Source organism: Halalkalibacter lacteus (assembly GCF_036663595.1).
In the GTDB taxonomy this organism is placed as follows: Bacteria; Bacillota; Bacilli; order Bacillales; family Bacillaceae_D; genus Halalkalibacter; species Halalkalibacter lacteus.
Genome location: NZ_JAWRVL010000011.1, coordinates 57,672 through 115,342, shown reverse-complemented (window position 1 = coordinate 115,342; position 57,671 = coordinate 57,672). Strand labels below are relative to the sequence as shown.

At 37.4% G+C, this 57,671-nt stretch carries 64 protein-coding genes and 2 riboswitches (2 of these 66 cut by a window edge); of the genes, 18 read left to right on the top strand and 46 right to left on the bottom strand.

Going from position 1 to position 57,671, the window contains the following annotated elements; genetic code table 11:
* From SAZ04_RS10345 to SAZ04_RS10315, 7 genes are all read right to left on the bottom strand, one after another.
* Window positions 1-195, bottom strand: the 5' portion of a protein-coding gene (locus SAZ04_RS10345) for a hypothetical protein (protein ID WP_332694756.1). It extends 39 nt beyond the left edge of the window; the window shows 195 of its 234 coding nt (coding positions 1-195); its start codon is at window positions 193-195; its stop codon lies off the left edge, out of view.
* Between the two features lie 86 nt (window positions 196-281).
* The gene (locus SAZ04_RS10340; protein WP_332694754.1) at window positions 282-1,403 is read right to left on the bottom strand and encodes a Ger(x)C family spore germination protein; all 1,122 of its coding nucleotides are present in this window, start codon (window positions 1,401-1,403) and stop codon (window positions 282-284) included.
* Window positions 1,400-2,506: a GerAB/ArcD/ProY family transporter gene (locus SAZ04_RS10335; protein ID WP_332694752.1), complete on the bottom strand. Its 1,107-nt coding sequence runs from the start codon at window positions 2,504-2,506 to the stop codon at window positions 1,400-1,402. Before SAZ04_RS10335 ends, SAZ04_RS10340 begins: the two co-directional genes overlap by 4 nt.
* A gap of 7 nt (window positions 2,507-2,513) precedes the next feature.
* A complete protein-coding gene (locus SAZ04_RS10330) occupies window positions 2,514-4,013 on the bottom strand; it encodes a spore germination protein (RefSeq protein WP_332694750.1) in 1,500 nt (499 codons plus the stop codon).
* A 344-nt stretch (window positions 4,014-4,357) separates the two neighbouring features.
* On the bottom strand, window positions 4,358-4,810 hold the full coding sequence (locus SAZ04_RS10325; protein WP_332694748.1) for a MarR family winged helix-turn-helix transcriptional regulator: 453 nt from the start codon (window positions 4,808-4,810) through the stop codon (window positions 4,358-4,360).
* 105 nt (window positions 4,811-4,915) lie between these two features.
* Entirely contained in the window at window positions 4,916-5,314 is a 399-nt protein-coding gene (locus SAZ04_RS10320; protein WP_332694746.1) for a gamma-glutamylcyclotransferase family protein, read from the bottom strand.
* 18 nt (window positions 5,315-5,332) lie between these two features.
* Window positions 5,333-6,670, bottom strand: a complete 1,338-nt coding sequence (locus tag SAZ04_RS10315) for a 5'-deoxyadenosine deaminase (protein ID WP_332694744.1) — start codon at window positions 6,668-6,670, stop codon at window positions 5,333-5,335.
* 53 nt (window positions 6,671-6,723) lie between these two features.
* Window positions 6,724-6,824: riboswitch (purine riboswitch) on the bottom strand.
* A 325-nt stretch (window positions 6,825-7,149) separates the two neighbouring features.
* Between SAZ04_RS10315 and SAZ04_RS23270 the strand changes: the two genes are divergently transcribed.
* On the top strand, window positions 7,150-7,236 hold the full coding sequence (locus SAZ04_RS23270) for a YjcZ family sporulation protein (RefSeq protein WP_348533364.1): 87 nt from the start codon (window positions 7,150-7,152) through the stop codon (window positions 7,234-7,236).
* Between the two features lie 311 nt (window positions 7,237-7,547).
* Here the strand turns inward: SAZ04_RS23270 and SAZ04_RS10310 are convergent, their stop codons facing one another.
* The 7 genes from SAZ04_RS10310 to SAZ04_RS10280 form a co-directional block, all read right to left on the bottom strand.
* Entirely contained in the window at window positions 7,548-7,754 is a 207-nt protein-coding gene (locus SAZ04_RS10310; RefSeq protein ID WP_332694742.1) for a YwbE family protein, read from the bottom strand.
* A gap of 26 nt (window positions 7,755-7,780) precedes the next feature.
* Window positions 7,781-8,572: a DUF8832 domain-containing protein gene (locus SAZ04_RS10305; RefSeq protein ID WP_332694740.1), complete on the bottom strand. Its 792-nt coding sequence runs from the start codon at window positions 8,570-8,572 to the stop codon at window positions 7,781-7,783.
* Window positions 8,569-11,007: a heavy metal translocating P-type ATPase gene (locus SAZ04_RS10300; RefSeq protein ID WP_332694738.1), complete on the bottom strand. Its 2,439-nt coding sequence runs from the start codon at window positions 11,005-11,007 to the stop codon at window positions 8,569-8,571. The genes SAZ04_RS10305 and SAZ04_RS10300 overlap by 4 nt, the downstream gene beginning before the upstream one ends.
* A 103-nt stretch (window positions 11,008-11,110) precedes the next feature.
* A complete protein-coding gene (gene copZ / locus SAZ04_RS10295) occupies window positions 11,111-11,329 on the bottom strand; it encodes a copper chaperone CopZ (RefSeq protein WP_332694736.1) in 219 nt (72 codons plus the stop codon).
* Between the two features lie 79 nt (window positions 11,330-11,408).
* Window positions 11,409-11,714 (bottom strand): metal-sensing transcriptional repressor, encoded by a 306-nt coding sequence (locus SAZ04_RS10290; protein WP_332694734.1) that lies wholly within the window; start codon window positions 11,712-11,714, stop codon window positions 11,409-11,411.
* Between the two features lie 77 nt (window positions 11,715-11,791).
* Window positions 11,792-12,355, bottom strand: a complete 564-nt coding sequence (locus tag SAZ04_RS10285) for a hypothetical protein (protein WP_332694732.1) — start codon at window positions 12,353-12,355, stop codon at window positions 11,792-11,794.
* Between the two features lie 173 nt (window positions 12,356-12,528).
* Window positions 12,529-13,329, bottom strand: a complete 801-nt coding sequence (locus tag SAZ04_RS10280; RefSeq protein WP_332694730.1) for a S1C family serine protease — start codon at window positions 13,327-13,329, stop codon at window positions 12,529-12,531.
* Between the two features lie 316 nt (window positions 13,330-13,645).
* Between SAZ04_RS10280 and SAZ04_RS10275 the strand changes: the two genes are divergently transcribed.
* The 3 genes from SAZ04_RS10275 to SAZ04_RS10265 all read left to right on the top strand — a co-directional run bounded on the left by SAZ04_RS10275 (window position 13,646) and on the right by SAZ04_RS10265 (window position 15,411).
* Entirely contained in the window at window positions 13,646-13,993 is a 348-nt protein-coding gene (locus SAZ04_RS10275) for a YojF family protein (RefSeq protein WP_332694728.1), read from the top strand.
* 15 nt (window positions 13,994-14,008) lie between these two features.
* Window positions 14,009-14,674, top strand: a complete 666-nt coding sequence (gene bshB2, locus SAZ04_RS10270; protein ID WP_332694726.1) for a bacillithiol biosynthesis deacetylase BshB2 — start codon at window positions 14,009-14,011, stop codon at window positions 14,672-14,674.
* A gap of 215 nt (window positions 14,675-14,889) precedes the next feature.
* Window positions 14,890-15,411, top strand: a complete 522-nt coding sequence (locus SAZ04_RS10265) for a GNAT family protein (RefSeq protein WP_332694724.1) — start codon at window positions 14,890-14,892, stop codon at window positions 15,409-15,411.
* Window positions 15,412-15,551: 140 nt separating this feature from the next.
* Here SAZ04_RS10265 and SAZ04_RS10260 read toward each other — a convergent pair whose 3' ends face one another.
* On the bottom strand, window positions 15,552-15,899 hold the full coding sequence (locus SAZ04_RS10260) for a tyrosine-type recombinase/integrase (protein ID WP_332694722.1): 348 nt from the start codon (window positions 15,897-15,899) through the stop codon (window positions 15,552-15,554).
* Window positions 15,900-16,040: 141 nt separating this feature from the next.
* The gene (locus tag SAZ04_RS10255; protein ID WP_332694720.1) at window positions 16,041-16,214 is read right to left on the bottom strand and encodes a hypothetical protein; all 174 of its coding nucleotides are present in this window, start codon (window positions 16,212-16,214) and stop codon (window positions 16,041-16,043) included.
* Window positions 16,215-16,581: 367 nt separating this feature from the next.
* Here SAZ04_RS10255 and sda point away from each other — a divergent pair, with 367 nt between their 5' ends.
* Window positions 16,582-16,746: a sporulation histidine kinase inhibitor Sda gene (gene sda, locus SAZ04_RS10250; protein WP_332694718.1), complete on the top strand. Its 165-nt coding sequence runs from the start codon at window positions 16,582-16,584 to the stop codon at window positions 16,744-16,746.
* A gap of 219 nt (window positions 16,747-16,965) precedes the next feature.
* Here the strand turns inward: sda and SAZ04_RS10245 are convergent, their stop codons facing one another.
* The 5 genes from SAZ04_RS10245 to SAZ04_RS10220 all read right to left on the bottom strand — a co-directional run bounded on the left by SAZ04_RS10245 (window position 16,966) and on the right by SAZ04_RS10220 (window position 21,344).
* Window positions 16,966-17,328, bottom strand: a complete 363-nt coding sequence (locus SAZ04_RS10245; RefSeq protein ID WP_332694716.1) for a restriction endonuclease — start codon at window positions 17,326-17,328, stop codon at window positions 16,966-16,968.
* Window positions 17,329-17,365: 37 nt separating this feature from the next.
* Complete coding sequence (locus SAZ04_RS10240) at window positions 17,366-19,051, bottom strand: GMC oxidoreductase (RefSeq protein ID WP_332694713.1); 1,686 nt, start codon at window positions 19,049-19,051, stop codon at window positions 17,366-17,368.
* 530 nt (window positions 19,052-19,581) lie between these two features.
* Window positions 19,582-19,845: a hypothetical protein gene (locus SAZ04_RS10230; RefSeq protein WP_332694711.1), complete on the bottom strand. Its 264-nt coding sequence runs from the start codon at window positions 19,843-19,845 to the stop codon at window positions 19,582-19,584.
* A 20-nt stretch (window positions 19,846-19,865) separates the two neighbouring features.
* Window positions 19,866-20,378, bottom strand: a complete 513-nt coding sequence (locus tag SAZ04_RS10225) for a divergent PAP2 family protein (protein WP_332694709.1) — start codon at window positions 20,376-20,378, stop codon at window positions 19,866-19,868.
* Window positions 20,379-20,462: 84 nt separating this feature from the next.
* Entirely contained in the window at window positions 20,463-21,344 is an 882-nt protein-coding gene (locus SAZ04_RS10220) for a DUF4349 domain-containing protein (protein ID WP_332694707.1), read from the bottom strand.
* Window positions 21,345-21,508: 164 nt separating this feature from the next.
* Here SAZ04_RS10220 and SAZ04_RS10215 point away from each other — a divergent pair, with 164 nt between their 5' ends.
* Window positions 21,509-23,047, top strand: coding sequence for a hypothetical protein (locus SAZ04_RS10215; RefSeq protein WP_332694705.1), 1,539 nt, complete (start codon window positions 21,509-21,511; stop codon window positions 23,045-23,047).
* 84 nt (window positions 23,048-23,131) lie between these two features.
* On the opposite strand, the gene SAZ04_RS10210 is transcribed toward SAZ04_RS10215, so the two are convergent.
* Window positions 23,132-23,470 (bottom strand): SCP2 sterol-binding domain-containing protein, encoded by a 339-nt coding sequence (locus SAZ04_RS10210; RefSeq protein ID WP_332694703.1) that lies wholly within the window; start codon window positions 23,468-23,470, stop codon window positions 23,132-23,134.
* A 422-nt stretch (window positions 23,471-23,892) separates the two neighbouring features.
* Window positions 23,893-26,004: a DNA helicase RecQ gene (gene recQ, locus SAZ04_RS10205; RefSeq protein ID WP_332694700.1), complete on the bottom strand. Its 2,112-nt coding sequence runs from the start codon at window positions 26,002-26,004 to the stop codon at window positions 23,893-23,895.
* 473 nt (window positions 26,005-26,477) lie between these two features.
* On the opposite strand from recQ, the gene SAZ04_RS10200 reads away from it, so the two are divergent.
* Together SAZ04_RS10200 and SAZ04_RS10195 are read left to right on the top strand one after the other, a co-directional pair.
* On the top strand, window positions 26,478-28,070 hold the full coding sequence (locus SAZ04_RS10200) for an ABC-F family ATP-binding cassette domain-containing protein (protein WP_332694698.1): 1,593 nt from the start codon (window positions 26,478-26,480) through the stop codon (window positions 28,068-28,070).
* Window positions 28,071-28,190: 120 nt separating this feature from the next.
* Entirely contained in the window at window positions 28,191-29,105 is a 915-nt protein-coding gene (locus tag SAZ04_RS10195) for a DMT family transporter (RefSeq protein ID WP_332694696.1), read from the top strand.
* Here SAZ04_RS10195 and SAZ04_RS10190 read toward each other — a convergent pair.
* The 6 genes from SAZ04_RS10190 to SAZ04_RS10165 all read right to left on the bottom strand — a co-directional run bounded on the left by SAZ04_RS10190 (window position 29,100) and on the right by SAZ04_RS10165 (window position 36,166).
* Window positions 29,100-29,702, bottom strand: coding sequence for a DedA family protein (locus SAZ04_RS10190; protein WP_332694694.1), 603 nt, complete (start codon window positions 29,700-29,702; stop codon window positions 29,100-29,102). The genes SAZ04_RS10195 and SAZ04_RS10190 overlap by 6 nt on opposite strands.
* A gap of 58 nt (window positions 29,703-29,760) precedes the next feature.
* Entirely contained in the window at window positions 29,761-29,961 is a 201-nt protein-coding gene (locus SAZ04_RS10185) for a DUF6501 family protein (protein WP_332694692.1), read from the bottom strand.
* 161 nt (window positions 29,962-30,122) lie between these two features.
* Window positions 30,123-31,370: a 2-oxoglutarate dehydrogenase complex dihydrolipoyllysine-residue succinyltransferase gene (gene odhB, locus SAZ04_RS10180; RefSeq protein ID WP_332694691.1), complete on the bottom strand. Its 1,248-nt coding sequence runs from the start codon at window positions 31,368-31,370 to the stop codon at window positions 30,123-30,125.
* Between the two features lie 15 nt (window positions 31,371-31,385).
* Complete coding sequence (locus SAZ04_RS10175; RefSeq protein WP_332694689.1) at window positions 31,386-34,220, bottom strand: 2-oxoglutarate dehydrogenase E1 component; 2,835 nt, start codon at window positions 34,218-34,220, stop codon at window positions 31,386-31,388.
* A 353-nt stretch (window positions 34,221-34,573) separates the two neighbouring features.
* Window positions 34,574-34,849 (bottom strand): hypothetical protein, encoded by a 276-nt coding sequence (locus tag SAZ04_RS10170; RefSeq protein WP_332694687.1) that lies wholly within the window; start codon window positions 34,847-34,849, stop codon window positions 34,574-34,576.
* A gap of 195 nt (window positions 34,850-35,044) precedes the next feature.
* A complete protein-coding gene (locus SAZ04_RS10165) occupies window positions 35,045-36,166 on the bottom strand; it encodes a cysteine desulfurase family protein (RefSeq protein ID WP_332694685.1) in 1,122 nt (373 codons plus the stop codon).
* 198 nt (window positions 36,167-36,364) lie between these two features.
* Here SAZ04_RS10165 and SAZ04_RS10160 point away from each other — a divergent pair, with 198 nt between their 5' ends.
* Complete coding sequence (locus tag SAZ04_RS10160; RefSeq protein WP_332694683.1) at window positions 36,365-36,880, top strand: MntP/YtaF family protein; 516 nt, start codon at window positions 36,365-36,367, stop codon at window positions 36,878-36,880.
* Between the two features lie 489 nt (window positions 36,881-37,369).
* Here the strand turns inward: SAZ04_RS10160 and SAZ04_RS10155 are convergent, their stop codons facing one another.
* From SAZ04_RS10155 to SAZ04_RS10145, 3 genes are all read right to left on the bottom strand, one after another.
* Window positions 37,370-37,621, bottom strand: coding sequence for a hypothetical protein (locus tag SAZ04_RS10155; RefSeq protein WP_332694682.1), 252 nt, complete (start codon window positions 37,619-37,621; stop codon window positions 37,370-37,372).
* Window positions 37,622-37,828: 207 nt separating this feature from the next.
* On the bottom strand, window positions 37,829-37,978 hold the full coding sequence (locus SAZ04_RS10150; RefSeq protein WP_332694681.1) for a hypothetical protein: 150 nt from the start codon (window positions 37,976-37,978) through the stop codon (window positions 37,829-37,831).
* 30 nt (window positions 37,979-38,008) lie between these two features.
* Window positions 38,009-38,998, bottom strand: a complete 990-nt coding sequence (locus SAZ04_RS10145) for an AimR family lysis-lysogeny pheromone receptor (protein WP_332694680.1) — start codon at window positions 38,996-38,998, stop codon at window positions 38,009-38,011.
* Window positions 38,999-39,295: 297 nt separating this feature from the next.
* On the opposite strand from SAZ04_RS10145, the gene SAZ04_RS10140 reads away from it, so the two are divergent.
* Window positions 39,296-40,396 carry a CotS family spore coat protein gene (locus tag SAZ04_RS10140; protein WP_332694678.1) on the top strand — a complete coding sequence of 367 codons (1,101 nt, stop codon included), beginning with the start codon at window positions 39,296-39,298 and terminating at the stop codon, window positions 40,394-40,396.
* Window positions 40,393-42,177 (top strand): glycosyltransferase family 4 protein, encoded by a 1,785-nt coding sequence (locus SAZ04_RS23440; RefSeq protein WP_431308990.1) that lies wholly within the window; start codon window positions 40,393-40,395, stop codon window positions 42,175-42,177. The genes SAZ04_RS10140 and SAZ04_RS23440 overlap by 4 nt, the downstream gene beginning before the upstream one ends.
* A 79-nt stretch (window positions 42,178-42,256) precedes the next feature.
* On the opposite strand, the gene SAZ04_RS10130 is transcribed toward SAZ04_RS23440, so the two are convergent.
* Together SAZ04_RS10130 and SAZ04_RS10125 are read right to left on the bottom strand one after the other, a co-directional pair.
* Window positions 42,257-43,207, bottom strand: coding sequence for an NAD-dependent epimerase/dehydratase family protein (locus tag SAZ04_RS10130; protein WP_332694676.1), 951 nt, complete (start codon window positions 43,205-43,207; stop codon window positions 42,257-42,259).
* A complete protein-coding gene (locus SAZ04_RS10125) occupies window positions 43,204-44,484 on the bottom strand; it encodes a UDP-glucose dehydrogenase family protein (protein WP_332694674.1) in 1,281 nt (426 codons plus the stop codon). Before SAZ04_RS10125 ends, SAZ04_RS10130 begins: the two co-directional genes overlap by 4 nt.
* Window positions 44,485-44,832: 348 nt before the next feature.
* On the opposite strand from SAZ04_RS10125, the gene SAZ04_RS10120 reads away from it, so the two are divergent.
* Window positions 44,833-45,642, top strand: coding sequence for a UTP--glucose-1-phosphate uridylyltransferase (locus SAZ04_RS10120; RefSeq protein ID WP_332694672.1), 810 nt, complete (start codon window positions 44,833-44,835; stop codon window positions 45,640-45,642).
* A gap of 312 nt (window positions 45,643-45,954) precedes the next feature.
* Here the strand turns inward: SAZ04_RS10120 and SAZ04_RS10115 are convergent, their stop codons facing one another.
* The 5 genes from SAZ04_RS10115 to queC all read right to left on the bottom strand — a co-directional run bounded on the left by SAZ04_RS10115 (window position 45,955) and on the right by queC (window position 48,680).
* Window positions 45,955-46,173, bottom strand: a complete 219-nt coding sequence (locus SAZ04_RS10115; RefSeq protein WP_332694670.1) for a hypothetical protein — start codon at window positions 46,171-46,173, stop codon at window positions 45,955-45,957.
* A 198-nt stretch (window positions 46,174-46,371) separates the two neighbouring features.
* Window positions 46,372-46,869, bottom strand: a complete 498-nt coding sequence (gene queF, locus SAZ04_RS10110; protein ID WP_332694669.1) for a preQ(1) synthase — start codon at window positions 46,867-46,869, stop codon at window positions 46,372-46,374.
* A 16-nt stretch (window positions 46,870-46,885) separates the two neighbouring features.
* Complete coding sequence (gene queE / locus SAZ04_RS10105) at window positions 46,886-47,593, bottom strand: 7-carboxy-7-deazaguanine synthase QueE (RefSeq protein ID WP_332694668.1); 708 nt, start codon at window positions 47,591-47,593, stop codon at window positions 46,886-46,888.
* Window positions 47,590-48,015, bottom strand: a complete 426-nt coding sequence (queD, locus tag SAZ04_RS10100; protein WP_332694667.1) for a 6-carboxytetrahydropterin synthase QueD — start codon at window positions 48,013-48,015, stop codon at window positions 47,590-47,592. Before queD ends, queE begins: the two co-directional genes overlap by 4 nt.
* Window positions 48,015-48,680 carry a 7-cyano-7-deazaguanine synthase QueC gene (queC, locus tag SAZ04_RS10095; RefSeq protein WP_332694666.1) on the bottom strand — a complete coding sequence of 222 codons (666 nt, stop codon included), beginning with the start codon at window positions 48,678-48,680 and terminating at the stop codon, window positions 48,015-48,017. Before queC ends, queD begins: the two co-directional genes overlap by 1 nt.
* A 238-nt stretch (window positions 48,681-48,918) precedes the next feature.
* Window positions 48,919-48,962, bottom strand: a riboswitch (PreQ1 riboswitch).
* Between the two features lie 184 nt (window positions 48,963-49,146).
* Between queC and SAZ04_RS10090 the strand changes: the two genes are divergently transcribed.
* Both SAZ04_RS10090 and SAZ04_RS10085 read left to right on the top strand, forming a co-directional pair.
* Window positions 49,147-50,379 (top strand): aminopeptidase, encoded by a 1,233-nt coding sequence (locus tag SAZ04_RS10090; RefSeq protein ID WP_332694665.1) that lies wholly within the window; start codon window positions 49,147-49,149, stop codon window positions 50,377-50,379.
* 223 nt (window positions 50,380-50,602) lie between these two features.
* A complete protein-coding gene (locus tag SAZ04_RS10085) occupies window positions 50,603-51,061 on the top strand; it encodes a GNAT family N-acetyltransferase (protein WP_332694664.1) in 459 nt (152 codons plus the stop codon).
* A 247-nt stretch (window positions 51,062-51,308) separates the two neighbouring features.
* Here the strand turns inward: SAZ04_RS10085 and SAZ04_RS10080 are convergent, their stop codons facing one another.
* Window positions 51,309-51,500 carry a hypothetical protein gene (locus tag SAZ04_RS10080; protein WP_332694662.1) on the bottom strand — a complete coding sequence of 64 codons (192 nt, stop codon included), beginning with the start codon at window positions 51,498-51,500 and terminating at the stop codon, window positions 51,309-51,311.
* 148 nt (window positions 51,501-51,648) lie between these two features.
* Here SAZ04_RS10080 and SAZ04_RS10075 point away from each other — a divergent pair, with 148 nt between their 5' ends.
* Window positions 51,649-51,897 (top strand): DNA alkylation repair protein, encoded by a 249-nt coding sequence (locus SAZ04_RS10075; protein WP_332694660.1) that lies wholly within the window; start codon window positions 51,649-51,651, stop codon window positions 51,895-51,897.
* Between the two features lie 18 nt (window positions 51,898-51,915).
* On the opposite strand, the gene SAZ04_RS10070 is transcribed toward SAZ04_RS10075, so the two are convergent.
* Entirely contained in the window at window positions 51,916-53,088 is a 1,173-nt protein-coding gene (locus SAZ04_RS10070) for an alpha/beta hydrolase (protein WP_332694658.1), read from the bottom strand.
* Window positions 53,089-53,661: 573 nt separating this feature from the next.
* On the bottom strand, window positions 53,662-53,961 hold the full coding sequence (locus SAZ04_RS10065) for a HesB/YadR/YfhF family protein (RefSeq protein ID WP_332694656.1): 300 nt from the start codon (window positions 53,959-53,961) through the stop codon (window positions 53,662-53,664).
* A 176-nt stretch (window positions 53,962-54,137) separates the two neighbouring features.
* On the opposite strand from SAZ04_RS10065, the gene SAZ04_RS10060 reads away from it, so the two are divergent.
* Window positions 54,138-54,260: a hypothetical protein gene (locus SAZ04_RS10060; protein ID WP_332694654.1), complete on the top strand. Its 123-nt coding sequence runs from the start codon at window positions 54,138-54,140 to the stop codon at window positions 54,258-54,260.
* A 137-nt stretch (window positions 54,261-54,397) separates the two neighbouring features.
* On the opposite strand, the gene SAZ04_RS10055 is transcribed toward SAZ04_RS10060, so the two are convergent.
* The 4 genes from SAZ04_RS10055 to SAZ04_RS10045 form a co-directional block, all read right to left on the bottom strand.
* Window positions 54,398-54,529: a hypothetical protein gene (locus SAZ04_RS10055; RefSeq protein WP_332694652.1), complete on the bottom strand. Its 132-nt coding sequence runs from the start codon at window positions 54,527-54,529 to the stop codon at window positions 54,398-54,400.
* A gap of 110 nt (window positions 54,530-54,639) precedes the next feature.
* Window positions 54,640-55,404, bottom strand: a complete 765-nt coding sequence (locus tag SAZ04_RS10050; RefSeq protein ID WP_332694650.1) for a SurA N-terminal domain-containing protein — start codon at window positions 55,402-55,404, stop codon at window positions 54,640-54,642.
* A 348-nt stretch (window positions 55,405-55,752) separates the two neighbouring features.
* On the bottom strand, window positions 55,753-56,037 hold the full coding sequence (locus SAZ04_RS23435) for a HesB-like (seleno)protein (protein WP_431308989.1): 285 nt from the start codon (window positions 56,035-56,037) through the stop codon (window positions 55,753-55,755).
* Between the two features lie 52 nt (window positions 56,038-56,089).
* On the bottom strand, window positions 56,090-57,025 hold the full coding sequence (locus SAZ04_RS10045) for a dipeptidase (RefSeq protein WP_332694648.1): 936 nt from the start codon (window positions 57,023-57,025) through the stop codon (window positions 56,090-56,092).
* A 99-nt stretch (window positions 57,026-57,124) separates the two neighbouring features.
* On the opposite strand from SAZ04_RS10045, the gene SAZ04_RS10040 reads away from it, so the two are divergent.
* Both SAZ04_RS10040 and SAZ04_RS10035 read left to right on the top strand, forming a co-directional pair.
* On the top strand, window positions 57,125-57,559 hold the full coding sequence (locus SAZ04_RS10040; protein WP_332694646.1) for an Hsp20/alpha crystallin family protein: 435 nt from the start codon (window positions 57,125-57,127) through the stop codon (window positions 57,557-57,559).
* A 15-nt stretch (window positions 57,560-57,574) separates the two neighbouring features.
* Window positions 57,575-57,671, top strand: the 5' end (the start) of a protein-coding gene (locus tag SAZ04_RS10035; RefSeq protein WP_332694644.1) for a YppG family protein. The gene runs 272 nt beyond the window's last position; 97 of the gene's 369 nt are visible here — the first part of the coding sequence; its start codon is at window positions 57,575-57,577; its stop codon lies beyond the right edge, outside the window.

Here is a 57,671-nt window from a genome sequence, read left to right as displayed (position 1 = left end):
GTGATAATCTATAAACAAACTTGAGAGGAATCCTAAAAAGCTTGTAACGAGAACGATTGTTTTTCTTGTTCCTACTTCAAATGAATAAATCATTAAAAAACTTTGAACAAATGGAATCTTGTAAACCAATGAATCCAAAATGGATATTAACAAAATAAGACCTGTAATGACGAGAATATATATGAGAGTAACCATTTTCCCTCCTCAGAGATTTTGTTATTACCATCCTGTCATAAATATTCACAACCTATACGTATTTGTTCAAAAGGTGATGCGCTGGTTTACCTAATCATACCTGTTGAAATAATTCTTGTTTCGACATGTGTTGTTATGTCTGCACGTTGAAATGCTTCCATCCATTTTTCCTTTGACCATTCGCGTGCATTTTTAATCCGAAAATAATCTCCAAATCCTACTGGATCAATCCCTAATTCCTGGAATTTCCTCACTGTCATAATTACTTTATCTTCTAATTGTTTTTCTAACTTTTCTTCTATATTCATTCGATTTTCTCGATTTGCTAAATCTGTCTCACCCTCATAGTCGACAATACTGCCGCGAACGTATACATAGATAAACAACTTAGGTTTTTCTAAATCTCCATTGACCTTGGCATGAAATCTTGTGTTAACAAATCTCAAAATCAGCATTTCTTCATCATGCTTGGACTCTTCAGGTGCTGGAAGCATGATTGAAAAATCAGGTAGTTTCTTTTGTTTTTTCATTGCTTCAATCAGTTTTGCTTCCTCTGGCTCAATCGTGTCGACCATTTTATCATTTTTAAATAAAGCAACTTTCGTAATTTTGAGTGAGTTCTCTTCGATTCGTTCAATATAGGGAGTAGAAGGATCAGAAACCTCATCTGTATTTCGATAAATAAAATCATGAATGGTCGTAAATGGACTAAAAGCCGTTATCGTTCTTGGTGTTAACAATTCAATTAAATAATTATTAATTTCTGGTTTATCTTTGTATTCACCTTTCATAATATCTTCAACCGTTCCTTTTACCACCGCTACATAAATATTTGTGCCCACATGAGGGTCACGATATAAATTTTCAAGTATTTTCCATAACCCTTCTGTTCTTGCATATTCTTCACTAAATAATACTACTCGTAGTTGGGCAGGAGTTAATGTCTTTTCAGTTAAAGTAGACACATCCATAATTGCTTGATGTGGCATTTTAACGACCGTTGAAAACTGTTGTACTTGCTCTTCTGCATCTCGGGACGGTTGTGGTAAGGAGACCGATATTTTGACATTCTCTTCATCGACATAGTCAAAGCCCATAATCCCTATCATCCCTAAATCTTCAATAACAGGTTTTTCAAGATTCGGATTCGCACAACCACTACTTGTAAAAAGTAGGAGGAAGCAACATGCGATGCAGGTCAATTTCATGAAGTGAATGCCTCCTTCTCGTTTTTCTTTTTTCCTCTTATCTTAAGTACAATAAGAAGAAAGATTGGAAACAATACTAATCCGTAACCGTAAAAGCTTCTCCACTCATCAAACAAAACGACTTGAACACGAAATGGAATCGGCCCTGCAAAGAGAAACCAGGAAAGAAAAGAAACGAAATATAGATGCCATGTACGATTTTTATGTTTAGAAAGTAGGGCATCTACTCCTTTTTTTGCGACCCACAAATAGACAGATGACGTAGAAAGAATAAGAAAAATCCATAAGGCTATCCCTAAGGTTTCGATTCGTTCTACAAAAGTAAGTTGCACGGCTTGAAACAAATTTAAAACTGGATACAATAAATTATCTAACTGCCATGGTGAAAAGTAAACAACACTGGCAATTGAGACGAGAACATAAAAGAAAACTGCCGTCCATATTCCAATAGACGTATACAGAAATGCCTTTTTTTGGTTGATAATGTACGGGTAGTAAAACAAAAGGAGTCCATAACCAAACATCGCTACAGATCCATTCAACAAAGCATCAAACCACTGTTGTCCACTAACCTCAAACGTTGGTATAAGATGCAGCCAGTTCCCGGCTTGAAAAGCCCAATGTAAATAAATGATCAGCCAGCTAGTAATAAAGATTGCAAACATACAAAAGCGAGCAAGTGATTTAATGCCACCATGAACAATACAAGTCAATACAAAAAAGAAACTAATGGATGTAGCTGTTATCGTATAATCTGGTAACACTACCGTTTGCACAAGTCTAATATAACTTTGACTAACTGAAGTTGCAGATATGATTCCGTATAAAAACAAGAAAACATTAGCTACTTTCCCAATCATTTTCCCAAGAATTTTTTCATTTATTTTAAACAAGTTTTCACTAGGAAATTTCTTACAAAGAGAAATGATCGGTAAAAGGGAAAGATTTGCTACAATGCCTAGAACAATTGGAATGAGCCATTGATTGTATCCAACATTGCTAATATCATTTGGTAACGAAAACAAACCAATTCCAAGCATCGTACTTTGCGTTAGAAATACAATATGGTACCCATTTAGTTTTTTGAAATTGCCCTTATCCATAAACGCATTACTCCTCATCTAATGGTCGAATGAGATCTTTTTTCGCTCTTGAAATACCAGCTCTTTGAACCATAAATTTAGTAGGAGTACGAATGACGCTATTTAGTAGATCTGTCCACTTTCTCGGAATAATAGGGGTTAAATATGGGGTCCCAAGTGATGTCATATTGGATAAATGATTAAACATCCAAGCAAATACGATCATCTGCCCGTAGATCCCGAGTATACCGGCTGCTAAAATATAAAAATATCTGATAAAACGAATCGCATTACTCATTAAATAACTAGGAGGAATAAACGACAATAGCGCCGTAACAGCTACTAAAACAATAAGAATGTTACTTGCAAGTCCAGCTTCAACGGCTGCCGTTCCGATAACAATCCCTCCGACAATACCAATTGTTTGACCGATTTTAGACGGCATTCGTGCCCCCGCCTCTCTAAGTACCTCAATAACGAGCTCAATGATCAGTGCCTCCATAATAGGAGGAAACGGTACTTTTGCTCTTGATTCAGCTAAAAGTCGTAATAATTGAGGCGGTAACATCTCTGGATGAAATGTTAATACAGCCACATAGGTTGACGTTAGCAAAATAGAAATAAAAAAACCTGCCAACCGTAACATTCTAAGCAACGTTGCTGTTGTCCAACGATTGTAATAGTCTTCTGGCGACAGAAACATTTCCAAAAATGATGCTGGCAATATGGCTGCTTCAGGGCTTCCATTCATCATAACAATGATCTTTCCATTTAGTAATGCATCCACTGTATTGTCACTTCTTACCGTTATACCAAACTGTGGAAACGGAGAAAATGGTTTATCCTCCAACATTTGCTTTAATACTGCCATTCCTAAAAATCCATGAAACTCAACATTTTCCAAACGGGTTAGAACTCGTTTCACATTTTCCTCATTAGCGATATTGTCCATATATAAAACAACTACATTATTTTTGGTTTCGGTTCCGAGCAAAATTGATTTCGATTTTAACTGTGGGGATCGTATTCTCTTTTTGATTAGAGAAAGATTTGTTTCGACATTCTCAACAAAACCGTCTTGTGGTCCCATTACCGTTGTTTCATTTTCTGGAGAGGTAATCGCACGATCGGGCGCACTATACGTATTTATCTTAATAACCGTCTGCTCAAATAAAATAACAGTATACCCACTGCAGATGTCATGAATTAATTTAGGGAGTTGATCACGATCTACAACTTCAAAGTTTTTAAAAACATCCTCTGGTTTAACAGACTTTGACTTATTTAACGGATTATAAACCATTTCATCAATGAGAGTCTTTTTGACAATTGTATGTAAATAAATAATCGTTACTTGATGTTCACCAATTTTTATATCTTTCATGACGAGATCATCGATATCCGCTAAACTTTTCGCAATTGCTTTTCTTGTAATCGGTTCGTTAATGTCCGGATTTGCTTTGTTCTCATCGTGAGGTTGGGGATCAAAGAACTTTTTAAAATTAAATCCCTTTTTTGTCCGACTCATTAATCAAACCTCCTTTACAATCTACCCATAAGTAAAACGTTCCCTACATTTGTTGAAATATGTACCATTTCATAAATGATCGGTTTATGTATAAGCAAGACAGCTCAGCATTCTTTTGAAGCAATCAGTGGAGCCATTACCCTTCTTCGAACAAACCTTCAAACTGCTTGAATCAACATTCAACTTTTATAAATTCTGTTAACAAAGAACAGGCTAGCCACTCAAGTGGTTTACCTGTTCCTGATGTATCTACAAATTTTGTTTAGTTCCCTTCCGCGCTACAGACGAGATAACTGTAGCAATTATTTTATTGCCAAAATCATTGCCGTTGGAACCTTTTCAAGTTAGCAACCCTCAACTTTCAAATTCTGAATATGATGATTTATTTTTTGTTGAACGTTAACGAGTACCTTAATCTCACGTGGTTCTAGTATTTCTAAAACAGATTTTATAAATATTCTCATCGCACTTTCAGATTGTTGGTAAACAATCTCTCCTTCTGCTGTAAGAGACAGATAAACATAGCGCCTGTCACCTGGATCTGAACTTCTAGTAATATAGCCTTTTGCAATCAATCGATCTGATTTATGAGTGATTGAACTTTTATGAACTCCTGTTGCTTTAGCCAGTTCATTGGGACGACTAGGACCATGTAGGGCTAACTGTCGTAAAATCCCAAACTGTTCAATCGTCATCGGACTAAGTTCTTCTGAAATCATATGCTCAATTCTTTTCGTTGCAAAAAGATATGTATCTTCATATTGCTTGATGAAAGAATCTAAAAGTTTTTCATCCACCCTTTTCACCTCACTCAATTAGTTTATACCTTAAACAGTTAATAGTTAAACTATATTTCAACAAACGGCTAGCAAAAAAATTTGCTAGCCGTTTATTGTTCTATTTTAAGTTTTTCTTTTACAGTAAGATATCCAATCGCCCTCTTTAATCAGGTTGTGACAATGCTCTAACTGATCTCCTACAACATAAAAATAAGCTTCATAACACTCATTCTCTGTAAACGCTTGACCGGTCATACGAATATACTCATTTGATTGATTATGAGGTGAATATTCTTCTAGATCGTCGACCTGTTGTAACTCTGTTTTCGTTACTTCGTACAATTCACCTATTACTTTCGTTTTTTCAGAACCTTCTTTTAAGACAGGATAACCGAAACCGGTATCGTGTAATTCTCCAAAAACATAGCAATAATTCTCAATCAACTTTGCAGTTTTTATAAAGTGATGGTTTGAACCCTCCTTCCTCAAAGTACCATAAACAAACAACAGTTTTCTGTTCATAGTGTTTTCACCTACCTTTTATACAATAGAGGCCATTCTCTTTGTCATTCTTTTTATTGATACATTGGCCTCTTGTAAGACCGTTTCTTTATCGACTGTTTTCATGATTCTATTTTCCATAACGATGTTTCCATTGATAATCGACGTTTCAACGTCTCCTCTCGTAGCTGAATAGACAATTCTTGAAATTGGATCGACATCATAAGATGGAAACGTGTGAAAGTGATTCAAATCAAGGATAACAAGGTCTGCTTTTTTGCCTACCTCGATACTGCCAATCTCATGAGCAAGCCCAATTGCTTTTGCTCCTCCGATCGTTGCCATTCTAAAAATCGTTCGAGCATCCATGGCTGTCGGACCATGTATCGGTTTTTGAATAAGAGCTGCCAAACGCATTTCATTAAACATATCAAGATTATTATTACACGGAGCTCCATCTGCACCAAGACTTACTGAAATATTCTCTGCAAGTAAACTAGGAATCTCTGCAATACCAGAAGCAAGTTTCAAATTGGAACCAGGACAGTGACTGACATGTATCCCTTTATTTCTAATAATCTGTTTCTCGCTATCATTTAACCAAACACAGTGAGCTAGGATCAAACGATCATTAGCTAACCCTAAATGTTCTAAATACTCTATATTCCTCATCCCTGTCTCTTCTTCAACAATGGCAATTTCTCCACGATTCTCAGATGCATGTGTATGGACGTTCACACCAAAATCTCTCGACAATGACGCCACTTCTTTTAATAACGGCTCTGTACACGAAACAACAAACCGAGGTGAAAATGCATATTTAATTCTCCCATTATCATAATTATGCCATTTTTCAAGTAAATCAACGCTTTCTTGAATCGACTGTTTTGTATTTTCTTGTAATGCTTTAGGAACTTCCTCTCCTTTATCCATCATTACTTTACCTGATAACGCACGAATCCCACTTGATGCAATGGCTTGAAAGGCATAATCAGTATGATGGACCGTTTCCATATCAACGATCGATGTTGTTCCACTTTGAATCAATTCACCGATACCTAATAATGCCGAATAATAGAGAGATTCCTCATCATGAGCTGCCTCAAGTGGCCAAATTCTTTTTTTCAACCAATCTAATAATTCTAAGTCATCTGCTCTTCCTCTGAATACGGTTTGGCATAAATGAATATGGGTTTGCACGAACCCAGGTATGACTGTTTTTCCTCTAGCATCAATTACTTTATCGACGTCAGGAGGATTTAAATCAACCCCAATTGCTTCGATTCGATCATTCTCAATGAGAATATCTCCTTTCATAATCTCTTCTTGTGAATTCATTGTAACGATTTCAGCATTTTTTAGTAAAATCTTGCTCATTTCACTCACCTCATCGATTTCTTACGCAACACAAAAAAAGCCACGTAAAATACGCTATGCTGCATATTTTTCGTAGCTAGGAATTTACGGTTCCAAAGTAGAGACCCTCAACCCATATTATTGAGGTTATACGTTATATATTACTCTACTTTCAAACTCATTATGAGTCCATTCTTTAGTCAGGTAATCTTCCAAAAAAATCAATGTCTTAACTGAACATCCTAGCTCCTAACTAATCTACTAGAGATCACACACTCTTAATGAGTGACAATCACCTAATATACGCCCACTCCTTAATTGTTTATTTTAAAAACACGTTGAGAAGTGGGAATATGCCTCTCCTTCGAAGGAAACACTTGAAAAAATGAACGCCTTCTTACAAAATAGCCCTTTTTTTGTAATATCAGCAGATTGCTTAGGACGTTTTATTGCTATATGCATACCTTGTACTATCCTCCTGTGAAAGGTGGTGAATACAAATGGGATACAGCAGTAACAATTGCTTCGCTTTAATCGTTGTGTTGTTCATTTTATTAATCATTGTCGGTGCTTCTTTTTGTTGCTAATCAATAAAAATGTACAATCCGCAGTTCAATACCTATTTCCTCCTTTAGTAAGAGCGTCATTTTGGCGCTATTCGCTTGTTATTCTGATTTACATATATACCTATTTAACTGTTACATCATCTACACCCATGCCTAGTCTCCAACATGCAGTATTCTAAACCGGTTAATAATCGACCGCGGAATCCTAGCCACGAAAAGGGTATTCCTCTCTCTCTCCAGTTGAAGCGATTGTTTCATCCCCACAGTGTCTGATAAAGACATGGACGTTTTGCTAACTCTCTGATAAAAAAGAAAACAGTTGAGAAAATCTCTCAACTGTTTTCAATAATTGCTTTTACTCTACCTACTTGACCATCTTGCAACCGAACTTTAATCCCGTGCGGATGGTTTGGGGATTTCGTTAAAAGATCTTTGACAATTCCTCTAGTTGTTTTCCCAGTCCGCTGATCTTGTTTCAAAACAATGTCAACTTCTATACCAGGTTGTATATTTTTTCGTTCTTGCCCTGATTTTGTCATTTCCCTATCCTCACCTCATCTAATAGTTATTTCACTTCTATCATATATGGAAATGCATATACTTCGCCATCTATTTTGAATTCTGCCCAAAGTTTATACATTCCGGCTTCCTTAAAGTAAGCCTCAAAAACAGTTTCTTCGGTTGACTCTGGATGAACATGAATAAATGTAGAAAGATGGTCATCAACAATGACAACATGACCCAATGCTCCTAAATACGGCTCTGGTGTCACATTGGTTAATTCAAATTGGAATCTCACATGTTCTCCTGCTAGAAGAGGCTCATGTAACAGTTCGACTTCAACACCATTTACAACTTTCACCGTTGCCTCATCAGCTTGAAGATTAGAATGATGGTGGGCTTCCTCACCTAAAGGGATTGGCTCTGTCAAATATACGTCATTCTCCGGTTTTATATCAACAAATGCTTGATAAGCAAGGTGATCAAGTGTTTGATTCACAACAAACGTTCCTTCATCTATTTGTTCTGGATGAAGATGGAGAAACGTTTCTAGATCGTTGCTAATTAAAATCAAATGCATGAGTTTCTCATGTGTAATCGTCAGTTCGGGTGCGTCCCCTTCTTCATTAACTAACGAAATCGTTAGTTCCTCATCACGATACTCGATAGCCGCATCGATGGTTGAATCAACTTCATCAGAATGATGAGCATGTTCCTCTTTCTCACCGTGTATTTGATTCGAGTTGTGATCATGAACAACCTCATTGCTTGTTCCCGCTAAAGTCATATAGCTGCCAATAACCGCAAGAAATATCGCTACGGCGGAGAATACCCATATCCGGACTGTCTTCGTCATCTTGATCGCTCCATTTCTTTCTGAACTAGCTTTGTTTTTTGTAAACGCAGCGCATTTAAGACGACTGATACAGAACTAAAGGCCATAGCAGCACCAGCCACCCACGGCGCCAATAAGCCTGTCGCTGCAATTGGAATTCCAAGTGAATTGAAAATAAAGGCAAAAAACAAGTTTTGTTTAATATTAACCATTGTTTTTCGACTCATGATTATTGCATCGGCAACGCTATTTAAATCGCCACGCATTAGCGTAATATCCGCCGCTTCAATTGCTACGTCCGTTCCCGTTCCAATCGCCATTCCGATATCGGCAACTGCAAGGGCTGGGGCATCGTTTAGTCCATCCCCAACCATTGCAACTTTCTTTCCCTCTCGCTGCAACTTTTCAATAACTGCACTTTTTTCTTCAGGCAAGACTTCAGCAACAACATGTTCAATTCCCACTTGTCTGCCAATCGCCTCAGCAGTGCGTTTGTTATCTCCAGTCAACATAATCACTTCGAGTCCCAATTTCCGCATTCTAGAAATGGCCTGCTTGGATGTTTCTTTTACTGTATCCGCAACAGCGACAATTCCTTCATAATGACCGTTAACAGCAATTAACATAGTCGTTTTTCCTTCACTTTCAAGACCAATCATTGTCTCAATAGCATTTTCATAAACAATTCCCTCTTCTTCTAATAACTTTCTCGTACCAATAAGAAGGTTGTTTCCATCAATAGCGGCACGGATGCCATGTCCCGGAATCGCTTCGAATTGTTCTGTATTAGAAAGAATGAGTCCTTTTTCGATTGCATGCTGAACAATCGCTTGTGCAAGCGGATGTTCTGATTTGTTTTCAGCCGAGGCAATTAATTGAAGCAGAGCCTCTTTTTTAAGCCCGCCTTCAGGAACTAAGTTTGTAAGCGTTGGTTCACCTTTTGTTACTGTTCCTGTCTTATCTAGAACTACCGTCTCAATGGACTGCGTATTCTCAAGATGCTCCCCACCTTTAAATAACAACCCTAATTCTGCAGCTCTACCTGATCCTGCCATGATCGAAGTTGGTGTAGCAAGACCTAAAGCACATGGACATGCGATTACTAAAATTGAAATCGTAGGGATAAGTGCGGCACCTAAGTCTCCTGGTGTTACAAATACATACCAAATGAAAAAGGAAACAATCGCAATTATGATGACAACAGGGACAAAAATCCCCGATACTTTATCGGTCATTCGTTGAATGTTCGCTTTTGACCCTTGGGCATTTTCAACGATTTTGATAATTTGTGATAGAGCGGTATCTTTCCCAACCTTTGTTGCCCTCATGGTTAATGAGCCATTTTTATTCATCGTTGATCCGATCACAGCGTCTCCAGTACCTTTATCTATAGGAATACTCTCACCCGTTAGCATTGACTCATCAATAGCTGAATGCCCCTCGATTATCGTTCCATCTACAGGTATTTTCTCACCAGGTTTCACGATTACATGATCTCCTACTTGAACATTCTCAAGTGGAATCGTAACCGTTTCACCATCGCGAAGTACGGTCGCTGATTTCACCTGAAGTCCTAGTAACTTCTGAATCGCTTGACTAGTCTTCCCTTTAGCACGGGCTTCAAATAACTTACCTAATACAATTAACGTAATAATGACAGCAGATGTTTCAAAATATAAATCAGGCATAGCAATTCCTTGATTCATCGCTTCAATACCTAAAAAAATACTATAAAAAAAGGCTGCTGATGTTCCAAGAGCAACAAGAACATCCATATTTGCACTTTTGTTTCGTAATGCTTTATACGCTCCTACATAAAATTGAGCACCCACGATGAATTGCACAGGCGTTGCTAGTGCTAATTGTACCCATGAATTCATAAACATCTCTGGAATCCAAATGAATGAAGTAAACTCAAAATGAGTCACCATCGACCAAAATAATGGAATCGTTAAAATAGCTGCAAACAAAAATTTCCCGAGTTGTGTTTCCATCTCTTGCTCTTTAGTATTTGCTAGGTCTGTTGGATTCGTTTTCTCTTTTAGTGTAAAACCAAGTTTATCCACAGCCTCCTTCATATGAGAAGAAGAAGTCGCTCCTTCTACATACTCAACTGTGGCAGTTTCAAGAGCTAAGTTGACCGTTGCCAGCTGAACTCCTGTTAATCGACTTAGTTTTTTCTCAATGCGATTTGCACAGGCTGCACATGTCATTCCTGACACAGAAAATTCAGCTTTTACAATTCTCACTTGATAACCAAGTGCTTCAACCTTTTCTATTAATTGGAAAACACTTATCTCACCTGGATGAAAACGGACAGTAGCCCGTTCCATCGCTAAATTCACATTCGCTTCCTCTACTCCGGCCATTCGTGAAATTCCTTTTTCAATCCTTGTAGAGCATGCGGCACACGTCATTCCGCTTACCTGAAAGGTGATATCCATTACTTTTGACATAAATCTTCCCTCCCCACTAAACCAAACACTACACTATGTTTATATCTATACCCCGGTATAGTATTAATTGAATTCAAGAAAACGTGCCTTTTGGGCACGTTTCTCAGGAGTTAGACGAAACAACGTCATATCCCTGATCTTCAATTTCTTCTTTAATCGTATTAATAGATACGCTGCTCGGATCATAATCAACTAAAACTGTACCATTATTTAAAATCACTTCAACAGAGTGCACTCCATTAAGTTTTCCGACACTACCTTCAACTGCTGCTACACAATGATTGCAAGACATGCCTGTAACTTGAAGCGTTGTTTTTTCCATGTTGTTCAACACCTTTATTTAATAGTATAGCTTTTATATTACCATACACCCCTAGGGTAATCAAGAAAGTGTTTTATACTTACGTTTTGGTCAGTCGTTCAAAGACATCCATCAATTCAGCTATTGATTCTTCCCCGTTTCCACTTTTAATTGCATCCGTTACACAATGTTTCGTATGATTCTCCATTAGTTGCAAGCTGACTTTTTTCATTGCCGCATTAATTGCAGAAATTTGCGTGATAATATCCACACAATAACGATCATTTTCGACCATATTTTGTATTCCTCTTACTTGTCCTTCTATTCGTTTTAGTCGATTAATCAACTGTTCTTTTTCACGAGAATGTCGATGACTAACAACTTTATGTTCGATTTCCTCTGACATCGGCAACTCTCCTTCACCTTAACATTTTCTTAGTATATAGTTAACTATTATATAATTTTTCATGCTTGTCAATCACCTCAACCTAGAACGGAGTGATGTTCGATTGGATCACCTTTTTCTTCCGGGAAAAATGTAGTTACTTGTTCAAAAGCCATAAATACAAATAAGACAATTAGCAACGCAATTAGAGGATGTCTAAGAAACGTAATGAAAAGAGACTTTGATGGGGCATGGAATAAACGAATCGTGAATAAGAGAATGATTAAGCTAATCATAAATAAAAATTTCAACAGTGAATCTTCCTGCCCAACTGGAGACATCTCGCCAATCATGGCTCCCATCATCCCCCCCATCAGACCAGCTAACATCCCTTCTAATGTTGTAATAAGTTGAGCTGGAAGGCCGAGAAAAGCTCCAATTGTCATGCCAATAACAATTGCGATTATCGTAGATTGTACAAAGTCTCCTCGGAGCAATAGACCCATGATCGTTCCAAATAAAAGACCGGCTGTCATCCCGCCAGCCATCGCAGTCATCATTACACTCATTTGTGACTCTTCGCGATTTTGAACAATTACTACATAATAACAAATAAATAACAACGTAGATGATACGAAAAAAAGAAGCAGTCCTGTTGACATAATTACCCCTCCAATAAACCTCTTTTTATTATCTATATTTCAGTAAGTGTTGTAATAGTACAAGTGCTAACTAGCTCTGTGTACGTTCTGAAGTTTCCATGTATGTTTCCGCTATTTTTTAAATACAAAAAAGCAAGCCTCACACCTAAAGTAGGCGTTGACTTACTTCTTTCTTATTGATCATCAATCAGTTCTTTTAAATGTGGAATTTCTGTTACGATTCGTTCAATGGGAATTGCAAGACCGTGCCCCTCTTCTTGACTTCGAATCGGTGGAATGGACCTCGCATACACGACACCCACAACTTCCCCTTTTTCAGATAAAACAGGACTTCCACTATGTCCTGGGAAAATATCGTTCGAGATTTTCAAAACTTGATAAGGAGTTTCGTCATTAAGAATCTCTCCTTCATTGACAATTTGCGTTTGAGAAAGTGGGTTCCCAATGACGTAGATTTTCTCCTGTTCTTTGGCATCATTTACTCGTATAGGTAAAAATGGTAGGTCAGCACCTTCTATCTTTAGTAATGCAACATCTAAATCTTCATTTGATTCCAAAGTTTCTGCATGAAAAATCTCTCCATTAGGAAATACGACCCCTAGCGGCTGACGGTTATGGATCACATGATGATTCGTTAAAATATACCCGTCAGGATGAACGTTAAATCCAGTTCCTCTCCCGCCATTTCCTTGTATCGTAACAACAGATTCTTTAAATTCAACGATATGCTCTTCTTGACTTAATTCATCAGAAGTCCGAGCTAATTCACGCGAATCCAAAGAAAAAAGGTTAAACCAAATATTTGCGACTTGTAAAAGAAGAAGACAAGCTACTCCAATTCCTATGAAGCGAATCATTATTTTCTTTGAATGTTTCTTTTTAATCTCTTCTTCCGTATCCTCTTCATCAAAAAGAAAATCCTCAGGAATCGGTACATACTCCTCATCTTCTTCAGGTCTATAATCATCTTTCACAAAATCTCACCTACTTATTTAGGACTCATTTTCAATAAATTAAATCTAATCACCTTGAGCCTAAAAGGAGTCAATATCATCTAATTCTTTTTCGTTAACGGCATACTGATGAATCACCAAAACACCTTACAAACTCTCAATTTCTATCTTATCAAAAAAGAAGTTAATATGACATTTAATCGTTGTGCACTTTGGTTATTGTCCCACTATTATTTTGTTTATCTTAGACCAAGTTATAACCCTATTCACAATTGTTGGTTGTTCTGAGAAAATTGCTTTATACTAATACATAAAGGCTGAAGAATTGGAGGATCGTATGGAAGTTATTAACGTAAATGATGTACAAAATGTAATTAATTCTTTCGCTAATCAAGAAGTATATTTGCATTTAGAAACGACCAATGGAGCTTATGCGTCTCATAATGATACAGCTTTTTATTCTGCAAGTGCCTATATTCGAAATGCAAAAATCACTTATGAGCATGGAAAAATCATGGGAGAAGGACCATATCGCGTTGGACTAAAACTTGAAATTGGCTGGGTCTACGCTGAAGGGTTAACACATTTTGAATTAGATGAGGCCAATAGATTACTACTTGGAGGGCATGGATATGATGGGAAACTTGGAGTTGCCCTTCAAATTAGTCATACACCTTTTGACTAGGAAGGAGAAATCTCTATGAACAAAGAACGCCATATCCTTGTAGTATTTCCTCACCCTGATGATGAAGCATTTGGCGTCTCAGGGACAATTGCGATGCACGTAGCAAATGGGACTCCTGTAACATATGCTTGTTTAACACTTGGAGAAATGGGACGCAACCTAGGAAACCCTCCATTTGCTACACGAGAATCACTACCGCAAATTAGGAAAAAAGAGTTACTACTTGCAGCGCAAGCCATGGGCATTGAAGATTTACGTATGCTTGGATTTCGAGATAAAACGATTGAGTTTGAAGATGATGAAAAACTCACTTTATTAATAGCCAACTTTATTAAAGAACTGAATCCTTCTTTAATCATTTCCTTCTATCCCGGTCATTCCGTTCACCCAGATCATGATGCAACAGGACGGGTAGTCGTACGCGCGGTTGAACGCATTGATGAACAATATCGCCCCACCCTGCACTGTGTCGCATTTTCCAATAATCACGAAGATGAAATTGGTCCTGCAGATGTAATTATGAATGTTTCTGCATTTGCAGAGCAAAAGAAAAATGCCATACGAGCTCACCTTTCACAAGCAGCATGGATGCTTAAAGACATGGAACCAAAATGGGCGAGCGGTGATCAAGTAGCTCTTGAATGGTTGCATACCGAACACTTCTGGACGTATAAATTTTAACAAACTAGTAAAGCTGCCTCACGCGTTGGAGCAGCTTTTTTATATAGAAATTGTATATGGCGAGTAAATGTATCGATGCAGAGAGAAAACCATTCATTCCCGCTAGTAAACTCCTCTTTAAAGCTAGTAATAGGACTTGCACGTTTTCAGATGTCCCGTTATAATATATAACTTGTGTGAAAGACATAGCGATATAGATTAGAAGGAGTGATTCGATGCTTTTAACAAAGCTTCGGGTGGAGGAGGAAAAAAAAGATCCGGAAGTCCTTGAACAAGACCTAGAAGAACTTGAATTTCAAGTGTTCCGCATGCAAGCAAATGTAAAAGAAATAGCGAAGAAATGGCAAATTATCGGGATTGAACAAACGAAAAAGGAAAAATGGGTGATTGTGTCTATTGTAGATGATGGGCAGGTTTGTAAAATTATGCTAAATGACTGTGAGTCAGCCTATCGAGGCGTTTGGGACTTCTCGATTCAAGCCAAATATGAAGATCAATCAACAATTCATATCGGCGACATAAAAGGCGAAGAAAACAAAGGCTACGGCTCGATTTGCATGGATTATTTAAAAGAACATGCCAAAGATCAAAACATCCAATACATCAAAGGCGACTTAGCCAAACGTGATTGGGACCATCTTGACAGACTCATCCATTTTTATAATAAGCATAATTTTGATGTTGAGGTTGACCATGAGAATCAAAGTGGATCAATCGTATGTCAGCCCCATTGGTAAAATGGGGTTTTTTGCTGTTTTTCGCTGTTTTTCGCTGGTCATAATCTATACATCTAAAAATTGTTATCTAAAAGTCTTGCAGCTTCTTGTTGCTTGTTATTGTCACATGACAATAAATGCCTAAAGTTGTTTTGATATCCTTATGCCTTAGTCGTTCTTAAAACAACTTTAGGATTTATCCCCTTACTCAAAAGATACGTTGCATGCGAATGCCTCAAATCATGATAGCGAATATTGGGTAAATCTAATGCTTTAATTATATTATCGAAACCACTGTTGATTAGAGTAGGTTTAATAACTCCCCCATTCTTCCTGCAAAAGCTTAAATCATGATCAATGTACTCACTTCCAGCCAACGTTTTTTCGCGTTCAATAATTTCCCTTTGCAACTTTAAAATTTCTATAGCTTTATCAGGTAGGAATACTTTACCTAACGAAGATTGTGTTTTACCTTTTGAGGCAACGTCATACCCATCCTTAGTTAACACTACTGTTTGTTGAATATGACATATCTTCTCTTTGAAATAGTGGAATACTCTATGGATACTTTCTTTCTACCCAAGAGTTAGCAAAATCACGAAACATAACGTTACTAACTGATATGCAAACAAAGCGAATTAAACTTAGAATTAATGATGATATTGAGTATGTAGATTTTGATTGTTTAAAAAATGTTCAGAAGGTTTAATCGACTTGCGCTCCTTAGAGGATTCAATAAAATTTGTATGCATAATAATGTATTCTTTGCTTGTTAACTTGCGCTTCAAGCGAGATTCTAATTCAGTTATAATTTGCTCAAACATAGACACACCTCCTTTTCCTTTTACCTATATTACCCATAATTAGGTAAAATTCAATATAATTAGAGGATAATCTCACATGAATATTAATTACATTTACTGGATAATATTAAAATACATGGTTTCTATACAGTAAACAAACATCTCGCGAATAGATTATGTCTAACCATGTAAGGAAGCCCTCACATGATGGTAATGAGGGCTTTTTGTTGTTTAAAATGATCTGTGTTTATAATAAAAAACCTTTCAACCTCTGTAACCAATTTGTAATACAATTTCACTTTATTTAACCTGAAAACTAAGTTACAATTAATTTCTTGTCTGAAAACGAAAAAAAGTTCTTATGTACGTTAGAAAGAGGTTATAAAAAATGTTTAAAAGCTTAGACAATCAAGCCCTCTTAGAAGCTTATTACGAAGCTATAAGGTTGAATTTAGAAATAGGTTTTATCTCCATTTTAAAAGAAGAATTAGATGCAAGAGGTCTTACTACAGAAAAACCAAAGGGAATTCACTTTGTAAATAGATCGATATAATTTCAATTCTCCTTTGTACTTTTTCTTCTAGATCAGCCTAACAGTCCATATTACAAACGATAATGCAATCCAAGGGCAAACTACTCCCTGACCTCTTTACATCTTATTTTTCGTATTATGGTACATGAAATTATTCAAACGTACTAAATGTTGCGCAACGTTTCCTACACTAATTATTTAATTATTCATCTTTAAAATAATCATAGTCAATTGCCTTCACTAAATATGTATGACTATATCAACACCCACATTATGATCGATCATTAACTTTGATAATTCCATACCATCAATTAGTATGATTTTTTTCGCTTCTAATCGTTCTGCATATTTTCTTGCGTTATCTGTAAAGTAAGAGGTCGTAATAAAGACTCCTTTTCTCGCACCTTTCCCATCTAAAGCACCAGAAAAGCTTTGAACGACATCACGACCAACTGAATTATTAGCTGCATAACGTTTAGCTTGCACATATATTTTATCTAACCCTAATTTATCTTCCTTGATCACTCCATCTAACCCTTCATCATTAGTCCTCTTACTAACTTTTCCATCACCATAGCCCATAACAGTTAGTAACTCAACCACTATATCTTCAGGTCTGTATTTCAATATTGGAGACTAACTAAGTTAAATAACGGTTAATTATATAATCTACCGTACGTATTGAACATGCGACGGTTGTTAATGTTGGATTGGCCGCTCCGATTGAAGGTAATACACTATTATCACAGATAAATAAGTTATCGATTCCATGAACCTGACCAATTGAATTCGTAACGGACGTTTTAGGGTTATTCCCCATCCTACATGTACCAAATTCATGTTGATCCATACCTGGTGTAAATAAACACGGCTGGGTATCCATTGTAACGTTCATTTCCTTGGCAGCACTCGTCAATGACGATGTCATTTGTTCAATTACTTGATAATCGCGTTCACTATATGAAAAAGTTGCTTTTAACTTCGGAATACCATACTCATCCACACTTGAATAATTAAGTGAAAGTCGATTTTCATAGCGAGATTCCACAATTCCAAATCCTATTATTGCTAATTTAAGAATAGGCTCTATAGGTCGTTCTTCAAACTGGTACCAAAAGTAATTAAACGGATCAGTCCCTTGTATTTGCAATTGAAATGGCTTGTTTATTGAACTCGGAATTAAAATACCTGCAACACCAACCTCTTCGGGAAACTGACTTCTGTCCGTATTTACATTCGCAAAAACAAATGAATGATTCGCGAGATAATGACCAAGTGCTGGACTAGTAATCGCTGAGTTTAACAAAATACGTGTTGTTCCAAATGTACTTGCGGCAAGAATGATTGTTTTTCCTTTTATTGTATAATGCTCATTATTTTTTGAAACTACTTTTACCCCACAAGCCGTTCCATTTTCCTGTAATACTTCGTATACACTCGCATTCACAGCTAAATCAAAACTAGTTTTATTTAGCGCATAAGCTAAAAAGTTTATCGAACTAAAGAAAACATTAGAATGAACCTTTCCATATTTCGTCATGTCAAGGTCCACTGCCATTGGGTAATTCTCTGCATGAATAAATCCCCCTTGTAGCAATCGTTCCAATAGAACCGATTGAAGTGCAGAATCACGAGTATATAGCTGATTTACATTCATAATTTTTTCAGCTATCGTGTAATAAGGAGATAAATCATGATAGTTAATCGGCCAATCTTTAAAGTCTTCAGGCTGAAGTCTCGGTGAAACAGTCCCCCAATGTATGGTTCTCCCTCCAAGTGCAAAAAATTGGGTTGCTCCTGAAAAATCATCCCATTCTAATCCAATAGGATGACTATAGTTTGGATTTAACAAATATCGTTGTAATCGTTCAAAATTAAAAGTAGGTAAATTTTGAGCATGGCTTTGTAACAATAAGTCTCCAGCCTCAAGCATTGCAACTTTCTTCCCGCTATCCTTCCATTTTTCGCATAACCGCCAAAGTGCCGCTCCGCCCCCTGCTCCACTTCCAACTATGATGACATCATACATTTTTTGACTCATCTCTTCTAAAGTGGTCAACGGGATCCAATTGTCCAATGGTTTTAAAGGTGGTTTCTCAGGCGGACATGCGTCAATAAATTGACCTATTGGCGTCTGAACTTGTTGTCTGCGTTTTCTTATCATTGCTCTTTTTGGCGGGCTTGGGATTTTTACTTTTTGCCCCTTAACAACTGTATTCGCTGAAGTGATATGTGAATTAACGGAGAGCAGTTGATCAATAGACATATTGTGGCTCTTTGCAATTACTTTTAACGTTTCGTTCACTCTGCCAATAACAATCTTCACCAAAACTACCTCCTATCTTCCTTAAGTTTGACTAGTCGATATATATGATTTTAATAACTAGTCTTAGAAGATTTTTAGTAATTAAAAAGTAGTTCATTGCAGTTTAGATAGCAACTCTTAGATTACTCCACTGTCTAGAAAGTTCCTTTCACGCCAATAGTTTGCCTTCTCTAAGGAACGTGCGGTGTTAGCCAAGTAATATCCCACGTCCACACTTGATTGGGGCCTTTTGCCATATGGCTTTCTGCTTCTTCGTTCCGGTCTTTTGCTCCGTCCACGATGATGCTGCAGATTTTGCTCACGCAACACACGATAAAAGCAAGATTCTGATGCCATGTAAAATACGCTGGTCAGCTAGCTTCGGCGAAGAGAGGATATACATATACACATGACAATTAAGATAAGCATGACTTTGATGTTCATGTTGATTATAATAATAAATCAGGCGAAATTAAGTAGAATTCGTCTGATTAGAAGCTAAAAGGAAGCTGGGTTTCCCAGCCTCCTTTTAGTAATCTTTTGATGCAATATCAGCTACCATAAATAGAATAACCGAGACCACTTCGGTGAAACTGAGCTTTTCTCATCTCTGTTTCTCCTTCTACCGGAATTTCCTTTATTTCTGCATCATCAATAGTCCCAGAGTTTGCAGGATCTAGATCTTCTTCTTGCTCGACTTCTTCTGCATTTCCATTTACCGGCTCGGTTTCTTCGCTTTCATCAGCTTCTATCCCACAAGCTACGACTCCCACTAATAAGAAAGCAATATATGCTAATAGCATCCATCGTTTCATCTTTCGTTCCTCCCATATGTTCAATTACACATGAAACGTCCGATCTTTATGAAAGGTTTCAATCTTCTATTGCTCCCTGTTAGTGCATAGCCAATAGAACCCGTTAAGAGTCCTAAGAGCGCTCCTCCAAGTACTTCTTCAGGCATATGCCCTAGGCGCTCTCGTAATTTTATTGAACCATCTGACACGTGATTAGCCTGTTCTTTGTGTAGACCAGATAGCAGCTTCAACTCTTCATCCATTTCATTTACTTTTATCGTTAATTCCCCCGTTTGTCTACGGATTCCTTGTGCATCATACATTACAATTAGCCCAAACACAGTTGATAAAGCAAAATCAACTGAGCAAATTCCTTTTTCTAGAGCCACATAAGTCGCTAATGCCGTTACTCCAGCTGAGTGAGAACTAGGCATCCCCCCTGTTTCAAGCAAAATCTCTGAATCCCACTCACCTGTTTGAGCTTTATTTATCGGTATTTTTAATGTTTGTGCAATTCCTATTGTTGCTAGAGCCGTTAACATCGGACGATTCATAGTCTTCACCTCTTTTTTATTGTTTGAAGAGAGGGATTGAAGTATGCACTATGATAAGCGAAATATTAAAGACAGAACGTATCTTTATTCCTTGTTCTTTTTGTTCTTCCTTTTTATAAAGACAACCAGACCGATAAGTATGACAATTGGCAGTACAACTGGACTTAATCCAACTAGAAAGACGACGATACCGGAAACAGCTGCTATTAGAACATTTATCGTATCAATAAATAATTTTTTTGAACGCTCCCACGTATTTAACTCATTTCCTTGTAACGTTGAAGCTGTTATCGCATTCTCATGAATCGTAATTGTAACGGTTGAAAAATCGACTTGATTTTCAAGGAATTGCTTTCTTCCTGTCATCTGCTCAATTTCTTCTTGAACGATTGCTAAATCATTTGAAATTTTCAACAGATTTTCAGTGTTATCAGCATGATCCATAAACGTAAGCAATCGCTCTTCAACAACACGTTTAGCCTTTAACCTTGATTCAAGATCTACAAATTCTTCTGTTACATCATTCCCGTGTGTCCGCTGCTCCAAAATTTTCACGTCACTATTACCTATATGATCAAAAAATGGTTGGAAATCCTGTTTCGGTATGCGAAGGACGATGGAACCAAAAAGTTGCCCTTCAGCTTCTTCATTGTAATGTGATTCTACAATATAACCACCTAATTCATTTGCTTTTGCTTGGATCTCATCTCTTGCCTTCATATAATCTTTTACTTCAATCGTTATATATCCTTGATAAATAACCATTCTTTCGTCAACACTTTCAGTATTAAATACCCGAGATTCATGAGCTTCACTTTCTAGAGAAGTACTTTCTTCAGTTTTAGCCATCTCGTCTTGATCTGCTACAGCATGATCCGTTTGCACCGATTCTTGTTGTTGATTGCTACAAGCCATTAATAGAATTAGTAAAAATAACGTTGAAAGCCATACTTTCACATTCATCATAGTCCCCCCAATTTTTACTTCATGAGACGATGTGAAAGTCATATACGTTTCAAAAAATATAATTTACTATTCTGATTAATCACTGAATAGGCTTACAAATGTTTACCTTTTAAACGTTATAGGGTAAGCTTTATAAGCAAAAAATTAAATAAGGGGTCACGTTAATGGAAATTATGGATCAAATTACCCATTTACAAGTATTAAATCAGTTTTGGATTTTGCTGTTTTTCCTCGTTCCTATGGTTCTAATCTCAAGAACAGTAGTAGCTGGGACACGATTTTCTCCTATTCTGATCATTGTTATCTTTGGGCTTTTACTAGGCTTTCTTTTAGTTTCGGTTGGAATTGCTACTCCCGGTTTAGTGGAATTTCCATTTGTAGACTTAATGGCTCGTACGACCATTATTGCGTTAACGGTTTCTTTCTTTGTCGGTGGACAGGAATTACGTAAGATTCTCGGAAACAAAAAAATGGAGGTTGACGACATTGTCGTTCCTTCAGATGAAGAAACAATCTTAGGGACTAGCCGCACACAATTGTTCTTCATAGTCCGTTCGTTTTTCTTATTACTCGGTATTGAAGGATTCACAAGAATGATTTTACACGGGCAAGAAGCAACTGGTCTTGCTAGTTACAACCCACTAATTGCTTACATTGGCCTTATCATTGCTGTTATACTCATCGATAATAAAGCAACAGTAAAGAACAAACAGACGTATATTCGAAAAGGTTTGTTAGAAATTGCTTTAATTATTGCGGTATTACTTTTATCTTATTATATAGCGCAAGCATTTACGTCAATCATTGCCTTGCCACAAATCTTTTTTGCGATGATGATTTCAGCTGCACTTGGTGCCATCTTCCATAATTGGACGTTTGGACCTACCATGCGCGCTCTGCTTTTCGCAGGAATTCCAGTTGTCTTGGCAGCTAACTTTATGGTTGGTGGTTCAAGGATTGGTGATGCCTTTGCCATTCAAGGAATGAATTCTGTACTTGCCTATGGATTTTTTGGTCAATTGTTTTGGATGTTTGGTGGAATAGCCTTAGTCATGCTAATTGCAAGGACTGCAAATACAAGAAATTTAGCCCCAGGAATGGCGGGTTCCTTATCACATTCTGGCTTAACAGGAGCTTGTACGGCTGGAGACTTTGGGAAAGTCGCTGCACAACGCGCTCCTATTATGATTAATATCCCCTTCTTTGGGCATGTGTTTGTTTTTTCTATTTTAGCTATAAGTGCTGAACGCGGAGCATTATGGATTGGTCCATCTGCTATCATTGTAGCCATTGGAGTCGGTTTAACCATATTCGCTCTCTTGAACCTTCGAAAAGCAAAAGGTGATGATCGTAAAGAAGTTAATGCTCTTATGCAATTTTCGTTTGGGTGGCAAATCTGTGCTGTATTCGGTGGTCTTGCGCTGTTAAGTGTTAGTACGATGTCGTTTGAATATACAGCAATGGCACAAACTTCGGCTATTTCTCACTTTGGCTTATTTGCCGCCATACAAGGAGAGATGTTTGGATCAGAAGCAGCATTACTTATTCCGTTTATTTTCTCGATGCCTTTTTTAGTGCATCCACTTGTTTTTTATATGTTTGGTAAAGCGATGGAACGAGACGGTGAAATGCCTGTTAAACCCGTTTTTACTCTCGCAATAATTGGGGTCATCGGTGTTGCTTACGCTCTTTTTCTAGCGTAACGTCATATCTATAAAAAAGAATACAAAAAAGGGGGACTAATCGATCACTGATTACGTTCCCTTTTTTTAATAAATACAAACGTGTTATGCGAGCTCTTGGTACGTTCTAACTAATTCTTGCAGTTTTATAGCAAGACCAATTTTCCCGCTTACTTTTAATTGGCCTGTCATAAAAGCCATCGTTGGATTCAGCTCATCGACAAGGAGTTTTTGAAGGTGATGTTCAGATAATTTCAATGTGACGTCAGCGTCTTTTTGCCCGTCCTCCACTAAAAAAGCTTTTCCTTCTTTTAGTTGTTCAATTTGGATAGTCGCTTTGTTCGTTAAATCAAATTGAAACACTCGGTCTTTTTCATTTTGAATACGGTCAGGATAACGATTGACTTTGTCGACAAATGTTTTTAACTGTTCGACCACACTCATCTACTTGCCTCCTTCTTTTTCTTTCTTTTTACCATATTCACGCTTCATGTAAACGATTCTTTTTTATGTTGATGAATAAAAACGATTTATTTTGAAATAGTAACTAAATGTGGGGAGGGTGTTTCTAAATGGAAACAATGAGAATTCTTCAGTATGTATGTTCTTTTCTCGGAACAAGCTGCCTGATTTTCACTTATATCCAAATGGCAAAAAAACGCAAAAAAGAGACTATCTCAAAAGGGTCTGAGCCTGACTAGTTAGCGCAATATTCGACGTCTTGACTTCTTCTAAAGAAACGATATATTGTACACTAGCGGTCAAACCCTTGTTTTTTGAGTCAGCCTCTTACTTAGTTGTTCAATGCTTTTTCAAGATTCTTTTGGTTGATTGACCAGTGCGAAATAATTCAAACATATGAAAACCTACTTACCTAAAGTAAAGCGAATGTCATGGTATGTGATATGTTCAGGAAGGATTTCTTTAATAGGTTTCAACCTTTCTGTCCCTACTTCTTCGGCTGCTTGCATGATTAGTTGTTGCTTTTCGTCTTCTACATATTGTTTAAGATTTAGCTCTACCCCTTCTTGCTCTGCGCGAAGAAGATGCTTGACGATAGTCTGGTCTGTTAGTGCAAGTGCCTCTACTAACTCTGCTATCGTCTCGCCATTTTGAAACCGCTCTGCCGTTTCGAGATATTTCCCTTTTTTAGAAGAACCATTTCGTTTCGGCATTACTATTTCACGTTCGGCCGGCTTATCATTTTCAAATTGATTAAGCACTTCTAAAAAGGTCAGTCCATATTTTTCTTTTTTTTGCTCCCCGACTCCAGAAATAGAAGAAAACTCGTCCAATGTTAAAGGAATATAGCGACTCATTTCTTTTAGTGTTCTGTCTGAGAAAATCATATACGGTGGTACATTGTTTTCGGTTGATAACTGTTTACGTAATTGACGCAATGCTTCAAAAACATCGTCCTGTTCCTCCGGTTCATCAGGTGCTAAAGCTTGGGTTACATGCACGCTTACTTCTCCTGTCAATACTTGCACTGCTTTTTCTGTTAATTGAATGGTTGGGTATGAAGTACCTGTGGGTCTTAGATATTCCTCAGCCATTAAAATATCGATAAACTCAGCAACATCTTTTTGCGTCCAATCACTCATTAACCCGTAAGTCGTTACATTTGTTAATTTTAACTGCTTTAACTTTTGATTCGTTGAACCGACTAAAATTTGAGCGATAATCGTTTTTCCAAAGCGCTCCCTCACCCTTTTCACACAGGAGAAAACCATTTGAGCTTCTTTCGTGCGATCGATCTTCTCACCTGTCTGAACACAGTTCGAACATTTTCCGCATGTCTTATCAGTATCATCACCAAAATAGGATAAAATATATTGCTGCAAGCATCGTTCTGTATGACAAAATGCAGTCATTTGCTGCAACTTCTTGAATTCCATCTCTTGCCTGTCGTTCGAACGATCAGATTGTTCGAGCAAAAATGTTTGAGTGCGAACGTCTTGTGGACTAAATAAAAGAACACAGTCGCTGTCTTCTCCATCTCGCCCCGCTCTCCCCGCTTCTTGATAATACGCTTCAACTGTTCTAGGCAAATTATAATGAAGCACAAACCGGACATTCGATTTATCTATTCCCATCCCAAACGCATTCGTTGCAACAATGATTTTCACTTCATCATGAATAAAAGCTTCTTGTCCTTTTGATCGTTCCTGTTCATTCATTCCTCCATGATAAGGTGCTACTTCAAACCCTTTAGATTGTAATTCATGATAGATTTGCTCGACTTCTTTTCTAGTTGAAGCATAAATAATCCCAGATTCATTTTTCCTAGCAGCTAAAAAGGAAAACATAAACTTTTTTTTATTCACACCTTTTTTCACTTGGAACGTTAAATTGCTTCTCTCAAACCCAGTTGAAATAACATATTGTTCTTCTATATGTAAAAACTGTTGTAAATCTTTACATACTTGGGTTGTAGCTGTAGCTGTTAATGCAAGAACCGTTACTCGCTGGGGCAAGTGTTCAAGCCATGAGGATATTGATAAATAACTCGGTCTAAAATCATGCCCCCATTGAGACATACAATGCGCTTCATCAATGGCCACGAGTGAAAGGGAGATATGCTGTAAAAGTTGTTGAAATGTAGGATGCCCCAACCTTTCAGGAGCTACATACACGAGTTTGTAGAAGCCTTCTTTAATACGAGAATGCCTAATCCTTTCTTCATTCGAAGATAACGTACTATTCAAATACGTTGCTGGTATATCAAGCTCATTTAAGGCATCTACTTGGTCCTTCATCAACGAGATTAACGGCGAAATGACTAATGTTACTCCTGGAAGGACTAACGCTGGAATCTGATAACAGAGCGACTTCCCACCACCAGTCGGCATAATACCGATCGTATCAATCCCATCTAGCACTTGTTCGATAATCGATTGCTGTCCCTCTCTAAACGCATCATAGCCATAGATCGCTTTTAATTTTTTTTGAGCTGCTTGTAGTTTGTTTTTCTCCATCACTAGTCTCCTTTTCGATATTGATTGAGAAACGTATCGTTAAATTACTACCACTAACGAGGTGACATGAACATGCCGTTGAAACAAGAAAGTACTTCTGGCTTCATTATTGTTTCTTTCGTTATGGCAGCATCTATTTTCATCATGTTGTTTACAGGTGAACAATTTGTTACCGTCTTTTCCATTTAGACTATTCGTATTATTTTTCCGTTCTTTTAGGTGCGATTATTGTTATCTATTCGATGCGTTCAACAAAATGACTAACTAAAACGATGCTCGCAACGATTCATCGTTTAGCTGTCTTCTTTTTGGGTATCTTTAACACCATCATTTATCGTACCATGATCATCTCAAACGGTCGAGCGTTCAATAAAGTTTGCTATTCATAAAAAAAAAACGTTAGAATGCTAGCCCCTTGTCCACAATGAATGGTATAATTCATTCGATTATGGACATTGGAGGCAAACGTATATATGATTACCGTTACAAATATTGGATTGCAGTATGGAGACCGTAAATTATTCGATGAAGTAAATATTAAATTCACTCCTGGAAACTGCTACGGACTGATCGGAGCAAACGGAGCAGGAAAATCTACATTCTTAAAAATTTTATCAGGGGAAGTTGAACCGCAACAAGGTGACGTTCATATGAAGCCTGGTCAAAGACTTGCTGTTTTGAAGCAAAACCACTTTGAATATGAAGAAGTCGAAGTACTAACAACTGTTATGATGGGACATGCTCGTCTTTATCAAGTTATGCAGGAAAAAGATGCTATTTATATGAAGGAAGACTTCTCTGATGAAGACGGCATGAAAGCTGCTGAACTTGAAGGTGAATTCGCTGAAATGAATGGATGGGAAGCAGAATCTGAAGCCGCCATTCTTTTAAAAGGTCTCGGTATTTCAGATGAGCTTCATACAAAAAAGATGGCTGATTTATCAGGTTCTGAAAAAGTAAAGGTTCTACTGGCACAAGCTTTATTCGGCGAACCTGACGTACTCCTTCTAGATGAGCCGACCAACCACTTGGATATTAAAGCAATTGAATGGCTTGAAGAATTTTTAATTAACTTTGAGAACACCGTTATCGTTGTTTCTCATGACCGCCACTTCCTTAACAAGGTTTGTACACATATTGCTGACTTAGACTTTGGAAAAATACAAGTTTATGTTGGTAACTACGATTTCTGGTACGAATCAAGTCAACTAGCTCAAAGAATGGCTCAAGATCAAAACAAGAAAAAAGAAGAAAAAATTAAAGAGCTTCAAGGTTTTATTGCACGATTTAGTGCGAATGCATCAAAATCCAAGCAAGCAACATCTCGTAAAAAGTTACTTGATAAAATTGAACTTGATGACATTAGACCTTCATCACGTAAGTATCCATATGTTCATTTCACTCCTGAGCGTGAAATTGGGAATGACGTGTTGCTCGTAGAAGGAATTACGAAAACCATTGACGGGGAGAAAGTTCTAAATAACATCAGCTTTACAATGAATAAAGAAGACAAGATCACATTAGTCGGCAATAACGAAATTGCAAAAACGGCACTCTTTAAAATTCTGACTGGTGAGATGGAACCAGACAGTGGGTCATACAGATGGGGAATTACAACCTCTTCAGCATACTTCCCTAATGACAATTCTGAGTTCTTTGAAGGGTGTGACTTAAATTTACTTGACTGGTTGCGCCAGTACTCTCCAAATGATGACAGCGATACGTTCTTACGTGGCTTCCTTGGCCGTATGCTCTTTTCTGGTGAAGAAGTTAAGAAAAAAGCTAACGTCCTTTCTGGTGGAGAAAAAGTTCGCTGTATGTTATCAAAGATGATGTTAAGTGGGGCAAATGTGCTTCTTCTAGATGAACCAACGAACCACCTTGACTTAGAATCCATCACAGCAGTGAACAATGGTTTAATTAACTATAAAGGGGCAATGATCTTTACTTCTCATGACCATCAATTCAATGAAACCATTGCCAATCGGGTAATCGAACTGACTAATGATGGCGTCATTGATAAACAAATGACGTATAATGAGTATCTAGAAACGACTAAGAAATAACAGATGGAGGATGGCTCAGATCGAGTCGTCCTTTTCTATATCCTTTGGATTTCAACTGTTAATAGTTAGGTATGACATGATATAGTAATTAGGACTGTCACGTAAGGAGGTTTTAAAGAAATGACTGTTAAATTCGCATACATACTAGCGATAGTAGGTGCTGCATTTTGGGGAGTAATTGGTTTATTCGTTCAAAATTTATATCAGTTTGGCTTTACAGCTTGGGATGTTGTGGCAATACGAGCTATATTCTCTGCCGCTATGTTACTTTTATATGTGGTCGTCTGGAAACGAAACATTCTTCGTATTCGTCTGAAAGACATTCCACTGTTTATTGGATCAGGTATTATAAGTATTGTCTTCTTCAATTGGTGCGTGTTTACTGTAATCGATCAAGCAAATCTTTCATTAGCAGTTGTGCTGTTATATACTGGACCACTTTTTGTCACTCTTCTATCTAGATTTTTCTTTAAAGAACTACTAACATTTCGAAAGGGAATGGCGATTATCGTCACCTTAACAGGATGTGCATTCGTAGTTGGTCTTTTGCCCTCTCTTCAGACGGTTATAACGACATCGACATTGTTGATTGGAATTGGATCAGGGTTCTTCTATGCGCTTTATAGCATTTTTGCTAAAGTAAGCAGCAAACATTATGGATCGATTACAATTACAACTTATTCATTTATTTGTGCTAGTGTATTTATGCTTGCTTCAAGTCAAATTGTCCAAAAAGCACCATTGTTCCTTAATTGGACGGTTTTAGTAAATAGTGTTGGCTTAGCATTAATCCCAACAATCTTTGCTTATTTATTGTATACAAAAGGTTTAAGCTATATCGAGTCAAGTCGCGCGTCTATTCTATCCACGATCGAGCCAGTCGTTGCAATTGGTATTGGCTTTATCTTTTTTCAAGATGTTCTGACATGGTGGCAGTGGTTAGGTGTATGTCTTGTCATCTCGTCTATCATTCTCGCAGCTGAAACATCTAGAAACCAAGATAAAAAGGAAACAACTCCTGCGCAAGCTTCATAGCATTCGACGTTGGCGGTGTTTCCTTCGTTTTACAATTTGAAATACGATGACGACTGCAACAATAGCAACTAATGAATAGATTAATTGTTGAACGAACGTCGACCAATCACGAATGGAATTTCCATAATAAAAACCAATAAAGAAGTAAAAGGATAGCCAAGCAAAGGCAGAGCTAAATCCAATTATGGCAAATAATCGATACGTAATACCAGACATTCCAATACTAAATGGAACAGCATGACGAACGAATGGAAAAAAATAACTAAAGCTTGCCGCCTTAAGTCCATATTGATCTAATAACTCTTTTCCTTTCACAGCACGAGAATACCAAATTGATTGATTATCTTTCTCCAATTTCGTGTTTTGAAATACGGCATAACCAATTACATACAAAAGCGTTCCATGTAAAAGAATACTGCTATATATAACTAAAAATGTCGGCAAAGGATCTAGCATCTTCGTTGTAGCGAGCAGCCCCCCACTCATTAACAAAATTTCATTTGGGACAGGAAAGAAAAACAACCCAATCGCCATAATAAAAAATAAGGCAATGTAACCATACTTCCAAATAAAATCTATAAAAATAAGTGAGTCCACCTTATCACCTCCATCGTTTTTGTTCATTATTGAAAAAGAAAGGCAGCAACCTGCTGCCTTATCCTTTGAAGTATTCCTTATAATAGCCGCCAATTTTTCCAGTATTGTCAAGGACAAAATAAAATTCGTCTGTTTCATTTTTTAACTCATAACTTTTTCCTGCTGTTAGTGCACGATTAACCATATATTTCTTAGCATCTGTATGAATGCACTCAATTGTGCGGATCGTTTGACTCTCAGTCCAAGTTTGATGAATCAATTTATTCCAACTCACTTTCTAGTTTATGTATTATACCATTATACTGGGAATCACTAAAATTGCCAACTTAAATAGAAAACTGTTACATAATTTTAACAGAAGTAACAAGAGCTTGCTTCAGAAAAAGAGACTGACATCGATTGTCAGCCTCTTTTTCTAGCTTATCCTTCAAGTAAAAGTGTTTCTGGATCTTCTAACAGACTCTTAACTGTTACTAAGAAGCCTACCGCCTCTTTCCCATCAACAATACGGTGATCATAAGAAAGAGCGATGTACATCATTGGGCGGTTTTCAAAACGCTCTTGGTCAAGCGCTACCGGACGCCATTGAATCTTATGCATTCCTAGAATCCCTACTTGAGGAGCATTTAAGATTGGTGTCGACATAAGTGAGCCGAACACTCCACCATTTGTAATGGTAAATGTCCCACCTTGAAGATCAGAAATAGATAGCTTATTATCACGAGCTTTTTTCCCTAGTTCACCAATTCCGCGTTCAATTCCTGCAAAACTTAAACGATCAGCATCGCGTAACACAGGAACAACTAATCCTTCTTCCGTTGATACGGCACAACCGATATCATAGTATTTCTTAATTAAGAGCTCATCGCCTTGAATTTCAGCATTTAGCAATGGGAACTGTTTTAATGCACTAACTACGGCTTTTGTGAAAAATGACATAAAACCAAGCTTCACACCATTTTTATCAACAAATGCATCCTTACGACGGCTACGAACATCCATAACAGCTGTCATATCAACTTCGTTAAAAGTTGTTAGCATGGCTGCAGTTTGTTGTGATTCAACAAGACGCTTCGCAATCGTTTGACGACGACGTGACATTTTCACACGTTCTACTGGTTTAGTAGGGTCATCTGACGCAACAGGCGCGGCTGGTGCTTTCTTTGGAGCAGGTGCGCCTGTTGCAGGTTTTGCTTCTGTCGGTGTGCCATAAGATTCTACATCTTGCTTACGAACACGTCCTAGTGGATCTTGTGTTGAAATAGCACTTAAATCAATTCCTTTTTCACGTGCTAGTTTGCGCGCTGCTGGTGAAGCTAATGGGCGACTACTACTTGTCGCTACTACACTTGATTCCTCAGTTGCTGCAGGAACTGTTTCTTTCTTAGGCTCTTCTGTTGGAGCTGCAGCTGGAGTACTAGCGCTGGCACTACCAGCTTCATCGATGACCGCTATCACTTCACCAACTTCAACTGTATCGCCTGGCTCTCTCTTAAATTCCTTAATAACACCAGAATGCTCAGCTACTATTTCTACATTTACTTTATCAGTTTCTAACTCAGCAATGTACTCACCTTGGTTCACATGCTCTCCTACTTCTTTTAACCATTGAGCAATGGTTCCTTCTGTAATAGACTCTGCTAGTTCTGGTACTTTAATTTCAATCACGGAAAAGGCCTCCTCTTATTGTTTAGGTGTCAATGACTCTGTTACAATACGTTCCTGCTCTTTTTTATGGGCAATTGGATCACCTTCAGCTGGACTGGACCGATGAGTTCTACCAATATAGCTGAGAGTTGTTCCTTTAGGTGTGATTTCACGAATTCGAGATTCAATATATGGCCATGCACCCATATTTTTCGGCTCTTCTTGCACCCACGTGATTTCTTTTAAATTTGAGAAACGAGAAAACATCTCTCTAATTGGTTTTTTCGGGAAAGGATATAATTCTTCCACTCGAGCGATATGCAACCAATCCCAGTCTTGATCAGCCTTTTTCGAAACACGATCAGCTAGATCAATGGATAATTTCCCACTACAAAGGACAATACGTTCCACCTTGTCTGCCTTATTACCTAGACCCTCTTGTTCGAACACAGGCTTGAATTCTCCTTCTGTAAATTCAGCATGTGTAGAAGCAACAACTTGGTTACGCAATAAGCTTTTTGGTGTCATAATAATGAGCGGACGAACAGAATCCTTTTCAAGAATTTTTGCCTGTCTTCTCAAAATATGAAAATATTGAGCGGCTGATGTACAGTTCGCAATCGTCCAGTTGTTTTCTGCAGCAAGAACTAAGAATCGTTCAACACGTCCACTAGAATGTTCTGGTCCTTGACCTTCATAACCATGTGGCAAGAGAACGACGAGACCAGATTTTTGTCCCCATTTTGCACGACCAGCTGAAACCCACTGGTCAAATATCACTTGTGCACCATTTGCAAAATCTCCAAATTGGGCTTCCCAGAGTACTAATGTTTCTGGGGCCTGCACGTTGTAACCATATTCAAATCCAACGACAGCTTGCTCAGAAAGCGGGCTATTGTAAACTGCAAAGGAAGCGTTCGCTTTCTCAAAGGTCTGCAAAGGCGTGTGAATTTCATTTGTATCTCGATCATGAAGTACAAGGTGACGATGAGCAAATGTCCCACGTTCAGAATCTTGACCTGTTAATCGGATCGGAGTTCCGTCATGTAAAATCGCCGCAAATGCCAAAGTCTCAGCTAATGCCCAATCAATCTTTCCATCTTCATCAAATGACTGCAGACGGCGCTTTAAGATTTTTTCTAGCTTCGTATTAGCGGAAAAACTATCTGGCCATGTTAACAACTCTTCATTAATTTCTTTTAACGTATCAAACGGCACACTCGTCTTCACTTTTGGTAATCCGTTTACAACATAATCAGGAGCAGACATTTCCTTCGAATGATTTGATTTATTTGCAATTACATCATCATATTGCACTTGTAGATTATCTTGGGTATCTTGATCTAGCTCTTCACCGTATGTTTGTTCAATAACGGAAGCCTTTGCCAACTTATTCGCATAAATCGCACGAACTGTTGGATGCTTACGGATTAAATTATATGTTGAAGGCTGTGTTACAGCAGGTTCATCCATCTCATTATGACCAAAACGACGATAACCAATTAAATCAATAAGAAAATCCTTTTTAAATCGTTTACGATACTGTACTGCTATGTGAATAGCGGCCAAGCACGCTTCAGGATCATCTGCATTAACATGGAGGATTGGAATTTCAAATCCTTTTGCAGGATCACTGGCATATGTAGTTGAGCGCGAATCATACGTTTCCGTTGTAAACCCAATATTGTTGTTTGCAATGATATGAAGAGACCCACCAGTCTGATAACCTTTCAACCGGCTAAGGTTTAATGTTTCCGTAACGATTCCTTGACCAGGAAAAGCTGCATCTCCATGAATCAAAACGGAATATGCCTTGGAGACAATTTGCTCTGGGAAGCCTTTTGACGTTCTTACTTCTTGAGCTGCTCTTGCATACCCTTCAACAATCGGACTTACAAACTCAAGATGACTCGGATTATTTGCTAATGAAACTGTAGCTTCAGCTGTATTTTCTTCTTTAATTTGACGGTCTGCACCTAAGTGATACTTCACATCACCAGTCCAACCATTTATCCCTGATCCTTCTGAAGGATCTAAATCCTTACTTGGTGCATGTAGAAATTCAGAGAAAATCATTTTATAAGGTTTGTTAAGGGTATGAGCAAGAACATTCAAACGTCCACGGTGCGCCATACCAATTAATACTTTTTGTGTACCTTCATGCACGACTTCACGAACTGCTTCATCAAGCATCGGAACTAGCATATCAAGTCCTTCAATTGAGAAACGCTTTTGACCAACAAACGTACGATGAATAAATTTCTCGAAACCTTCTACTTGAGTTAAACGTTTTAACAGGTTTAGCTGTTGTTGTTTTGTTAAGTTTGGTAAATACATACCAGACTCAACCATCTTCATTAACCATTCACGCTCTTCCAAATCATGAACATGGTTAAATTCAAACGTAATTGTTTTTGTATAAACATTCTTTAAGTGATTAATCGCATCCAATCCATTTTTCACATGTGCTGGTGCATAGGGACAGATCATATCAACTGGCACTTGTTTTAGAAACTCTTCCGTTAAATCATATTGACTTAATTCTAATAATTGACTATTGTTTCCACTTTTAAAAATAGGATTCGTATCTGAAACTAAGTGTCCTTTTCGACGAATCATATCTGCTAATTTCACTGCATTGACAAACATCCTAACCATATCAGGTGAAGTAGCAGAAACTCCAGAATCTGGTTGATTCTGACTTTGACTCTCCGAAGGTGGTGGACCCCAAACCTCAAATAACTCTCGTAAATCTTCTTCAACTGCTTCAGGATTTTTTGAATACTCTTCGTAAAGCTCAATTGCTACGCCAAGATTCGGACCATGAAACCCTTGCCATGGTTCTTCCACTTTGTGCCCCTTGCTTGACATACGATGATTACCTCCTAGTTTAACTTTCCGTCAAATCTATGAATTTTTAAAATTAATAACGCTTTCATGACTATTTTAACATGACTGTCACAATTTTTAAAGATGATCTCTGCTTATTCATAGATTTAATTCAAAATATTAAAACTTGACTTTTCTCTTACTAATTGTAGAGGTGTAGAATTACACAAGAAAATGTTCTACACCTAAAAATTGTAATTCCTTTTTTAAAGAAAATCTAGTTATTTCTCGTGAAAAAAAGTGGTTTTTCTAAGATTATCCTCATCGGCATGCTTCCCCTGTGAAGATGAATTTTTTCAACCTAAAGTGATGTGTTGTTCGTATTGCCCCTCTTTCTAATTCTTAACTTGTTCAAACCACTTAGTTATTTGTGCTTTTTCATTTTCAGTGAATTGAAACATCGGAGAATCACATCCCTCTTCACGCAAAATAATTTGCAATATGCATCCTGATTCCCCTACGATCACAAGCGCTTCAGGTTCTTGCAGTTCTGGAATATTCCCTTCAAATGTCACAACGTAATGCATCCATTGTTGCATAGGGAAAGAATCAATGATTTGTAAATTTGTCAGCGTACATTCGGAATAGTTTTCAAAAGTTAAATCAATCATCTTATTACTCACTTTCTCTACTTTTTTTCTATTTTAACATAAAAAGGGTGTCTCAATTGGTTCTAAACCTGACTGGAGCTTAATAGATAGGTCGTTGGCTCTATCCCAAATCCTATATATCTGTGTAGCACTAGCAGGTCAGACCCGTGTATTAAGTCACCCTCTTTCTTTTTAATGAATTATAAAATAAAATGCTCATACTAAACGTCGCTTAAGCAAATCGACTACTTCCTGTATTTCCATTTTCGTCGTATAACGCCCTAGGCTAAAGCGGATCGTTCCTTTTCCGCCTTCTGTTGTCACTCCCATCGCATGCAAGACAGGTGATAAAGTAACCTCGCCTGAATGACAAGCTGATCCTGTTGAAGCAGCAACTTCTGGAATGGCATCTAGTATATCTTGACCAACCCGATTAGCAAAACTAACATTTAATGTGTTTGGCAAACAGTCAGTTGGATGGCCATTAACGCGAATTTGTCTTGGAAAAGCACTTGTAAGTAATGAAAGAAAGTACTTTTTTAGCTCTTCTAAACGGGAACCATTCTCAAGAAACGTTTGTGTACTTTCACATGCAGCTCCTAATCCAACGATTAAGAGTACATTTTCAGTACCCGCTCTCATGCCATTTTCATGACCAGCTCCATGAATGTAAGGACCAAGTTTCACACCCTGACGTATATAAAGTGCACCGACTCCTTTTGGAGCATACAGTTTATGACCAGCCAAGGAAAGAAAGTCTACACAATGTTGTCCAACGTTTATCGGTATTTTACCAAGTGATTGCGCCGCATCCGTATGAAAGAAAATACCGTGTTCACGGGCCATTTCACCTATTTCCTCAATTGGTTGCACTGTTCCCACTTCATTATTAGCATGCATGACCGTGATAAGAATTGTATCAGATCGAATAGCATTCTTAATATCTTCTTTATTCACTTGCCCATATTGATCTACACCGATATAGCTAACGTCTGCACCGTACTTTTTTAAATAGCGTAATGGCTCATGTATTGCAGGATGCTCAATGGAGGTTGTAATGATATGCTTACCTTTTTCATGATACTTTTCAAATACGTTCTTTATAACATGGTTATTGGATTCAGTTCCGCCACTTGTGAAAATGATTTCTTCTTTCCTAGCTCCAATTAAGGCTGCTACTTGCTCCCTTGCCTTTTCCACTGCTGCTTTTGCTTTCGTTGCCGCAAAGTGTGATGTTGAAGGGTTCCCGTAATGGCTGCTCAAAAAAGGCGTCATTGCGCAAATGACCTCAGGGGCTAACGGGGTGCTCGCATTATAATCTAAATAAATTTGCTTCATTGTTATTCCTCCACTTATTTTCCTAATAAAAATAGTGTATCAGCTTGTTAAGGCGATATGTATAACAAATCATTTCCCTTACATAATGAGAAGTGGGTAGGATAGGAGTAATCCAATAGTCTATAACTTACATAAGAGCCCTTCTACTCAAGACGAGCTATGCATATACTTTTAGAACAACGTTTTGTGGGGTGAGTTATGCTAGCTCTTATTTTCCTTCTTCTTCTCTCCATGCTTGTTAGTATTGATGCATTCGCCATTGGTTTTTTATTCGGTTTAAAGAAAATTCGAATTCCCCTTATCTTCGTTGCGATGATTGCGCTATTCTCTGCATTTGTTATCTTCTTTTCAATGGGAATTGGGCGCATAATAGGAGATTTAGTTCCGACGGCTAGTATTCAGACTGGTGCAGGCGTTTTAATGATCGCAATTGGGATATTTAATTTATTTTTTGACCTTCCTCTCTATCGTCGGTCCTACTTTGTTATGGTAGCTCTATTAATGAATGTTGATAGTGTTGGATATGGAATACAAGCCGGCTTGTCAGAACGATCATTTTGGTTTGCCCCAATGGCAGGTGTGATTATATTCATTGCTTTTATCATTGGTGTGATTCAAGGACACGAAATTAGAAGCCGATTTATCATTAAATATATGACATTTATTCCAAGTATCCTCTTTCTATTATTAGGTCTTAGCAAACTTCTTTTTTAACTATAGGACTGGAATATCAGAGAAAGAATTTAAAAGATCGGAGGGACTTACTATACTACTAAATTAAAAGGAATAGGTTCAGGCTTAGTAATTTTCCTGAAAATAATCAGGTCGCATGAAGAAACAAGGTCTGTTGAAAGTAAGTACGACTAGGGACAAGATTCTTTACATATTTTCTTGTGTTATCCCTCTGTAAAAGCATGCTTTCTAGATAAGCGTGCTCTCAAACATGTATGACTATTCCCCCGCCACTTAATTCCCACACGAAAATTTGGAAGCCACTGAAAAAGGTGAAGTGGGGTACTCTCGGCAACTATAATAGAAAGATAGAAGTATAATCCTTCGACAAAAACAGAATATTTTGTCTTTTTTTAGCAACTCTTGCGCTTGCCTCGGAAATAACCATTTCTTCCGTCTTCTTCTATCTATTAATTACCGAACAATATGAAAGGGGAAAAACCATCCCTCCCCTCCTCTTAGTCAGTCTGTTTATCTAACGATTCCTCTACTATGTTGTTTTGCGACAGAAATTTCAAAATAACTATCATCATCTTCATAGATACGATCAATAATGATTAATACATCTTCAAATGAAACGGAATGATTGTTTGTATTGTTTTGTTCCATAAAAGCGATCATACTTTCAATTTCTTGATTGACTTTATGATGTAAGTCATCTTCCGATGTTTTTTTGCTCCTGATGCTATCATTAAAATCCATTGGATATTTAGGTATATGCATATTCACTTACCTTCTTCCATTCTTAACTTTATTACTATCATAATTGTTTAGATGCATGGAATCAAGAATTGAAATTTCACCTTGGTTCTGTATCACTAAAAAATTTCGTAAGTATTACAAAAATAATCCACCTAAGGAAAGATGGATTATCACATGTCTTATCTACTGATTCATGTTAGTATTATGCAATTTGTTGAATAAGTTGATTCAGTTGACTCGAATGCTATCACTTGGGTTAGCTATTTCAATAGGTTCACTATTTACTCTAATGCTATCGATCGGGTTCGATAGATCTGTTTGTGGAACTGCAATTGCTAGAACTGCAATGATTACTACAGCTAATACTAGTTTTTTCATTTAATCTCACCTCCTTCAATATTTAGCATACTACTGTTTTAACTCACGTAAAGGAAGTTGCCTATAATAAAGATCTCCTGCCATTTCAAAATATCTACTTGACATTTGAAAAAATGACGAATCCCTTGTTATTATGCCACGATAATATTGATCAAATGCTTTTAAGTAATCATTATCAATTTTTGAGTCTATTTGGTCTAATAATTGTAAAGCCTCATCTTTTTTATCGCTTTGTATTAAATAATAAGCATACCCTTGCGTATTATCTAAATTTAATGTATTCAGAAATTGAGCACAAACTTTTTCAGGTTCATTCCAATAACAATACGTAAAATTTAAACTTCTCTGTGTCTCGTTTAGTAACATTTCATGGCCTAATTCTTCAGAAATAGTAATTGACTTAAGAAAATGTGCTATTGCTTGTTCTTTATCGCTCAATATATAAGAGTTTCCAAGTCCTCTTAATGCAATTGCTCTCATAGTAGATGTTAAAGCAACCTCCAAAAGTTCTAGTCCACAATCTCTTGATTTCTGCACTTCATTTAAATGCAAATAAACATTTTGCATTGTAATCTTATAACGGCAAAGCAAAGACGTTTTCATATATCCTTCATTTAACATACTTATTTCCACATTTACTAGCTCACTTAGTGAAGCAATCATGTCGAACTTTTTTAAACTTGCGTAATTATATAGTTGAAAGATCTTAATTAACGTTGCGAGTTCTGGCGAAATGACTTTTTTGTATGTCAATTGTTGTGTTGCCTCAATCAAATTCATTTTTTGCTTGTACACGAGGTGATCAAGCTGATACACTTCTGCCCACTCTTTGCTTTCTTCACTTGAACTTGCTAAGAGCCGATCTATCAACTTTTCTACTAAATCAGACTTACTATTAATGACTAAGTACTCAAGTGATACTCTAGCTAAATAAGATTTGGGATCAACGTTGGAAATAAACTGTTCTTCATTCTCAATCGAACTAAATGTTTGTGAAGTGATCACTTCTTTCATAACCATTAGCTATCATACCTTTGTTTTCATATTTATTAATAAAAATATATGCTACCTTTCCTACTTAGTCAATTAGCTCACGTAAAAAAGATAGATTTTATTAATTAATTCAGAACTTTTCTACTCCTATATTATCATTATCTTCCTTTTAAAATAAAAATACTATTCTTATTATCACAGTAGTTCTAAACCTGAATATCCACTATTGTCATGATTTTTGTATAGATGCTAGGTGCTTATCTACACGTATTGTCGGTTTTATGAATATTATACTAAAGACTATACAGCAATGGAGGGGAAATAATGTCAGAAGAACTCATTGTACCTTGGGATATTGATGGTACACTCGAAGACGACTTTTATGTACCGGCATATATAGAGGAAATGGCTCAGAAAGTCCTAACTCATTATAACTTAAATGTCAGTCATCTTGAAGTTATAACAACAAAAGCTGATAAAGGCGGACTAATCTGGAAAATGGAAACGGACAAAGGGCCTTATAGTTTAAAAATCCTGCACCGAAGACCTGGAAGAAGTCAATTCTCCCTAGGTGCCCAAGAGTATTTAGTAAATGAAAAGAAAGCTAAAGTTCCTCCTCTTTTCAAAACGAAAGACGGGGAGAACTATATTGAGATGGGGGGGAAACTTTGGTTTGTCGCAGAATGGATTGAGCCACTATACCAAGTCAATAATGATCTAGAAGGAGCTAAATTACTTTGTCACGCGCTTGGTGAATTCCATCATCTAACGAAAGGATACGTTCCTCCAAAAGGTTCAGAAAATCCTTCACGCCTTTATCGGTGGCCAAAATCATATGAAAAAGTAATGAAGAAAATGTCGTGGTTTCGCAATATTGCAACTGTTTATCCTGAAATGCCTGCAAGTCAAGCGATTCTCACTCACGTTGATATGTTTGAAGAACAAGCACGCAATGCCCTAAATCAATTAGAACAATCAGCTTATTATGAGTTAGTTGCCAGAGGAAATACCGCTTGGGGGTTAGTTCACCAAGATTATGGTTGGTCAAACGGACAAATGGGACCTGATGGGATGTGGATTATTGACTTAGATGGCGTTGCATATGACTTACCAATTAGGGATTTACGGAAGCTTATTACTGGTCAAATGGATGATATGGGCGTTTGGGATGTAGAGTATATGAAAGGAATGATTGAAGCCTATCACGAGGCTAATCCAATTGAGGATGACCTGTATGAAATCCTTTTAATTGATATGTCTCTCCCTAATGAATTTTATAAAAATGTAAAAGAAATGGTTTATGAACCGACGATCTTTTTAGACAATGAAGTAGAAGCTCTTTGCACTAGAATAGCAGAAACAGACAAATCTAAATGGCCTGCGATTGAAGAGCTGAAGCAGTGGAAAGGAGTTAGCTCCAAATGAAAATCCTAATGATTTGTACGGAAAAACTTCCAGTTCCAGCTGTACGTGGTGGAGCCATTCAAACATATATCGATGGTGTCTCGTCTGTATTAAGTAAGCATCACGATATTACAATACTTGGAACAACAGACCCATCTTTGCCACTTGATGAAAAAGTAAACAATATTCGCTATGTACGTACACAAGGTGGGCTGCTCGAAGACTATCGTGATGGTGTTAAACAATTTTTACAATCTGAGCCAGGCTCCTATGACGTGATTCATATTTTTAATAGACCACGTTTGGTTCTAGCAGTACGTGAACATGCACCAAAAGCTAGACTTGTCTTGAGTATGCATAATGATATGTTTAAACGTCAGAAAATCGAGCCAGAAGAAGCTGAAGCTGCGATTGAACAACTGGATAAAATCGTTACCGTTAGTGATTATATCGGAAAAACAATCTCAGACTTATTTCCTCAAGCGGCTCCAAAATTAAAAACCATTTATTCTGGTGTGGATATTGACCGTTTCGTTCCTCCTCATTCCAGCCAAGCTCAAAACATGCGTGAAGAAATTAGAAAAGTACACAACCTCCAAGGAAAAAAAGTAATCTTATTTGCTGGTCGACTTTCCGCTAATAAAGGAGCAGACATCCTCGTTAAAGCAATGCCAGAACTAGCAAAGAAACATCCAGACATCGCTCTTGTATTAGTTGGAAGTAAATGGTTTAGTGTCAATGAAGTTAGTGATTATGTCGCTTATGTTCGTGCACTCGCTGCCCGCTTGCCCATTCCAGTCATTAACACAGGCTTTGTAGCACCTAGTGAAATTCAAAAATGGTTTGCTGCTGCTGATGTGTTTGTTTGCCCGTCTCAATGGCAGGAGCCCCTAGCAAGGGTTCACTATGAAGCAATGGCCTCAGGTCTTCCCATTATTACGACTGCACGTGGAGGCAATCCTGAAGTAATCACTCCTAATGTTAACGGTTTCGTAGTTGAGCAACCTGAAGACCCTCAAGCGTTTGTTGATCTACTAGCCCCCCTTCTATCTGACCCTAAACTTAGTAAAAAGCTAGGTCAACAAGGTAGAAAGATGGCTGAAGAAAATTTCACTTGGAGTCGCGTTATTTCCGACATTCATGATGTGTGGAATGAAGTAGAATACAAATTAAAAAACAATATTGCTGTAACGGCTACTGAAGAAGAAAACGAAGAATTATCTCCAGAAGCACAAGCAAATCAAGAGACATTTGATCTATCTGAAATGGAGGCCGACTCAACGATTGAATTAGAATTGGAACTAGCAACCGATAGTAAAGACCTACCATTAGAAGATCAAGTAATGGAAACACCTGAAGATGACCTAGTTGCTGAATATGCACCGAAAGTAGATGAGACGATTGAAGAGAAGCCAGCAGAACTTGTTGTAGAAGATTTGAACTCTGAAGGTGATTCGCAGACAGAAACAATTCAGAAGCCTCCAATGACAAAAGAAGAAAAATTAAAATCTATTCTAATGTTTGAAATCAATAACAAAGAAAGTATCATTGAGTCCCTTCTTTCTGTCATTAACCAAAAAATAGTAAATGAAAACGAGCATGAAGTAAATAGTCTCATCAAAAAAGTAGTAACAGATTTTGAAGAATTAATAAAAGGACAACTGCAAACAAAGAAGCCAGAGCCTCAAAAAGAGTTTATACAGGCAATCAACGATATTACTACAGCTAAATTATTTACCCAATTGAAATCAAAAAGACAACGAAGAAAGAAAAGTTCTAGCTTTAAAGTTATGACAAAATGATGCAGTAATGATCCGCCATAACAAAAAGCCTTCCTTAGATTGAAAGGCTTTTTCTCTTCTTTATATTGACGTACTAGCATCACAACTCTTTATATATAGTTTGCAGGTACTTAATTTCTTTTTCAAGACCACTGTTCAAATCAACAGTCGGTTGGTAATTTAGGAACATTTCAGCTTTTGAAATATCGGCCCACGTATGCTTTGGCTCACCGATTGCCTTCGATACAAATTTTAAGTTCGCTTTCTCATTTACTAGATTCTCTAGTAAATGAATAACATCTAGTACAGATGCCCGTTCTTTCCCACCAATATTAATCGTTTCTCCTACAACACCTTTGGCATGTATAACAGAAGCTGTGGCAACAGCACAGTCACGTATATACGTAAAATCACGCGTTTGTTGTCCATCACCATAAATATAAATTGGTTTCCTCTCAATGATACTTTTAATGAATTTATGAAAGGCCATATCACTACGTTGCCTTGGGCCATAGACGGTAAAATACCTTAGTATAACAGTTGGAACCCCAAAACTTTGTCGATACACATGACATAAATATTCCCCTGTCAATTTAGTAATTCCGTATGGTGATAGCGGTTCTGCTGTAGCATCTTCCGTAACCTTTCCTGTCTTTTCACCGTAAACGGAAGATGTTGATGAATAAATAAATTTCTTCAAAGGAAAGTGTTTGCTTGCTTCTAACAGTCGTTGCGTCACCTCTATATTGTTTTCAACATAACTTTGAAACTCTGGTCCCCAACTCGAACGTACACCAGGTATTCCAGCTAAATGATAAACATAATCAATCCCTTGTAGGTGTGCTCCCCATTCGATATCTAATAGATTTTCTTCAAAAAATGTAAAACGAGGATGAGTTAAAAGCGATTGTACATTTTGTCTTGTAATCTGTTTTGATGTAGGACCGATGAAGGCATCAATTCCAACCACCTTTATTTTAGGATCCTCTAATAAAACCTCACAAAGACTTGAACCTATAAAGCCAGCAGCCCCCGTTACAAGAATATTCATGGTCTCGCCACCCCAATATACTTCAACCCATTTCTTTTCAACGTATAGGGTTGAATGCAATTTCGACAGTCTACTAGTATATTCCCTTTCATTTTCTCCTTTACGATAGCCCAATCTGCTTCAATAAATTGGCGCCACTCTGTTGCCACTATAAGCAAATCAGCTTGTTGGATCGATTCATACATATCTTTGTATGCCGTTGTATTTTTCACTTTAGGAAAAACGACAGGGTCAAATACATGAATGTTGCACCCTTCCTCTGTAAGTCTCTCAATTAACTTTAACGCTTGAGAATGTCGAGTGTCGTCTGTATTAGGTTTAAAGGAAGCTCCCCAAACCGTTATTTTCATGTTTCGATATGCTGGTATTTCTTTTTCGATTTTAGCAAGATAGTCGTCTATTAAGCTATTATTGATCATCTGAGCGGCTTGTAAGAGATGTGGTGTCACATTCTTTTTCATTGATTGATGCTCTAATGCAGCAAGATCTTTTGGAAAACATGAACCTCCATACCCTAATCCTGCTTGTAGGAAATGATGTCCAATTCTCGGGTCCATTCCTATTCCTAAAGCTACATCGGTAATATCAACGTTGTATGCATCGCTAATTTTAGCCAATTCATTGATAAAGGAAATCTTGACCGCTAAAAAAGCATTGGATGCATATTTAATCATCTCTGCGCCGGTTAAATTGGTAATAATATAGGGAGCATCTATGAAATGATACAATTTTTGAAGTGTTTGTATAGCAGTATGATTTCTTACCCCTATGACGACTTTATCCGGATGGAGCATGTCGGAAATAGCAGTTCCTTCACGCAGAAATTCAGGATTAGAAACGACATCAAAGTTTGTTTGGGGAACACCTTTTTCAATTAGCTTTAGATGTAAATCTTCATTCGTTCCAAGAGGGACAGTGCTTTTGGTGATGATAATCTTATACGTATCTATAAGAGGAGATAACTCATTTATAACTTCATCAAAGAAACGGAGATTAGCTGTTCCATCTGAGTTTTGAGGGGTTCCAACAGCAATAAAAATAATCAAGCTCTTTCTAACTGCTTTAGCTAAATCATCAGTAAAATCAAGATTTCCTGCTTCTATACTAGATACAAGCATCTTTTCTAACCCTGGTTCGTAAATAGGAAGTTCTCCTTTTTTTAACATCTCCACCTTTTCTTTTTGTTTCTCCACACACGAAACTCGATGTCCATAATTTGCTAATACTGTTGAGGTTGTCAAACCAACATATCCTGCTCCAATTACACATACATCCATAACGTCGACTCCTCTTCAACAAAAATTAAATTGAATTTCTATATCTTATTAATAAAGAGTTTGATTAGTGAGCTTTTAGGCTGTAAAAAAGATAAATTAAAGATTCGTCTATTCGTTTTGACCTATTCCCTTGTAGCTTTTTTCCTTTGGACAACTTCCTTTTCTTTTCATGACCGAATAATATATCGCGAATATGTATATTGGACCAGTTTAGTAAAGCTTGGCGGCTGGCGGTGGACTGGCTTATTCTTTCACTTTTTCTTTTTCATCTTTTTACTAATGGAAAGATCGAATAAGAATGATACAGTGGCAATTACGTTGATACACTCTATTAAGGGGGGAAACTACTTGAAAATTAAAAAGGCTATCATCCCGGCTGCTGGCTACGGTACTAGAAGCCTCCCAATCACAAAAGTTATACCAAAAGAAATGTTCCCGATAAATGGAAAACCAGCTATCGATTACATTGTTCGAGAAGCGATTACATCAGGAATTACAGAAATATTAATTGTTGTTTCTAGAAACAAAAATATGATCATAGATTACTTTGACCGCTCACTTGAGCTAGAAAACTTTTTAAAACAAAACAATAAACAGCACTTATTAAATAAATTATCTATACCTAACATTCACATTCAATTTGTTCGCCAACCTATCGCTCGAGGACTTGGTGATGCAATCCGTTTAGGCAAACCTTTTGTAAATGATGAACCTTTCGCTGTTTTACTTCCTGACGATATCTTTATTGAAAAGGAATCTAGTTTACAAAAGCTCATTCATGTCTATCACAAGGTTAATTCAAATGTAATTGGAGTGAAAAAGGTAGAAGATGATTTATTAAAAAATTACGGGGTCATAGATGGCAAACAAGTGAGTCATCAATTGCACGAGATTACCAATCTCATTGAAAAACCGCAAGTATCACCGCCTTCAAACTTAGCTGTCGCTGGACGTTATGTTCTGCATCCGGATATCTTCACGTACTTACAGCGAGTGAAACCAGGTAGTGGAGGCGAACTTCAATTAACCGATGCCCTTAAAGACATGCTAAAAGACAAGAAATGTTACGGTCAAGAATTAGTAGGAGATCGCTATGATATCGGATCGGAGAAAGAGTACTTTGAATTATTAAAAAGATTGCACTATGAACAATTATAAAACCTGAAAGTAAAAAAGATACTTTCCTCGGTTAGAACCAACAATCGGGGGATTCAAAAAAAATTGATAAATATTCCCGCTCTTAATTTCCTAATGGAAATTTGAAGTGGGGGTACTCTCAGCAACTATGATAGAAAATACAAAAGAGCACCTTTACAGTTATAAAAGGTACTCTTCTCCTTCAAAAAAACTATTAGCTATCGTACCTACAATTAAGTGAATGCGCGGCTACTGAAAAAGGTAAAAAACAACCTTCAAAAGATACTCGAGGAAGCGGCAATGGCTACGCACGTTGCTTAAAGTGCTTCCTTTTTAGAATTTTCTAACCGGTGTTCCTCCCGCTTGACGACCAGCTCGACCTATTGTAAAACTGGTAACCAACTTCATGTTAATTGCAGTCTCATTATCTTCTGAGATGTACCAGTCTGAATGTGTTAATTGATCAAACACCTGCTCTTTACTTTCACCTGTTACCTCAAATGTTCCTGTATTACTTTTTTCAAATACAAATCTCACTTTAAACTTTTCCATGTTTATCACCTCCACCTTTCCATGTCCATATAAGACAGCTTATGTGGGAAGTGAGATTTAATTCCATTCGCATAATCCACTTACAACTTATGAGCATACCACCATTCTCTAGTTACACCCATTTGAATCACAATTTAGTTGATTACTTTTTCTTCTAATTTATCATTCAAAACCCGAAAACAAGCCCCTAAAAAACCATTATCTATTATCAATCGTCTCCGGATATAAGTCATGATTCATCATACGGTACTCGGCCATTTTTTCGTACTTTGTTCCAGGCTTCCCGTAGTTTGTGTATGGATCAATACTAATGCCACCGCGAGGGGTAAATTTGCCCCAGACTTCAATGTAGCGTGGGTCCATTAATTCAATTAAATCGTTCATGATGATGTTCATGCAGTCCTCGTGGAAATCGCCATGATTACGAAAGCTAAATAAATAAAGCTTTAAAGCCTTACTTTCAACCATTTTCACATCTGGTATATAGCTGATGTAAATCGTTGCAAAGTCTGGCTGATTGGTCATCGGACAAAGCGATGTAAATTCTGGGCAATTAAATTTGACAAAATAATCACGATTTTGATGCTTATTTTCAAATACTTCTAAAACAGAAGGATTATAAGAGAAATCATATTGCGTACCTTGATTTCCTAGTAGTGTAACTCCTTCTAACTCTTCTTTTTTTCTTCCACTCATCTTTCCATCTCCTTACTTACACACCACGTTGGTTTCCCCATATGAGAGTATGCAATTGTGGCAATACCCTGGCATCATTCATAGTAATAGACTGAGTTGCTTTTCCAATCAACCATTCATAGCGTTGTAATAATGTTGATAGTAACGCTCTATCATCTGAAGAGCTAACGTCCTCATTGCCGATTTGCAAATAAAACGGGACATGCGAATATCTCTTATGAATCAATTCCGCGAATAAAAAGTCATCATCATCAAATACAACGGCTTTTAAGCTAACATTGCGATCTTCTAGTTGCTCCATAAAGTGATCGAGCTTTTCAATATCTGTTTCCATCTTTGAACTAGGAGGTTTAGGTGAAATCGTGATATTGTCAATTTTCTTTACCCATTCCTGCCAAATGGATCCTTGTGTTTCGACAGCGACTTTCCAGCCTTGGTCATGACAAAGGTCAACAAGCTTATCAATTCCTTTATGAATAGCAGGGTTCCCCCCTGAAATGGTTACATGTGAGAACGTTTCGCCGCCAATCTTCTTTAATTGATCAACGATTTCAGTTGCTTCTATTAGTTCACTTCGAACAGATCCATCCCATGTAAAGCGAGAGTCACACCAAGAACAGGAGTAATCACATCCTCCTGTTCGGACAAACATTGTTTTTTGACCAATAACCATTCCCTCTCCTTGGATGGTTGGTCCAAACACTTCTATTACCGGAATCTTCATGCTAATTCCTCCGGTTTTGGACGATAAACAACATAGCTTGTTGGAGTTTCTCGAACAACAACTTGCAAACAATTTGGCTTATTTCCTTGAATTTGAAGCTCAGCTTGAATTGATTTCCAAATTTGTTCTGCCACTCTCTCTGTTGTAGGAAATATGTCTTGATATTCTGAGTGATCGTTTAAGACAGTATGATCATAACGTCTATGAACAATGTCCTTAATTCGTTTAAAATTAATGAGAAACCCTAAATCATCAAGAGTATCTCCAGCTATCGTAATATTAATAAAATACGTATGCCCGTGCATGTTCTTACATTGGCCTGCTGCGTCATCTGGAATATAGTGAGCAGCTGCTAGGTGCATATCTTTATTCAACTCATATCGATACGAGTGTTGTACTTGTGGATAAAACTGTTGCATCATCAGTTTACACCTCCCTGCTTCTCTTCAATGTAGCTTTCTAATCCTTTTCTTCTCAATTCACAAGCTGGACATTCTCCGCAACCATTCCCACGTACACCTTGATAGCATGTTAGTGTTTTCTCCTTTACAAAATCAAGAGCATCTAGTTGATCGGCTAATTTCCATGTCTCCGCTTTATTTAACCACATTAACGGTGTATGAATAACAAACTGCTCATCCATTGCTAAATTTAATGTGACATTTAATGATTTCACAAAACTATCACGACAATCAGGATATCCGCTGAAATCTGTTTCACAGACACCCGTAATAATATGGCGTGCACCAATTGCTTGTGCATATACAGCGGCAAACGATAAAAATAAGTGATTGCGTCCAGGTACGAACGTGGAAGGTAATTCCCCGTTCTCCCCAGCTTTCACTTCAATATCACTTCTTGTAAGCGCATTTGCTGATAGTTGATTAATAAGTTTCATATCTAACACGTGAAAAGATACACCTAATTCTTGTGCAATTTCACGAGCACATTCAATTTCATCATGATGACGTTGCCCATAATCAAAAGTGACCGTTGCCACTTCTTCAAATCGTTCAAGCGCCCATAATAGGCATGTCGTACTATCCTGACCACCACTAAATACGACTACCGCCTTTTCATTTCTCATGTCTCATTTCTCCTTTTTATATAAGTCAAGTTGTCCTATTTATATAGAGGCAACGCAAACTTTTTATTGAAGAAAGAGCATTCGATAACTCCAAACGGGTATATTTGTTCTTTCCTTCCACTCATAATGTTCCTTTTTAAAGGGGACGTTATGAGGAGACAGTTAGGAATCTATTCATCCTAATCGAACTAAAATATTGTCAACACGACAAGAAAACTGTACTCAAAAATGTACAGTTACTACCTTAGTTTTTTATAGAGGGAGTTTGCGAACCTCTTTTCTAATCCAATCATTATAATAGCATAAAGCCTTTCAATTCGCTATCTTTTCTTACCTCCCTCCCTTTTCGAAAGTACTTTCTTCCGTTTTCACATCAACTATGGATGGAATTATTTTCAAACTTCCTGATCTTTTGGTAAAATAAGATGATTACCTAATTTATACATAAGAAATGAGGAATGAATTCATGTCAACTTTTCAAGAAAACGTAGAAAAATACGCAGACCTAGCTGTTAAAGTTGGTGTAAATATTCAAAAAGGGCAAACACTTGTGGTACGTACACCCATTAATGCAGCGGAGTTTGTTCGCTCTGTAGCAAAAAAAGCATACGAGGCTGGCGCGAAAAATGTTCATGTTGAATGGAGCGACGAAGAGATAACGAAAACAAAGTATGAGCTAGCACCCGATGAAGCATTTCATGAGTTTCCAGAATGGGTAGCAAAAGGATATGAAGAAATGGCTGAGAACGGGGCAGCTTTCTTAAGCATTACTGGCTCAAATCCAGACCTTCTTAAAGACGCTGACCCTGAGCGCGTTTCAAATGCAAACAAAGCAAGTGGAAAAGCGATGCAAGGATTCCGTTCTTATATTATGTCAGACAAAATTAGCTGGTCGATTGTTGCGGTTCCATCTGAAGGCTGGGCTCGAAAGGTTTTCCCTGAAGACTCAGAAGAAAAAGCAGTTGAAAAGCTGTGGGATGCCATTTTTGCTGCCACTCGTATTAATCAAGCTGATCCAGTTGCTGCATGGCAAGAGCATCTTTCCATCCTTGATGATAAAATGAATGCTTTAAACGACAAGCATTACCATGCCCTACATTATACATCTGAGGGGACTGACTTAGTCATTGAATTACCAGAAACTCATTTATGGGTGAGCGGTGGCAGTATTAACAAAGACGGTGTGGCTTTCGTTGCAAACATGCCAACAGAAGAAGTGTTTACTTCGGCAAAGAAAACAGGTGTTAATGGAACGGTTTCAAGTACAAAGCCACTTAACTATGGCGGAACGCTGATCAATAATTTCTCCCTTACTTTTAAAGACGGGAAAGTAATCGACTTTAAAGCCGAAGAAGGATACGAAACATTAAAACGTTTATTAGATACAGACGCTGGAGCACGTTTTATCGGTGAAGTAGCACTTGTCCCGCACAAGTCTCCTATTTCTGATACGAATATCCTTTTTTATAACACCTTATTTGACGAAAACGCCTCAAACCACCTTGCAATTGGTTCCGCCTACGCATTCTGCATTGAAGGCGGAAAAGACATGGACAAAGAAGAGCTCGAGAAAAACGGCTTAAACACAAGCCTTACTCATGTCGACTTTATGATTGGTTCAGCGGATATGAACATTGATGGAGTTTACGAAGATGGGAAACGTGAACCGATCTTCCGTGAGGGGAACTGGGCGTTTTAAGGATCTTGTAAAAACGTAATATTTATACTAGCTACATCTTATCTATTATAAGGTGTAGCTTATTTTTTGATATTGTACAACCAATCCTCCTGTATTCTTCACGATACTAACTAGTCGCGTGGGCTTATCCAGAGATAATCCAATATTCCCCAATTGAAAAATTAAGCATCGCAGTGATTCTAGAGTTAAATTTCCTCACATAAGATTTATTGAGGTGATTAAAATGAATCACGATATTAACTTAGGTCCAACAACATCTAATGACATGAATGGTTACTGTAATCACGACCTTTTTAACCGTATCGCCGCTCGCTATTCTGATTTAGTAAATGCGCCTGTTGAAGCTCAATTGACCACAAGATTATTCCGTGACACAGAAGACACAATCTTATACAATTGCGAAAATGACCTAATTGAACTGGAGCTACAATTTGATTATGAGGAATATGACAAACTTACAAACAAAGACATACCTACCATTTATATCTGCTGGTTTTCGGTTAAGCAAAAAAGCCAAGGTTTGGGTACAAAAGCAATAACTATCCTCATTGAAGAATTACAACTCTCCTCCTTTAAAAAGATAAGAATAAGTGCCAGACATAACTCATTTGAATTTTGGACTAAACTCGGATTCAAGCAAACATATCCAAATTCCTATCACGAGATGTATCTTTTTTTATAGCGTTTGTTCTAAGGTCATTCTTACTTCCTTTTTCAGAAAGCTCTGAGTCGTATTTTCAGAGCTTCCTGAAACAAATGAACTCATCATTTTCTACTCCAAAAAGCGATCTTCACCTTTTCGAACTATCCTTGAACGAAGCCACTTCCATTAGTAGCTCGAATCATCGCTGTGGCAGATGCATTTGACGCGATAACATCAAAACGTATTTATCGAAAAGAGTTAGATTGGAAGTCAATCGTAAAAGAACTTAAACAAAAAACAATTCAAGTGAAAGAGGTGGCTCAGGACTTAAAAATACACGAGTAAACACGACACCTGTTGCCAATAGAACTAACAAGCATTTAGGTTTGTTAAAATAACCAATCCCTAAAAAGATGACTGTTAAAATATAGAGAAATAAATTTGTTAATATAAATCCATTTACAACTACTGCAATCAACCAAAGACGTCACCTTCAATTGGTATAACATTACTCAGGACTGCTATTATTATGTTTAGCTTGTACTAACTTGTTTTTCTTTACGATTGAAATTATCTTGCAAGAAGTTCTCACTTGTTGGGAACAATACAAATAGGAGGGATAATATATGACAGATCCATACTTATGTCCAAATTGTAAAACAAATCGCTCTCGCTTTAACTTAATTCAACAAGTTGTCACTCCAGTTAAAATGGATGCAAAAAGTGGCGATATTATTGAACAATATGAAAACAACAACGCCGGACCTCTTCATATGCCTTATCGTGGACCAGAAATTCGAGTTCAATGCGCAACTTGTGGTCTAATTGAAGAGGAGAGAATGTTTGTGAAAAGAGCCCAACAACAACAACAATAGGAGCCCATTAATTGGCTCCTATTTATTATTCTCAAATATAGATATAGCTTGCTTCCCCAATAGAAAACTCCCAATCGCATAAGCCTCTGCTTGGTCGCGTATTTGCATAGATCTAGTTGTCGATCCATTGTAAACTTGTAAATTATACGGTTGATAAGCTGGTTCTTCATCAAAAGATGCACGAAGAAATCTAGCTGATTGGTCAAGACCGTGATTTCCACGATACATCACCTCATAAAACGAGATAAACCCATGCATAACACCATTATATCGGATAGTCTCAACTGGAACACCATGTTCTGCAAGTCGTCTAGCATAAGCTTCTCCTTCATCTCTTAGTGGATCAAACTCAGCTGTAATCACAATAGCTGGAGGTAATTTATACAAATTTTCCGCTTCGAGCGGCGACGTATACTCGTGAATCCATAGATCCTCATCCGGAGTATAAGTGTCACGTGCACGCATCATTACACCACGTGACAACAAATAATAGCCACTATCGTACTTCATTCTCGAATCGAATTCAATATCTTGAAATGTAGTAAGTGGATAAAGAAGTGCCTGTGCTTTAATATCTGGACCTTCTCGATCTCTTGCCATTAAAGTCACGACCGTTGCGATATTACCGCCTGCACTATCGCCAGCAACTGCGATATTTTCTTTATCTCCACCGATTTCTTCGGCCTGATCATACGCCCAAAGAAGAGCGTCGTAGCCATCTTCAATTGCTGCTGGGAATGGATGTTTAGGTGCAACTCGATACGCTACTGCAATGACAATGCTATTTGTTCTAGAAGCTAATGAACGAACAATATTATCGTGAGTATGAATGCTACCATATCCCTCCATAAACGCTCCACCATGATAATAAAGAATGATTGGGTATGGTCCCTTTCCGATTGGTCGGTACATTTTCCCTTCAATACTTGTTCCATCAGCAACAGGGATTTCAATCATTTCATTTGTAAAGCTTGGTGCACCATTATTTGCAAAAAATTTAGGTCTCTTCATATCTGGTGTAACAAGATTATTATGAACAGCATGTAGTAGAACTGCTGTTTTGGGTGGAACTTTTCCTGCTTCTGTATGTGCCCAATAATGGACAGAAAGAATTACGATAAGTGAACTTACTATAAACCCAAGTGACGCAACCATCATCCAAATGCTTACCTTCTCGAATACTATTTTCATTGCGCCACCCCCTAAATAGTCAGATTATTTCATTTCTTTTATTATATCAGAAAAAGTTTAGATGAGTAAGAGATTATTCTGTTATTTTATATATTTTTACATATTATTTTGTATATTTACCATATTGTATATTATCTACTAATTCTTTATTGCTTCTAAAGGATTGCCTGCCATCCTTTAGAAGCAATGTATATTCCCCAAAATATAAGACCCTTGCATCATTTTTCATTAGTTCTTATCCTCTTCCTATCCTATTGAGTTTATAAATCTTGTCTGCTTAATTTCTCCAGTTTGCTTCAATGAATTCATTTCAACTCGATTTTTTCGATTAAGGTTAATTCATCAAGGCTTTTAATGAGAGTAGTTTTTCGTACGGAAATGGTAGCGTCGCGTATTGAATTTGAACCACTTTATAATATCCGCTTTCTCCAGCCTTTCCTTGCGTGTATTATTATAGGTTATAGCCCAGACATCGTAACGACTTTCGCATAGGATAACAGTAGATTTTCAAATAAAGGAGGACCATCCTCGACACCGTTCTAATAAGAAAAAGGACTCCACGATGGAGTCCTTTTAATTTTGTTCCTCATAAACAAATTCAATCTCTTCATTCTTTCGACTGTATTTCACTTTTAGATCAAGCCCTTTAAAATACCAAAGATCTTCTTCTTCTATAAAAAAGGTAATTCCATCTACCACTTCTTGTGAACCGATAATCGAAGGTTGTTCTTGGCTAACCCCTAATGAAAAGCCACTTTGAATGGACCCACATCCACCATACCTAGCGAAAAAGCGAATGTATTCTCCTTCTTCTTTTATATCCAATTCATCTTTAAACCACTGCAAAGCAGGTTTCGTTATTTGTATATTCACTACATGTCACTCCCTATCTATCGAACAAGCTTGCTTGACTACTATCATAACAATTTATACAATCTGTTGTCTATGAAAGAACACTTTAAGTCCATGCTCCTCCCAAAAAATGTTTCTCTTTGGCAACATTTTTAAAATGATGCATATTATATAGAAAAGAAAAGGAGAGGATTAAGTTGAGTATAACAAAAAGAACGATGTATTATGCTCATCTCTTTGAAAAGATGGGATTATTAACAGAACAACAAAAAGATGAATTAGTTAAATCGCTGTCCACCACTTCTAAAAATAATCAATGAAAAAGGAACATTAAATAAAACAATGGCTTATGTTTTTACCTGCTGCGAGTGACTACTCATAGCAGGCTATAAGCATTTTGACCGCACAACAATTGTAGAGTCCTGTGTTTACTCACTTCATTCACATGACAATCTTATCAATTGTTAATTGTTTCGACAAGTTGAACGATTTCAGGCTTACTAATTTGAGCATCTGCCCCCCACCTTTTCTCCTTTATGAAATAATCATTTGTGATAAGCGACAAGAAAATAATGATAGGCAATTGCACTCGACTTTCATTCTGTTATGAGATCCTTTTATTCAAAAAAGATGACCGAATGAAGATCCTCCTCTATTAAAGAAGCGGTCTACATGTCAGTCATCTTTTCAGCTGTTCATTTAGATGTGAGTTGTTATTTCACTATCGGCACGTAAAGTCTCAATTAGTTTACCTACTTGTTCTTGCTCTTGTTCCATTTGCATTTGATACTCCAATTGCTCTCTATAATCTTCAAAAGAAGGAATCTCTGGAGTTTCTTTCCCTTCCCCTTCTGCTTCTACCATTTCTACTAATTCATCATAAGCAGCTTGGAGATCTTCCTCAGAAATATCAGATACTTCTATGTTCTGGTCTAGATACTTTTCACTCTTGACCGTTTCTGCAACATCAGCTCGAAGTTCGTCCGTTGAAACTCCTTGCTCATCTAATAACTCTTGAAGCTGCTCTTCCGATTCAAGACCTATTTGAGCAATTAGCTCTGTGATTCCCTTGTCAATTTCTTCTTCAGTCGCTTCGACGCCCTCTTCATTCGCAGCTTGGGTAATGAGAGTTGAATTAATAATTCGATCGAGTAATTGTTCTTTCATTACTTCTAATTCAGCTAAACCTTCTTCGCTCTCAATATCTATACCTTGCATTTGAAGCTGCATAGCTCCCTGTTCAAGGTTGCCCACATAAATCTCTTTGTTAATATCTTCACCATTAACAGTAGCAATCACATCCGGAATACTTTCTGTATCAATATCAGGACCCATCTCCTGCTCTACGTTTTCTGATTCTTCAGGTGCAGCCACCTCTTCTTCAGCTTTGTCATCTCCACCACAAGCAACTAGTCCAAAGGCAAGTGTGCATACCCCAATACCCATAAATAATTTCTTTTTCATAATCAATACCCCTTTCTTATCTCGAAAACCTTTGGTTATTGTAACACAAAAATAATCTTAATTCAGCGAAGATAATTCCTCTTTCCTATTGCATTACGTGTTGGAAGGATCAATTATGAGAACTTATGAAAAATACCAGTCCGCCCTCTCTTGATATAACAAGGGTGTTTCACGTCACCTTCCTTGCATTTCAAAAAACTATGTAAAAACCAGCTTTACCAATCATTGATAAAGCTCCTCGCTCACAACCTAAAGAAAACAAACGATGACTGCCATCTCGACTCGACGCACTTGTGTTATGTCTTATATACAGAGATGAGGGTGACTGCAATGAGCCACCCTCACTTTTTAGCAACAGTCCTCCCCCCCGCCGAGCATAACAAGACCTGCTCCATTTTCTGACTCTTGATAATCGAGAGTCAGATCGGCAACTTGTGATACGATATCTTTTTCTATCGCCACATTTATCCCATTAATCATTTCTTGTTGATCAGATTCCGCTGGCTCATCCAGAGCTAGCCCTAATTTAGGACCACCTCAACCCATGCCTGCAAACACAACACGAACTGTACTTAAGCTATGTTCTGCCATCATTTCCTCAAGAAACGTTCTTGCACGATCTGTAATCTTCATCTTCGTTCACCTCGTTCCTCACTCATTATTATACTAGAATTGCACCAAAAATTCATGTAAGCCGTCCTACTAATTTCTCGAAATTTCCTCTTAAAAACCTTTTTACTTGAGTAGCCGAATAGTATTTTTCTAATTCTTCTACTAAATAATGATACTCACCGCAATGGCGTAAACGAACGACATACTTTGAAATCCCATCAAAATCAGAACCAAAGCCTAAATGGTGTTCAGCTCCAAGACTACACATATGATCGAGGTGATTAAGAATATCCTTGATTGTTGCTCGGTCCTTTGTCGTCAAGAAATATGGACAAAAAACAAGACCTATATAGCCTTTCTTATTCACTAACGCTTGTATTTGATCATCATATAAATTTCTAGGATGGTCGCATAGATGGCGCGCATTAGAATGTGAAGCAATCGGATAATTCGCCAATTCCATTACATCCCAAAAACCATTGATACTAAGATGTGAAACATCAGTCAAAACGTTATGTTTATTGTTCAAACGTACGAGATCCTTACCAAAGATAGTAAGCCCTGCCCCACGTGGTTCACCAACACCATCTGCGCAAAGATTCGCTTGATTCCAAGTTAATCCAACAGAAATGACGCCTAATTGATGTAAAATTGAGAGTTTCGTAAGATCATCACCAATAGCATCTACCCCTTCTAAAGTCAATACTGCTCCAATTTCGCCTTCTTTTAACTCGTTTATATCTGACCATTTTTTGATATGACGAAACTTCGTACTAGAACCTAGGACTTTTTCATGAAAGATCTCAATTTGTTCCAACACAATTTGAAACTTTTGATTTTGTTTAATAAATGGCTCTATGAAAATGGCAAACAACTGAACTTTGATGTTTCCAGCTTGTATACGTTCTAAATTCACATCAATATTGGGCGAATTGCTATAACTGCACTTTGGGTGTGCCCACAGCTTTAATAGTGCATCACAATGAGAATCAATAACTCCTACTCCCAACTGTAACCCTCCTCATAATTATGTGTGTTCGTTTGCACCATAAAGATTTACCATTCATACATATATAGTAATAATTGATCTAAGAAGGGGTGACATCAAATGTCAGATCAGCAACCTTGGTCGAAAAAAATCCCCCAAGGCTACCAAGACATTTTAAAATCAATAGATAGTTTTTTCCAACACACTTATGAACAAATACAAGACAATCCTTTGTTCCTTGCTCCAATTCCTATAAATGTATTTCAGGAGCATCAATCGCTTATCATTGAAGCCGAACTTCCGGGAACTGATAAAAAGCAAATAAAACTTGATATTCTTCGTCAGTCAATCTGCATACAAGTTACGCAAGATGAACGATCTGAATATAAAGATGATAAACAAGGAATACATGAACGCCACAATCGCACACAAGTTAGACAACGAGTCATCCCAGTTCCTTTTTTAATTCAAGAACAAGATGTAAAAGCAACTTACAAAAATGGCTTGCTCAGAATTTCGATTCCAAATAACCGCAAGCAAATTCCAATTGATTAAGGAGGTTAATTAGGAATGTTTCAACCTAATCAAAATCAAAGAAGGCAAATGATGCCACACTCTCGCCAATTCCACAATCAACAACACTTTCAACACCATCCATATTCTCATC

Coding starts and splice junctions, on each gene's coding strand:
- SAZ04_RS10175 (WP_332694689.1), bottom strand. CDS start 34,220: ATGTCAAGCAAGGGGCACAAAGTGGAAGAACCATGGCAAGGGTTTCAT.
- queE (WP_332694668.1), bottom strand. CDS start 47,593: ATGAAGATTCCGGTAATAGAAGTGTTTGGACCAACCATCCAAGGAGAG.
- recQ (WP_332694700.1), bottom strand. CDS start 26,004: ATGGAGAAAAACAAACTACAAGCAGCTCAAAAAAAATTAAAAGCGATC.
- SAZ04_RS10075 (WP_332694660.1), top strand. CDS start 51,649: ATGACAGATCCATACTTATGTCCAAATTGTAAAACAAATCGCTCTCGC.
- sda (WP_332694718.1), top strand. CDS start 16,582: ATGTTTAAAAGCTTAGACAATCAAGCCCTCTTAGAAGCTTATTACGAA.
- SAZ04_RS10170 (WP_332694687.1), bottom strand. CDS start 34,849: ATGATTGATTTAACTTTTGAAAACTATTCCGAATGTACGCTGACAAAT.
- SAZ04_RS23440 (WP_431308990.1), top strand. CDS start 40,393: ATGAAAATCCTAATGATTTGTACGGAAAAACTTCCAGTTCCAGCTGTA.
- SAZ04_RS10320 (WP_332694746.1), bottom strand. CDS start 5,314: ATGAACAGAAAACTGTTGTTTGTTTATGGTACTTTGAGGAAGGAGGGT.
- SAZ04_RS10220 (WP_332694707.1), bottom strand. CDS start 21,344: ATGATGAATGTGAAAGTATGGCTTTCAACGTTATTTTTACTAATTCTA.
- SAZ04_RS10165 (WP_332694685.1), bottom strand. CDS start 36,166: ATGAAGCAAATTTATTTAGATTATAATGCGAGCACCCCGTTAGCCCCT.
- SAZ04_RS10040 (WP_332694646.1), top strand. CDS start 57,125: ATGTCAGATCAGCAACCTTGGTCGAAAAAAATCCCCCAAGGCTACCAA.
- queC (WP_332694666.1), bottom strand. CDS start 48,680: ATGAGAAATGAAAAGGCGGTAGTCGTATTTAGTGGTGGTCAGGATAGT.
- copZ (WP_332694736.1), bottom strand. CDS start 11,329: ATGGAAAAAACAACGCTTCAAGTTACAGGCATGTCTTGCAATCATTGT.
- queD (WP_332694667.1), bottom strand. CDS start 48,015: ATGATGCAACAGTTTTATCCACAAGTACAACACTCGTATCGATATGAG.
- SAZ04_RS10050 (WP_332694650.1), bottom strand. CDS start 55,404: ATGAAAAAGAAATTATTTATGGGTATTGGGGTATGCACACTTGCCTTT.
- SAZ04_RS10085 (WP_332694664.1), top strand. CDS start 50,603: ATGAATCACGATATTAACTTAGGTCCAACAACATCTAATGACATGAAT.
- SAZ04_RS10230 (WP_332694711.1), bottom strand. CDS start 19,845: ATGAAACGATGGATGCTATTAGCATATATTGCTTTCTTATTAGTGGGA.
- SAZ04_RS10115 (WP_332694670.1), bottom strand. CDS start 46,173: ATGGAAAAGTTTAAAGTGAGATTTGTATTTGAAAAAAGTAATACAGGA.
- SAZ04_RS10195 (WP_332694696.1), top strand. CDS start 28,191: ATGACTGTTAAATTCGCATACATACTAGCGATAGTAGGTGCTGCATTT.
- SAZ04_RS10330 (WP_332694750.1), bottom strand. CDS start 4,013: ATGAGTCGGACAAAAAAGGGATTTAATTTTAAAAAGTTCTTTGATCCC.
- SAZ04_RS10125 (WP_332694674.1), bottom strand. CDS start 44,484: ATGGATGTATGTGTAATTGGAGCAGGATATGTTGGTTTGACAACCTCA.
- SAZ04_RS10310 (WP_332694742.1), bottom strand. CDS start 7,754: ATGACAAAATCAGGGCAAGAACGAAAAAATATACAACCTGGTATAGAA.
- queF (WP_332694669.1), bottom strand. CDS start 46,869: ATGAGTGGAAGAAAAAAAGAAGAGTTAGAAGGAGTTACACTACTAGGA.
- SAZ04_RS10145 (WP_332694680.1), bottom strand. CDS start 38,998: ATGGTTATGAAAGAAGTGATCACTTCACAAACATTTAGTTCGATTGAG.
- SAZ04_RS10255 (WP_332694720.1), bottom strand. CDS start 16,214: ATGTTTGAGCAAATTATAACTGAATTAGAATCTCGCTTGAAGCGCAAG.
- SAZ04_RS10285 (WP_332694732.1), bottom strand. CDS start 12,355: ATGTCAACAGGACTGCTTCTTTTTTTCGTATCATCTACGTTGTTATTT.
- SAZ04_RS10090 (WP_332694665.1), top strand. CDS start 49,147: ATGTCAACTTTTCAAGAAAACGTAGAAAAATACGCAGACCTAGCTGTT.
- SAZ04_RS10070 (WP_332694658.1), bottom strand. CDS start 53,088: ATGAAAATAGTATTCGAGAAGGTAAGCATTTGGATGATGGTTGCGTCA.
- SAZ04_RS10215 (WP_332694705.1), top strand. CDS start 21,509: ATGGAAATTATGGATCAAATTACCCATTTACAAGTATTAAATCAGTTT.
- SAZ04_RS10300 (WP_332694738.1), bottom strand. CDS start 11,007: ATGTCAAAAGTAATGGATATCACCTTTCAGGTAAGCGGAATGACGTGT.
- SAZ04_RS10200 (WP_332694698.1), top strand. CDS start 26,478: ATGATTACCGTTACAAATATTGGATTGCAGTATGGAGACCGTAAATTA.
- SAZ04_RS10150 (WP_332694681.1), bottom strand. CDS start 37,978: ATGAAAAAACTAGTATTAGCTGTAGTAATCATTGCAGTTCTAGCAATT.
- SAZ04_RS10225 (WP_332694709.1), bottom strand. CDS start 20,378: ATGAATCGTCCGATGTTAACGGCTCTAGCAACAATAGGAATTGCACAA.
- SAZ04_RS10210 (WP_332694703.1), bottom strand. CDS start 23,470: ATGAGTGTGGTCGAACAGTTAAAAACATTTGTCGACAAAGTCAATCGT.
- SAZ04_RS10335 (WP_332694752.1), bottom strand. CDS start 2,506: ATGGATAAGGGCAATTTCAAAAAACTAAATGGGTACCATATTGTATTT.
- SAZ04_RS10305 (WP_332694740.1), bottom strand. CDS start 8,572: ATGACGAAGACAGTCCGGATATGGGTATTCTCCGCCGTAGCGATATTT.
- SAZ04_RS10275 (WP_332694728.1), top strand. CDS start 13,646: ATGGAAGTTATTAACGTAAATGATGTACAAAATGTAATTAATTCTTTC.
- SAZ04_RS10340 (WP_332694754.1), bottom strand. CDS start 1,403: ATGAAATTGACCTGCATCGCATGTTGCTTCCTCCTACTTTTTACAAGT.
- SAZ04_RS10160 (WP_332694683.1), top strand. CDS start 36,365: ATGCTAGCTCTTATTTTCCTTCTTCTTCTCTCCATGCTTGTTAGTATT.
- SAZ04_RS10140 (WP_332694678.1), top strand. CDS start 39,296: ATGTCAGAAGAACTCATTGTACCTTGGGATATTGATGGTACACTCGAA.
- SAZ04_RS10130 (WP_332694676.1), bottom strand. CDS start 43,207: ATGAATATTCTTGTAACGGGGGCTGCTGGCTTTATAGGTTCAAGTCTT.
- SAZ04_RS10290 (WP_332694734.1), bottom strand. CDS start 11,714: ATGTCAGAGGAAATCGAACATAAAGTTGTTAGTCATCGACATTCTCGT.
- SAZ04_RS10315 (WP_332694744.1), bottom strand. CDS start 6,670: ATGAGCAAGATTTTACTAAAAAATGCTGAAATCGTTACAATGAATTCA.
- SAZ04_RS10265 (WP_332694724.1), top strand. CDS start 14,890: ATGCTTTTAACAAAGCTTCGGGTGGAGGAGGAAAAAAAAGATCCGGAA.
- SAZ04_RS10155 (WP_332694682.1), bottom strand. CDS start 37,621: ATGCATATACCTAAATATCCAATGGATTTTAATGATAGCATCAGGAGC.
- SAZ04_RS23270 (WP_348533364.1), top strand. CDS start 7,150: ATGGGATACAGCAGTAACAATTGCTTCGCTTTAATCGTTGTGTTGTTC.
- bshB2 (WP_332694726.1), top strand. CDS start 14,009: ATGAACAAAGAACGCCATATCCTTGTAGTATTTCCTCACCCTGATGAT.